The organism is Shewanella sp. SM101 (assembly GCF_025654465.1).
GTDB classification, from domain to species: domain Bacteria; phylum Pseudomonadota; class Gammaproteobacteria; order Enterobacterales; family Shewanellaceae; genus Shewanella; species Shewanella oncorhynchi.
In genome coordinates this window covers 173,015-230,062 of sequence record NZ_JAKKRH010000001.1, presented here as the reverse complement: position 1 = coordinate 230,062, position 57,048 = coordinate 173,015, and the positions used below count along the sequence as shown (strand labels likewise).

Genomic DNA, 57,048 nt, shown 5'->3' with positions numbered 1-57,048 from the left:
CACAGGTATATTTTGCGCACCCTTATCGTTCTTGTGAACGAGGAGCGAATGAAAACGCCAATGGATTACTGCGGCAGTACGTCAAAAAAGGGGTTGATTTGAGGCTAGTGAGTGATGAATTAATCGAATTTGCTCAGAATAGAATTAACTATCGACCCAAAAAGTGTTTGAAGTTTAAGCAGCCTGCCGTGGTGTTTCACCAGTTAGCTGCTTAATTGTCGAGTGTCGCACTTCGGGGTTGAATTCGGGGAAAAGATCTTTCAGTTCCATGTACCATCAATAGCTTATATAACAGTGAAATGGAAAAAGTTCTTAGTGTTATCAATACATTTAGAGAAAATGTAAAAATTGCACTAATCGATATTCAGCAACAGGCCATAGCTTCTGATGAAATATCAGATCTTCTAAAAGTTAAAGCGCAAAAAATTTCATCGCGTATCAAAGAGCAAGATAATCGGGTCAGTATTCTCACTTCACAAATAGAGGCCTTAGATCAAACCTCTCTAGCACTACAAGCTAAAGCAGAAAAAACACGTGAACAAGTAGAAAATACGCAAATAGGGCTTGTTCGATCAAACGAATATATGGGGGCTATGGTTAAAGATTTAAGCTCGTTTATTGCAAGTAATGATGAACTCCAAGAAAAATTTTATCAACTTTCTCAACAAACAAAAGCCATTGAGGGAGTGGTATCCGTTATTAATAACCTAGCCGATCAAACCAATCTATTGGCTTTAAATGCTGCCATTGAAGCCGCTAGGGCTGGAGAGCATGGACGAGGCTTTGCCGTTGTTGCCGATGAGGTCAGAAATCTAGCCAAATCAACCCAAAGTAGTTTAGATGAAATTAATCAAATTATATCAGGAATATCTAAAGCGGTTCTTGATGCTGGTCATCATATGAAATCACAAACATCTGCAATTGTTCTACTATCGGATTACACAACAACGAGCCAGTCAGAATTAGGCGTTGCATGTAAAAACATCAGTGAAATTTTAACTTTGATTGGGCAAGATAGAACAAATAATAATTTGGATATCCTCTATGTAAATAGATTAGTTGGTGATGTAAGTAAGGAAATTGAGGTGCTAAAACACCTCTCAAGCTCCAACTCAAATGATTGCATCGAATTAGAGCAGCAGGGCCATAGCTTAACTCAAGTTACTGAAAAAATTGTTCGCCAATTAGGGATGTTTAAAACTAAATAGTAGCATAACTTAAAGTGCCCAATTGGGTTGACCAGAACAACTTTCCTTGCATTAAAGGAAAATTCTAGAAGACTAAAAATAACTACTTCATTCCAAAAGCTACTGTTCCTTAAAATGTAGTCAAACATACTCAAGGACTAATTCGCACTCTGTTAATGTCTTGTTGCCAAGCGTGTAACTAGAGCCTGAGTCGGTCAGTTCCGACTTATAGCGGTCAGTCCGTTCTTGCAATATGCGCTTTACAGTTTTGTAAGGCGTATAACGACTTATCTCATTGTCGTTTAATCTTGCAAGCACGTTTCTCGCAGCATTCCAATCAGCTTGCACAACTTCCCCATTGAAACGGTGAAAACGATCTCCCTTACGTGTGCCTATTAAAAGGCCATGCAAGAAAGAATCACTTTGCGAAGTATATGCAGAATTGACTAGATGCACCGTAGAACCTCTACGGTGAGATATACCTGTTAGGGCATCGGCTAATAAGCCTTTAACCCATGTGTTTAAACGTCTATTGGTATTTTTACCATAGCTACGCTTACTTTGGATTGGTGCGGTTAAATCCTCCGCAACAATCACTTTGGCTTTATCAACCAACTTGTGAGTTGCTGTAAATATCAATGTCTTGAGCTTTGCTTTCTGAGCATCTTGCCTTTTATCTAGCTTCTTGCGACCTAGATTATTTAACTCAATTTTCTGTTTCTTGTGCGGTTTGGCTTTAGAAATCGCTCTGAGCTTATTTCTACGTTTGTACTTTTGATTTAGGTAGTCTGATTCACTTGAGATCAATTTACCTAAACCATTGCCATATACTTCACCATCAGAATCCACAAAGGCTTCTGAATAACCTTTATCAACACCTACGGTTTTCTGACCACAATCCTGTGTTTCAACTGCATCATAAGTTGAGTGAACTTCAACATTACCGTTTTTTAGAATGATTCTAAGTGTGCCTTGTGGCGCAAAATCAACAGTGGTGTTTAGTGGAATTTTAATGGTTTGTCGAGGGACTAGACTCGGCACTTTAAGCCAACATTGACCATTTAACTCAAAAGTTTTACACATATCCGCACGAACAATAATTTGATTATGTGTGTGATTAACACCATGCTTAAAGTGATTACGCATTTGACGATGGAGGAAATTATCAGTCATCCATTCATCTTTTTTAAGCAAGGTGTATAGTCTTTTTTGTTCATTATTACAGGAGGTGCGTTTTCGGATCGCCTGCTTTACTTTGTCTTTTGATGCTTCTCGATAGGCTTTAATATCACCTACGCAATCACGTAGCGTTTCTTTCCACGCATTTGCAGAAACACCAAAGTCACGACTTTCTTTCATCCACGCATCACGAATGGTTCTGTCGCTGATATTTAAACCTGCAACAGCACCATATTTAGCCCACACTTCGCTACGAACACGATCAAGTAAAACAGCTTGTTTTTCAAGTTGCTTGTACTTTTGCACATTCAAGTTTTTACAGTGATGGATGCGTGTTAGTTTCAAAAAGTTATTCCTTACTATTCACTAATTCTTTAACTTTTTCTTTGTATTTTCTTAATCCATAAAGTCGAGAAGAAAAACAATGAATAATCGCTAAAAGGTCTTGAGTTACTTCTTCCGTTGGGGAAAAAGATTCTTGATTCATAATAATAATTTTACAACCATGTCTTTCAGCAAAAGATTCAAACCACTCAAAACCAAAACGCACCAAACGGTCTTTGTGAGCGATGACAAGCATTGAAACTTTACCCATTTCAATATCAAGAAAAAGCTGATTGAATTTCTTTCTTTTATAATTCAAACCACTTCCAATCTCTGACACCCAATCATCAACAGCATAGCCATTTACAGTACAAAAAGTTTCTAAAGCTGACACCTGATTAGCTAAATCGGGCTTTTGAGCAACACTAGATACCCTTGAATAAACAATTACTGACGATTTAGCTTCCGTTGCTTTTATACCGATATATTCAAGGTATTGATCGTGCGTGTAGTATCTGCGATTTTTAGGATTTCGACATGCAACCAAAATACCTTCGGCATCCCATCTTTGTAGAGTTTTAACCGACTTCCCAATCATTTCACCGAATTTAGCAGGAGAATACATTAATCAATCTCCGCTAACTTCTTGAAATCCTCAAGTGTATAGTCTTTAAATATGGATTCATCACAATATATGGCTAGATCATTGTCTTCATCCCATCCACAGATAGGGCATGTATAAGGGGATGATGCGACTCCTAGCTGATTATATTTTAATAAAATATCGTCACAAACCTCATAAAGTTCTGAATCCTCATGATGATCAACAACTTCAAGGAAAATTAGTTCACTAATATTTTCTGCAAATTTTTTGTATTTTTCAGGCACTTCTAGTTGATATAGCTCTACTAAATCATCTAGTTTTTTAGCGCAAGCATCACCAAAAATCTCTAATAATTTTTCCTCATATTCTTGACAGCGCATACCTTGTCCTGAAACGTGAGTACATTCAGAAAAGCCTGTATTTGCATTAATAAAATCAGCATAGGTGGGGCATTTATCGGAGAGTGATTGATTTGTTTTTTCAGGGTACGAAGAACAATCATAGCCTAAATCTACAATATCGGTTTCATAGAAATCATTCTTTGACCACTCACCATAGACCCATGATGCAAATTCCTTAATAAACCCATCTTTATTTTCAGGGGATACAAAATAAGCAAGGTCTTGCTCTACTTTCTTTAAGCTTTCAGTCAAGTATTTCATTGCAAGTTTTTTTTAAAATTTAATACCTAAATTGTATATGTTTGACTATATTTGTCAATATAATTATTTGCTATCAATCACTCCTCTCAGCAGTATACGGCGCTGGTGAAATGGAACAACTGTAATGCATTTTTTAGTATATGAGTTCTGTTGGCCTCCCTGATATTTATAAAGTACGCATAAGCGTTAGCCTAAAGCCAGTGTAAAATGGCACTGTGTTGAATACTACAAATCAAAAGCGTACAGTGTACACCTTTAAAAAAGCCTAAAGATTTTGATGAGCCATGCTATTGAGTTTGTCGAAACCTCGATCTTTACAAGACAGACCAATAAGCTAGCAACAGATGACGAACTAAAGGATTTGCAAGCAGAGCTTATTGCCCTGCAAGATAAAGGCGATTTTATCAAAGGTACAGGTGGCTTGCGAAAGGTTAGAATGGCAGTTGGCAACAAAGGAAAGAGTGGCAGTATACGAGTACTATACCTACTTGCTCTGGCTGACAAGATTTACTTGATACTCGCTTATCCAACATCAGTTAAAGATAGCCTAACTGCGGAAGAAAAGGCCAAGTTAAAACAAATAGTACATTCACTAAAAGGAGAGGAAAAATGAGTATATTTAACGAACTTCAAGCCTCCCTTGAGGAAGCGGTAGAAATGCATCATGGCCTCAAAAATCCCGCCAGAGTTACTCATTATGAAGTTGTCAACGTTAAGTCAATCCGTGAAGATTTACTTAAAGTAACTCAGGCCGAATTTGCTGCGACGATGGGAGTCAGTTTAGACACAGTTAAAAGCTGGGAAGGCAAACGCCGCAATCCAGCAGGATTGGCAGCTAAAGTGCCTGCGACGATTCAACAAAATCCCAAAATCTACGCAGCTCTTGCCGCTCACTAATATTATTCAAAGGCCCTTCTTGGACCTTTGAATTTTCCCCCTAATCTGAATCTGTTCTAAAAATGTTTTGGGACAGAAGTGATCAATTGCGCTAGAGCTACTAATATCTTAAGCATTCGGTAGCTGTGATAAATGTGTTTGCTATAATATTAACCATAGCCGTGGTGATGAGAATAAGCGTTGGAAGGAATAAATTATGACCATTGTTGATTATATCTTAGTATCATCCCCAGGGCCGGATTATACATTGTTAAATTGGTTAACAAACCTATCCAGTCGAACGAATTTCATTCGATTATGGATGATTTATATCAATCAATAATCTCGCATTAAGTCGACTTAAGAACAAAATAGCTAAATGTTAACAGAATTTACAAAGCATAATCTCACCCTGGTATCATCCCCGTTGCTGTTAGTGGTAGCTTTAGGTGTAATGTATTTTAAAAATCATCATAAAGACTCTAACTAATAAAATTTTCATTATAAAAAAGCCTTGTAAAAACAAGGCTTTTTTATGCCATAAATTTGGTTTTGTTATCTAACCCCTCGATTTGGAAATCGTCCGGATAGTTAAGAAAGCAAAACCGGTCAAAAAATTTATAACACAATTTTGCATTGCAAAAATTATCTGCGTCGTCTAAAAAAAGCGCTTGGCAGATAAAACAATGGAAATAACACAGTATAAACAACTGCATAAAATGCACTGTGCGGCTTTTTTGAAGCGAAATATTTACAATAGCCCCAATAGCCTATCAGCGTAAAAGTAAACGAAACGGAGGCCGCCACAAGATATTGGCTCGATAGGGTGACATCGGACTCCTGAATCGCAAGCCAGGCAAAACCCAGCATACAAGATGAGATGATCACACACGGCAACGCATGGGCCCAAAACGCATTCAACGATGCTTTATCCATTAAAAACAACCTCTCGACTACAATTTATGCTTCTCTAATCATTGAAAAGCCATGCTTAATCCCACTAAGGCACTCTCTTTCAATATGCTTTTCACTACCCGCTAATGAGGCAATAGCTATGCCGATCTCATTAGCCAAATCACATACCTCAATATCCTTCTTAGGAAGATCACTTAATGCTGTGGTTATCCTGGTAATGAATATTTCAACATCAACTCGATTTGATACCGTGGCTTGTTCACGCAAGTAAGCCTCAAGAACGGCAGGATTGGCGAGCGCCGCAGCTTTAACTTCAGCAAATGGAATACCTTTAACTTTGTTATTCACTATTCACCACCTTGATTTTGTAACATTTTCATGTATTGATGATGCTAAATATCTATTGCGTAGGTAAGGAATTGAGCGCCAGAATGGAGCTAATATATTCAACTGAATAGGGCAGTCTGATTTATTAAGGCATGTCGACTTCACACATCCTGCCCTTTACTCTGATACTCCAATAAAAACTGCTATCTTGCTGTGTTTTTATTGAGTAAGAGCTATTCCTTAAACCCTTTGTATAAAACCACTCCAGATGCGAGAACTAAACCAAGTGTCACTAACATGATTAAGATAGACCATAGTTGTAGCTCACTCATAATATACCTCTACTCAATTGGTGTTCTTCCTCGTTGTTAATGATAACAATCACCCCCATGAAGGAGCAATGTAAATACCGTTACGTTCAGGCCAAAATAGTTTATCTAAAAGGGTAATGTTGCGACTTATAAATGACCGTTACTGTAGAAATAACATGCACTCTTTTTGCATTGCAAATTTATCTCTCAAAAATAAAGCTGGCCGTTAAAAAGTTAAACCTACACAGCGATTTGGTCATCGAATACCACATAATCAAAAAAAGGCTTAAAAGTCAACGTGCTAGCATTTATTTTCAAACAGAGCAAGCAAATGAAAATGGATATTTAAAGAATTTTTTGGGATGTGTAATGACTCAAACACCAGTAGAAGCATTAATAGCAGCAACCACAAGTCTTACTCAATACCTCCTCCGCTAGCTGCCAATGGCAGGAAATGACATCATCCACCTTAAAGGTAGTAGATGTCATTTATTGACTAAATCAATCTATTTTTCTTGCCTAACATCATCAGGCTTCTTCGTTTCCTTGGTAAACGAAGAGACCGATACTAACTGCCTATTGTAATACTGGTATGTAGTAATTACGGTAACTATGCTTGTATTGGTTTCGTATGTGTAAGTGGTAGTTACATCGCATGCACCATTAGCAGTAGAACCACTTGGAGGAGTATCAGCACCTAGCAGCGTAACATTTTGCACAGTAGAAGCTGGGGGTGGCTACTAATTTTGCTGATTTATCCAAATGAAACGTATAAGACGACAGAATGGACTCTCACAAGTCCTGACAACTAATGTGGCTTGTTCAAGTTGTTTATTATAGAAAACCTTTTCACAATATTTCTCTTGGCATAGTCCCCGTGCTGACGGGGAACGGATAAAATGCTATAGTTCACCATAATGCCACTCGCTTAAGACTGAGTGGCATTTTTACTTCGATATTTGAGGCTGTTCATAATTCTGTGTCAGGTTAATTTCACCGTTTTCTTGAGCATCACACGCGAGTTGCTGGGTCGCTTCCTCTTTGGGGGTAAAATCGGGCCTTATGGCAACTTTTTCCTGACCGGCCAACTGATGAGCGGGATTTCTTGTTTCGGGTGGAAGAGCTGCAACGAGGTAAAGGCGCGATGGCGTTGCTTTTATCTGCGGAGCAGCCACATTCAGCATCTGTCGCTGAGGTGATTGCTAGCAAGCCGATGCCGCAAAATATAGCCGCTGGGGCAAGGTTACGGTTTCGCTTGCGTGCTAACCCCGTTAAAGCCATAAAAGACTCTAAGCGGCTTGATAAAAATGGCGAAGCTAAAAGTATTCGTGTGCCGTTAATTCACGAAGAAGAACAGCTCAAGTGGTTGTTAAGAAAATTTGCTGGTGTTGCTGAGCTTGAAACAGCAAGGGTTTGGCAAGAGCCTGCATTATTTTTTCGTAAGCAAGATATGGGTGGTAAAATTCAACCAGTTTGTTTTGAAGGTGTACTTACCGTGTTGGATAACCAAGCTTTATTTGAGTTGCTTAGGCAAGGTATTGGCCCAGCGAAAGCTATGGGCTGTGGCTTGTTGTCGTTGGCTGCGGCCTGATGTTACTGCGCCGGGTGTAATAACCTAACTCACGGAGGATAACCATGGCAGCAAAACTCGAAGTATTGGATCAACAAATTGCGACTGATACGAGGGCGGGAATTGAGTATATCTGTATTACCGATATTGCTCGCTATAAAAACCAGAGTCATACGGATGATTTAATTCGTAACTGGTTGCGTAACCGCAATACCATCGAGTTTTTGGGAATTTGGGAGCAACTTAACAACCCCGATTTTAAACCCGTCGAATTCGACGGGTTTAAAAAGCAAGCAGGGTTGAACAGTTTTACTTTAACGCCAAAACAGTGGATTGAACAAACCGGTGCCATCGGGCTGATTTCCAAGGCGGGCCGTTATGGCGGTACCTATGCTCAAAAAGACATCGCTTTTGAATTTGCCAGTTGGATCTCAGTTGAATTTAAGCTGTATTTGATTAAAGAGTTTCAACGCTTAAAAGAACAAGAATTCCAGCAGCTTGGCTGGGATATCCGGCGTAACCTGGCCAAGGTAAATTACCTTATTCATACCGATGCCATTAAACAAAACCTGATCCCTGATACCTTAACCCCAGCGCAAATCAGTCATGTCTATGCAGACGAGGCCGATTTGTTGAATATGGCGCTGTTTGGCGTTACAGCCAGGCAATGGCGGGAGCAAAACCAAAATTCAAAAGGCAATATGCGTGATCATGCCAATGTTCATCAACTGGTGTGCCTGGCTAATCTGGAAACGATGAATGCCTATTTAATCCAGCAAGGCATTACCGCAACAGAGCGCTTGCAGCAGTTGAATGCGCTGGCCATTTCGCAAATGACGATATTAAGCCGCCAGGCGTTACCTTTCTCGAAGCTGCAAAACAGTGACGGCGGTAACTAATGGCCTTTATTCCGCTTAAACCTATACCGCTAAAAGAGCGTAACTCAATGCTTTTTATTGGTATGGGCCGTATCGATGTGAAAGACGGCGCCTTTGTGGTGATAGATGAAGTAAACGGCGAGCGGATGCATATTCCGGTAGGTTCTATCGCCTGTTTAATGCTGGAGCCGGGTACGCGTATTTCACATGCTGCGATGAAGCTGGCGGCAGAGGTAGGTACCTTAATTACCTGGGTTGGTGTGGGCGGGGTGCGGTTTTACTCAGCTGGCCAGCCGGGCGGGGCGCGCTCTGACAAATTGCTGTATCAGGCCAAGCTGGCGCTGGATGAACAACTGCGCTTAAAAGTAGTGCGTAAAATGTTTGAACTTCGCTTTGGTGAGGAAGCCCCACAGCGGCGCAGTGTGGATCAGCTACGCGGTATCGAAGGCGCACGGGTGCGGCAAACCTACCAGCTACTTGCGAAACAGTACGGTGTGCAGTGGAATGGCCGCAAGTATGATCCAAAAGACTGGGAAGCCGGTGACATAGCCAACCAATGTATTAGTGCTGCTACAGCATGTCTGTATGGCATTACGGAAGCGGCGATACTGGCCGCAGGTTATGCGCCAGCCATAGGTTATTTGCATACCGGTAAACCACTGAGTTTCGTTTACGATATCGCTGATATTATTAAATTTGATACCGTGATTCCTTTAGCCTTTCGCATTGCAGCAAAAAGCCCTTTCGCGCCGGAAAAAGAAATTCGTTTAGCCTGTCGTGATTTATTTCGCACCGATAAAACACTAAAACGGTTAATCCCATTAATAGAGGAAATACTGACCGCCGGTGAAATTACCCCGCCAGAGCCTTACCCCGATGCGCAACCGCCAGCATTACCTGAGCCGCCCTCAATTGGCGATACCGGACACCGGAGTAGCTAAATGAGTATGTGCATGATCGTAACAGAAGCGGTGCCACCAAGGTTACGCGGACGTTTGGCAGTATGGTTGCTGGAGGTAAGAGCTGGTGTGTATGTTGGCGATGTAGGGCAGCGCGTGCGCGAAATGCTGTGGCAACAAGTTGAAGGCATGGCTGAAGACGGCAATGTGGTAATGGCCTGGGCTACTAATACTGAATCAGGATTTGATTTTATTACCTACGGCAATAACCGGCGGCAACCTGTTGATTTTGATGGGTTAAGACTGGTTACCTTTTTGCCTGAGCCAGAAAAAAGCAATTAGCCAATTAGCTCTTTAACAAGCCGGAAAAATTGGTAGAAAAAAGCAGGCACTTTTTTCTATTATAAATCAGGTATATACTTTTAGTCTGTTCCCCGTAAGCACGGGGATAAACCGGTTCCAGAATACTGCTGGTGTGGATCAGTTAACTGTTCCCCGTAAGCACGGGGATAAACCGCATGCACAATCACGCTCAGCGCTTGAACACTACTGTTCCCCGTAAGCACGGGGATAAACCGCGCAGCATCACGAAACGCGTTCGCTAGCTTGACTGTTCCCCGTAAGCACGGGGATAAACCGCACCCGGCTTCCCTGTGCAAAGTTGTAACATTCTGTTCCCCGTAAGCACGGGGATAAACCGTCGATTCGACAGGCGTTTTGTAGCTCAATGGACTGTTCCCCGTAAGCACGGGGATAAACCGGTATAGTATTGTTGGAAGTAGTTAATGAACGACTGTTCCCCGTAAGCACGGGGATAAACCGCAGACAAGAAGATTTGGGATCGCATTGTAGAGCTGTTCCCCGTAAGCACGGGGATAAACCGGCTATATGCCCTATAGACGGTTGTCAGACATGCTGTTCCCCGTAAGCACGGGGATAAACCGCGTATTTCATTGCGGATTTTAGCGATTTGCTCCTGTTCCCCGTAAGCACGGGGATAAACCGATATGAGCTCAACAATTATTGTCGGTGCAACGTAAGCGTAACGCCAACCACACCTTGCGGTGTGGCTGGCGTTACGCTTACAGTGGAACAGCTCGCTTGAACCGTATGGCATCGTAGCAATCCCTTGTGTCATAAGCGCCATCGCCAGATATCTCGATAATTCTTCGGCGGGTTTGCTTGAGCAAGTTAGGGAGGACTTCTGCATCGGTAACATTAGATAAACTCAGTTCTGCCGCGACGATTTCGTGAGTGCTGGTGTCTACCGCTAAATGCAACTTTCTCCAGACTCTACGCTTCCCGTCAGTACCATGCTTCTTGACCTTCCATTCACCTTCGCCATAAACCTTGAGACCTGTTGCATCAATAGCTAGATGCTGTATTGCACCTCTACTCTTTGGTTTAAATGAAACCTCGACTTGCTTAGCTCTTCGACTGATACAACTGTAATGTGGGCAGACTATAGGGACGTTAGCCAATGAAAAAACAGAATCGATAAACCCTTGCAATGCTCTCAACGGCATTGAGAAAACTCGTTTCACCATAAGCGCAGTAGTAATGGCTAAGTCGCTGAACTGACGAGGTCTACCTCGTTTATTTTGTTTGCTCTGCTTCCACTGGCGAATGGCTTCTTCATCAATCCAGAAAGTGAGTGAACCGCGGTTGATTAAGGCTTTGTTGTACTGTTTCCAGTTCGTTGTTTTGTAGCGAGGTTTCGGCATGAGACTAGGATGATTAACTTACTTAGCCGATCAGATCGCAACCTTCTGATTTAGTTCCCTCGAATTACGCAAAGCCATATATCTTTACCATAATTTACTAGCAAATCAATTAGATATAGGTTGTATAAGATTATCAAGAGAATAACCGATGATTTGAAAAGCGTTGAGTGTCCATAACGGTGTCAAAAACATACTTTTGTTATAATAATCAAAAAAATTTATACTTAAGGCCTTGATTATGTAAGCTGTTCATGTCAGTCTTTTGTTTTCAGCGGAAGAGAAAAATTCGATGGGAAGTTCTGAACTTAGCTTGCTGAAAATGGCGATTATGCAGTCTTGGAACGCGGTTGTGATTACCAGTGCTGACAGGACAGCAGGATATCCTGTAAAAATTGCGAACCCTGCTTTTTGTCAGATGACAGGTTACGCAATTGATGAGTTGTATGGTCAGTCATTGAAGATGTTACAAGGCCCTGCTACAGATCAGGAGGTGATTAACCGGCTTAGAAGTTGTCTTACCAGTGGTGAATACTTCGAGGGTATGACTACTAATTACCGCAAAGACGGTTCGCCATATTTGGTGCGCTGGAATATCTCACCGGTACGAGATGAGGTGGGTGACATCACGCACTTTGTTTCAGTGCAGCAAGATATGACTGCTTATGCCAAGGTAGAAGAGACCAGTAAAATTCTTGGTCAGGCACTGGATGTCGCAGCAGAGCCGATACTCGTTACCGATGCGCATGCAAAGATAATCTTTGCTAATCAATCGTTTATCCAGGTTAGCGGTTGCGAAGAATCAGAATTAATCGGCAATACACCAACACTTTTCAAGTCAGGCTTACACGACGATGACTTTTATAAGAACGTAAAAGCGTCTTTAATGACAGCAAAGACGTTCCAGGCAATTTTCATTAATAAACGTAAAGACGGTACCTTGTATCATTCTGAGCAGAGTATCTCCGCTATCAAAGACCAAGCTGGTAACATTACTAACTATGTTAGTGTTGGAAAAGATGTCACTGAGCGACTTCGTGAAGAGCAGGCGCTTCGTGAATCGGCAACAGTGGATCAACTAACTGGTTTGTTTAACCGCAATCATGGTAAGGCGTTGTTAAGTGAGGCTTATAGCTTTACTCTTAGCCGGGAAGAGTCCATGAGTCTCATTCTTTGCGATATTGACCACTTTAAGCAGATTAATGATAGCTTTGGGCATCCTGTTGGTGATCAGATTTTAGCTCAAGTATCGGGTCTGCTTCGAAAGTCGGTTCGGGGTAATGATAGGGTAATTCGTTGGGGCGGCGAGGAGTTTTTGATCCTGCTTGAGAATTGCACTGATATGGTCGCGGCAGAATTAGCTGAACGTTTGCGATTGCGAATTGCTTCAGAGCAGTTTCAGAATGTAGGCAAGGTCACCGTGTCACTGGGAGTTGCATCATTATTTCAGAAAGAAAGTTTAGAGCAGCTGATCAGCCGTTGCGATGAAGCCTTGTATAAGTCAAAACGTAATGGTCGAAACCAACTAACGTTAGCTACCATGAACGAGTTTCCAAAAAATTGAACGACATATCACCTGCACGTGAAATACCATCAAGTAAAATGATATGTGGTCTGAGATTTGGAACATATCTAGCAAGAATGCATTAGGGAAGTCGAGCCATGCCATCCAGTTTCTATTGGCTGTAGTGGTTTTTGTTCTTGGGCTGGGCTCCACTGCTGTGATATATCAAATTATTGTCAATTCTGTCCACGAACGTGAGCAAGTCTATTTCGAGTTCCGAGCCCGGGAAGCTGTTGAGCGAATTAAGAGCCGTATGGCAGCCTACCAACAGGTACTTCGTGGCACGGCAGGTATTTTTAATATTTACAAAATTGTCGACCGACATCAATTTAGAGATTATTACGAGCGTCAGGCTCTTGAACGCTACTTACCTGGCATCCAAGGTATTGGATTTGCCAAGGCAATTCATCCATTAGAACTGCAGGTACATATTGAACAAATTCGTGCTGAAGGGTTTCCATCCTACAGCGTACTCCCTGAAGGCCAAAGAGATCTTTATTCCTCGATAATCTATCTTGAGCCATTCTCGGGGCGTAACTTGAGGGCGTTTGGCTATGATATGTACTCTGAGCCCGTGAGACGCTTCGCCATGCAACGGTCAATGGACACTGGTGAAATGATGCTCTCCGGTTGGGTTCGACTGCAGCAGGAAGTCGGAGTTCATGAGCAAACAGGGTTTCTGATATATCAAGCCGTGTATGATAAAGACCTACCGGCTGCTACGGTGGCAGAGCGCCGGGCAAGTTTGCTGGGTTGGGTATATGCACCGTTTCGCATGACTGACTTCCTGGAAGGACTTATGGGAGAGCAAGAGCGCGATCTGGTTATAGACATCTTCGATGGTAAAGAATTGCGTGCTGCGGCGCAAACTCACTTTGGTAGTTTAAATAGAGATGATGTCTGGCCAGAGTTTGAGTCAGTCCATCAGTTAGATTTGCTGGGGCAAACCTGGACATTACGCATTCAAGCAAGTAAGAGCCTTTTGCAACGAGTCGAGACCGGGTTGCCGAGAGTTATTGTTTTAACTGGTGTCATGTTGAGTGGTATGTTGTCTGTTTTAGTTTTTATACTAATTTCAGGCCGGTCGAGAGCAGAAGCTCTGGCGAGGGAGATGACAGAGGACCTTTCAATGGAAAGGGCTAGATTGAATGCTTTTCTGGAAGGTACCCGTGTTGGCACCTGGGAGTGGCATATTCAAACTGGTGAAACTGTATTTAACCATAAATGGGCAAAGATTATTGGCTACAAGCTTGAAGAGCTTGAGCCAATCTCCATAGAAACTTGGATCAAACTCACACACCCGGACGATTTTAAAAAGTCAGAACAGTTGCTCAAGCAACACTTTTTGGGTGAGACACCTTTTTATGAGTGCGAGGCTCGCATGCGTCATAAGGACGGACACTGGGAGTGGGTTCTTGACCGTGGCAAGGTTGGGAAGTGGGATGATGAAGGTAAGCCCATCATTATGTATGGCACCCATCAGGATATCACCCGCAGTAAACTTCAACTGGAAACTTACTACCGAGGGGCCTATCACGACGTTTTGACTGACCTCCCTAACCGACAATTGTTTAATGACCGCATTTCGCAGGCACTTGCCCTGGCAGAGCGCGAAAAAACGCATCTGGCTGTGTTCTTCATTGATCTGGATGGGTTTAAGACAGTCAACGATATCTATGGTCATGAAGCCGGCGATGTTGTGCTTAAAACGGTAGCTAAGAGTATTGAACAGTGCATACGCGCATCGGATACGCTTGCCAGATTAGGAGGAGATGAGTTCGTAGTGCTGCTTCAAGATATCGTTGACGAACAAGAGGCTATCGATAAGGCGACTAAGTTCATTGCCGAAGTTAAGTCCCCCATATCTCTGCCTGCTGGTAGCGAAGCAAACATTTCGATGAGTGTTGGTATCGCGCTCTACCCACAGCATGGGATAACAAGCGAACAACTTTGTAAGCGGGCTGACCAAGCAATGTATCAGGTGAAAAAAGGCTCAAAAAATGGTGTGTTAGTTTATCAGAACGATGGTTCAATCAATTTAGCTTTAGAGAGCACTGTTATAAACAGTACGTTGTAGCTTATTGAATCCTTAAGCTCGTTATTATTATTTTGTTACAGGCGTGCGCCGCGCTCGATGCTCTGAAACAAGCCTCTCATTTAACAAGGTCTTGATGCTGCCTAATCAATTCATCTAGCGTTGATACAATGCTCGCTCCTGCTTCTTTAATCTGAATTTCATCTTTTGAGCCAAGCAGGCCATCAAGATTAAACCGTGCTTTATCCTCAATTCCAGCAAGCGCCATTGACCAGTCAGCAAAGTTTCTCTCATCTAATGGCTCGAAGTGAAGAACCGTTACATCAGTATGTCTGTCATCTAGTTGAATAATTTCGAAAAGTTATTCTAAAGACTCTTCCGAGCCTTCAATCACCTGACAAAAATATCCCCCAGAGTAGAGAAGGGCACCCGTAATTCCCCTAGCCGGGTTATTTCGGTGAGCCGATTCCAAAATTTTTCCTATTTCCTTCTGAACGTTTTCAACCGAACCTGAGGTAGAACAACCAAACAATGGCTGGCGCTGTTTGACCAGCAAAAAACCAGTGGGTTAACTCAAACCGAATTTGCAAAACAGCAAGGCATTGACCCAACCTATTTCAGTTATCGTAAGCGGCAACTTCTCGCCTGGCAACACGAAGACGATAGCGGCTTTGTCGAGCTGACCACTCAAGGCATGTTGCTTAGCCAGCCAATGCTGCTGAAAAAGCACGATGTAGAGCTGCACTTACCGTCAGGCACGGATGCCTTGTGGTTAGCTGCGTTGCTCCGGGCGCTTTAATCATGAAGATGTTTATCGACCCGCCCAAAATCTACCTGCATAAACAGCCGGTCGACTTTCGTAAATCCATTAATGGCTTATCGTTGCTGGTCGAGCAAGAGATGCAGCTCTCGCCATTTAGCGGCGCACTGTTTGTGTTTTGTAATCAGCAGCGTACCCGGTTAAAAGTACTGTACTGGGATAGCACCGGGTTTTGCCTGTGGTACAAACGGCTTGAAAAAGACAAGTTCCGCTGGCCACGGCAGATGCCTGGCAAAATACTGTCTATTAGCGAGCAGCAATGGCATTGGCTGTTGCAAGGTGTCGATATCCAAAAAATCACCGCCCATCAGCCACTGCATTACCAGAGTGTGGGCTGATATGACGATCGGCTATAAATCCTTATGATCGCATCCAAAACAATCTAAATCTTACCAAGCACTTAGCTAAATTGGCCGTTATAATGGCGGCCATGAAAAAGATACCAGACACCTTACCTGATGACGTTGCACTGCTCAAGAAAATGCTGCTTGAGCAGACGCAAAAGCTTGAGCGCAAACTGGCGCAGAAAGATAAACGCATCGCCAAATTAGAGCGGGTTAACCAGCAGCTGTCGGACAAGTTGCAGCAGTTGCTGGAGCGTTACAACCTGAAGAAGTACCAGAAATTTAGCCCCAGCAGTGAAACCTATGAAGGTGAAGGCGAGGTGTTAAATGAGGCCGAACAGCTTATTGAAGACGAGTCAGTAGCGACAGAGCCAGATACTCAGACGACCGAGAGCGCTAAGAAAGCTGCTAAGCCACGCCGCCCACGGATTGCCCCTGAGCTGCCGCGCGTTGATGTTATCCATGACATTGACGATAAAACCTGTGCCTGCTGTGGCCATGCGCTACATCAAATGGGTGAAGAAGTTAGTGAGCAAATCGAGTTCGTACCGGCACAAATCCGGGTGCTCAGAAACGTGCGGCTGAAATACAGCTGCCGGCAGTGTGAAACCACGGACACCAAGGTCGACATTAAAATTGCCGATGTGCCACCGGCGGTTATCCCTAAGAGCATGGCCACACCGAGTCTGCTTGCCCAAATCATCAGCAGCAAAATGCACTATGGCTTACCGTTGTACCGACAAGAGCAGTTGTTTAATCAGGCCGGTATTGAGCTTAGCCGTCAAACGATGAGCCGCTGGCTGATAAGCTGTGCAGAGAAACTGAAACCGTTACTGGCGTTAATGAAAGCTGAGCTTCTGAAACAGCCCGTGCTGTGGGCAGATGAAACCACGGTTAATGTGCTGGATGTTGAGAAAAGCACCTGTTATATGTGGGTATATGGCTGTGGCTTAGAAAAAAGTACCGGCCCCAAGCTCGTGCTGTTTGATTATCAGGATAGTCGCAGCAGTAAACATCCCACCGACTTCCTGGCGGGGTTTAACGGTTATCTGCAGGTCGACGGTTATGCCGGATATGAGAAAACCCACGCAACCTTAGTCGGCTGCTGGGCACATGCCAGACGTAAGTTCGTCGAAGCCCAAAAAGCGCAGGGTAAAGGCAAAACCGGTAAGGCCGATGTGGCTCTTAACCATATCCAGAAACTCTATGCGCTGGAGAGTAAATTAAAAACTGCGCCGCCTGATAAGAAATATGAAGCCAGGCAAACGCTAGCCAAGCCGTTGCTCGCGCAATTCAAAAGCTGGTTGGATAAATCAAGCGAGAGTGTCACGAAAGAAAGTTTACTGGGAGCGGCTATTACGTATAGCCTGAATCAGTGGCCCAAGCTTGTCCGCTATCTGGATGATGGCTGTCTGAATATCGACAACAATCGTGCGGAGCGCGCCATCAAACCGTTCGTGATTGGTCGCAAGGCGTGGTTGTTCGCCAATACCAAGACGGGAGCACAAGCCAGTGCGGCACTGTACAGCCTGGTCGAGACCTCAAAAATCAACGGACTGGAGCCGTATGATTACCTATGCCGCTTATTAACCGAGCTACCCAAAGCCAACACCCAAGAGAAACTACAGCAACTCCTGCCTTACTGATCACCCGCCACACCGCAAGGTGTGGTTGGCGTTACGCTTACAGAGTAACTCAGAATAATCTTCAGTTTTAATGTCGCTATCGAGGATGTATGGATAAACTTATGAAAAAAACTAAATGATGTTTCGAGTATATCGTATCTAGATTTTCTTGATGTTGGGCGCACTGTATCGCCTATCACAATAGATAAAAGTAAGTCCTCAGTTGAGAGCTTAACTGAGCAAAAAAGTCATAGAAAAATGCACCGTAGATTTATTGTCAGAGGTCACTGGAAGTTGCAAGCCTACGGCGAAAAAATGAGTTTAAGAAAGCGAATCAGAATTGCGCCTTATTATCGTGGTCAGGATATGGCGGTTTTGATAAATAAACCATATCTTGTGAAATGATTTTAATTAACTTATTGAAAAGAAAGTAAAATAGAGTCATTAAGGAAGGGGGTTTATGATTATTCGTCCTGCAAAACAAAGAACTAAATGTTTCTATTGTGAGGAAATTGGCACTTTTGCTGTTAGTCAAAAATCAACATTTTACCCAACTCATGTGTGTCAGAAACACCACGATAGCATCCTATACCCAGCGAGGATTATTTACACTTCACACGCTCATCGGAAAGACAATAAACCTATCTCCAATGTTAGATTTATAATGTTTTTCAGGCAGGTTGCAGTAATGACCGAAGGTGGATTAAAGGAACTTGGTTACGCTGGCAGAAGTCGATCCCATTGCACTATCGTACCAGACGAAAGAAGTGCTGTAGATTTTCTTTTAGAAAATCCACCCATAAATGCAGATGGTAAATTGTTTCGAATCGCCAAAGGTAGAGAGGGCAAGAAGTTGTACGAAGCATGTAGTAATCCCCGTATTCTAAAAATATCAAACTCTTTGCAGAGTCCGAGCATAAGAACTATCTCTGCCGAGGGTGCATTTCAAAAGCTAACAAAATCAAAAAAGCAGAACATCCGATGGTTGGGCGGTAACACCATAGCAATATTTTAGCCTTTTGGTAGGCGCTTTTTGGAACAACCTGAATTAAGGTGCCATTTTGTCAACTTTATTGATATTTGTTAATGATAATGGTAGTATGGTAAATGAGGTTATGCCTCATATTTCACCGCAATATGTTCCGCTAGTTCAGCACAGAGTGCCAGAATAGTGGCTATTAAAAGTGAACGCATCCGTTGATGCTAAATTAGGAAATAGGCAGATGAAAAGTATGACAAATGAACGCATTACCACTCGTGTAAGCATTGAGTCAAAAGAGCTGTTAGAGAAAGCGGCTGCGCTTGCTGGTTATGCCAGTATTAACAGCTTTATTGCGAATACAATGATTTCAGAAGCGAAAAGATTGATCACACAAGAGCATTTTCTGGTGTTATCAAAAAATGATGCTTTAGCTTTTGTGAACGCTTTAGATGCACCCGTTAAAAGTAACAGTCGGTTTCTTAATGCCGCGCGCAAGCATAAGGAAACGGTAAACAATGAAAGTTACCCCATTTGATAAAAATAAGCATGACCGTAAGGGTTTTGATTGTGGGAATACAGAGCTAAACAACTACCTGAAATGTATTTCAGGTCAGCATGAAAAGAAAGATATTTCAAGGACATATGTTCTTACTTCTGAGTTAAATCCTTCACATATAAAAGGTTATTACTCTATTGCTGTAGCTCAGGTATCTCTTAGCGAGTTACCAACCGAAATAGCTAAAAAATATCCATCTGAAATAACGTGCAGCTTGATAGGTCGAATGGCTGTTAACCATACCTGTCAAAGACAAGGGCTTGGTTCAATATTGCTTATAGATGCAATCAAACGAATTATCCACGCTTCCAGTGCAATTCCTATCCCTATGATTATTGTACAAGCAAAGAACGAAGATGCTAGACGTTTTTATAGTGAGTTTGGTTTTGTATCTTTTCCTGATAATTATTTGAAACTTATGATGACACTAGCCCATGCTAAAGCGATGTTGAAAGAAGCCGAGCATTAAAAAATGAGCAAAACAATTTAGATAAATGTGCGGCATTCACTCAAAGCGCTTTTCAATTGAGCGGTATTCGCTCGTAATTGTTTTGGGGTTTTATTTCTGAGTGCTAGGAAACATTTTATCTGTTTCAAGTATTGATGAAGCCAATTCATTTGCAGAAACAATTGACCATGTTGAATTGCACTGTCCCGCGATAACCATTGGAGTGAACCCTAGTTACCTTGCTGATGCCCTTGCAAAACAAGGGGGCGACACAGTAACTTTTTACTTCAACCAGTCAACAGCGATTTTGATCACTTGTGACATACATGAATTGATCACTCTAGTCATGCCCGTTCGTTGTTGATTTTAACTGATCAGAGCAATTGATAAAGCCTATAAAACATAGGCTTTATTGTTTTGCATTTTGGTTTGATTTGGTTACTGAATAAGTATAACGGTGGGTCGCCTTGAACACTGTTAATTGCTCGAAATTGAATCAAATGCTAAAATCTAAGGTAAGGACATCCTTATGAGTAACTACATAGTGTCACCTGAAACGTTTATTTTGTATTCATTAGCTGGTTTTTCTGTTGCGACTTTAATGCTCGTAGCAGTAGGTTGTTTCGCCATCAGGCAAGATAAAAACAAACAACCTAATAAATAACACAGTTATAAACAACTTACCCTTGAGGGACACTCCCTCAAGGGCGTGTGTTCCTCTAAATTTAGAGAGAAACACACGAACAATGATGCTTGGCCACATGGCATTAGTTCAATATCTCCAGAACTTCCCAATGCGTCTTATCTGTCGTCTGCAACTAGGGTGAAAACTATGCTAAATATTGATGATCCTACACAAACCGAACGAGCTCATGCGTTATGGCGACTAGGCTTTAGACCTTTTTTTCTTGGGGGAGCAATATTAGCTGCGTTATATATCCCTTTGTGGTTACTAACTTGGTTTACTCCTCAATATAGTTTTTTTCCTTCATCTTTTTGGAGTAAAGTATTGCCCCTATGGTGGCATCCACATGAAATGTTGTTCGGTTTTGCAATCGCAATTGTCTGTGGTTTTTTACTTACTGCGGTTCAAAATTGGACAAATCAACCCACATTAAAGGGATGGCCACTTGCGTTGACCTTTAGTTGCTGGTTGCTGGCACGATTATTACTGTTACTCCCTATTCAAGTTCCACTAATTTTGCCGGCATTATTTGATTCATTGTTCCTTGGTATGGCAAGCCTTACCCTATGGCGCTGCATTTATAAGGTGAAGCAATGGCGCAATATTGGTTTTCCGATTATGTTGTTTGCAGCACTCGTGATTAACAATGTCAGCTATTACGCTTTATTTGAACGCGACTTCATCCTTGCTAATCAAATTTGGCAGGCCATGTTATGGTGGTTAGCCTTACTTATCACCATAGTTGGTGGGCGTGTCATTCCATTCTTTACCGCGATGCGCATTAAGGCCACTAAAGCAGATCCCTTAACTTGGGTTGAATACCCGCTGATCCTGACGATGATCTTGCTCGTCATTCAATCACTCATCCACCTTATACCTCAGGAAGTCGAGCGAGGCTTACTACTCATTACAGGGCTCTTGCATCTAGTCCGATTTGTACGCTGGTTACCCCATAAAACACTGACGGAACCTATGCTGTGGTCCTTGCATCTTGCCTATTTAATGTTGCCACTTAGCCTGTTAGCCATGAGTTGGTATCTCGATAATGAATATGCCTATCGCAGCCTGCTTCACCTATTTGCTATTGGTTGTATGGCTACCCTGTGTCTTTCGATGATCTCCAGAGTGTCACTCGGACACACGAGCCGAAATATTTATGAAGGCCCGAAAATGATTTTGGCATTTATCTGCCTACCATTAGCGGCACTGCTCAGGGCATTGATGCCCATCTGGTTTCCGGCCCACTCCCAAGTATGGTTATGGTTGGCTGGCACTTGCTGGTTTATCGCATTTGCACTGTTTGTATGGCACTATTTGCCAATACTCTCTCGCCCCCGTATTGATGGGCGCCCAGGTTAATATTGATGTTCTGACAAAAGGATACAAAGTGAAAATTTATTTAAAAACAGTCATATTACTCAAGCTGATTGGCTTTCTCGTTATTGCTACATGCACATCTGTAGCGGCTTCTGATACCAGCAATCAACAAAAATATCCTAATCAATATCAATCTTGGCAAGCCACATCTGAACAAGTTGAGCGCGAGGATATGCTCGCAAATTATCCTGCCAGTATCATACTCTGGGCAGGATCTTCCTATGCAAAAGAGTACCATAGCCCACGGGGACACCATTTCGCCGTTGCCGATGTGACACAGACTTTACGTACAGGAGTGCCCCCTAAAGCAGGAGAGAAGGGCTTATCCGCCAGTTGCTGGACCTGTAAAACACCTGATGCGCCCAGATTGATAGAACAATTGGGATTTGAAGGGTACTCTGCCAAAAACTTTACCGATTTGGGCAAAGAGATCCAAAGTGTCGTCTATTGCAGCGATTGCCATGAGTCTGGTACACAGAAATTAGCCTTACCTCGCCCACATGCTCAAGATGCAATGGCCAAAGTTCACTTGCCATTCGATAAACAAGATAAAAATATGCAAGGCGCACAGGTGTGCGGTCAGTGTCATGTGACTTATTATTTCCGTCCAGAAAAAAGTAATGTCGTTAATATTCCTTGGATTTTTGGTAGTACCGCCGATGATATTGAAAAATATTACGACACTCGCCGCTTTTTTGAATGGATCCACCCCATTTCAAAAACGCCCATACTCAAAGCACGTCATCCTGAGTTTGAGCACTGGAGTCGTAGTAAACACGCCGAAGTCGGTGTCACTTGCATTACTTGCCATATGCCAACCCAGCAGGATGCAAAAGGTGTTGAATTTACGAGCCATAAAGTTGATAAAGCCTTACCGCATTTTGATAGTAGCTGCAGCGGCTGCCATAGCAGCAAAACCAAAATCGAAACTAAACTCGCGGCGAATAAGTTAACTATTGAAACAAAAGCCCGCGAAGTGGAAGCTTTACTCGTCAAGGCTCATTACGAAGCCAAAGCAGCATGGGATGCCGGTGCTAAATGGGAGAATATGAATGAGCCCATTATGGCGATACGACACAGTCAGTGGCGCTGGGACTTTGCCATGTCTTCACATGGTTTGTATGCACATAATCCACAAGAAGGTAAGCAGCTTTTAGATAAAGCCATTGAACAAGCGAACGAAGCACGTCATCTGCTCGCTGGAATATTGAAGCAACTTAACGTTACTCAAGTTAGCTATCCAGATATCAGTACTAAGGAAAAGGCCCATCAAGCAATAGGGTTAGTAGAGACTGATTTAATTAAAGAAAAACAAAAGTTTATTCAGAATGATGTTAAGAAACACTGGCAACCAGTTAGTCAATATGGTTATTAGTGAGATTTAGTATTGCTAGTAGGGCGTTCGGAATTCAGCATCAGGCTAAAATTAAATGTCTAAGCATGCTGTCTAAACGCCCTTTAATGTATTAGTTCAGACTAGATCTGACACATCGTCTTCAAAATATGAGAGTTAGAGACTATAAAAGGCTATTTATTATAACGACACACGGTTGCTGTACATGAGCATAAACTGCCTCATGGCAGGCTTCCAATCTCGTAGTGGCATTGTCCACTTTTTAGCAATCTGGTGTAAAGCCAGATACAGCAACTTCAGCACCGCGTCATCACTCGGAAACGACCGCCTGGTCTTGGTCACCTGACGTAGGCTGGCATTGAGTGATTCGATGGCGTTGGTGGTGTAAATCACCTTGCGGATTTCCGGGGGACAGTCGAAGAAAACGCTAAGCCTTGTCCAGTTTTCGCGCCAAGATTTGCTGATACTTGGTTGCTGCTTATCCTACGTCTCGGCAAATTGCTTCAGGGCTAGTTCGATTTGCTGCAACGGCTTTACGCTCTTTCCAACTGACAAAGTGCAGGCTGTTGCGGATTTGAGGCACGATGCACAGCTGTACCTGCGTTTTAGGGTAAACCGCTTATATCGCATCCGGTAAGCCCTCAAGGCCATCAACGCAGGCGATCAAGATATCTTCTACACCGCGGTTTTTAACGAACAGCGCGAAATTCTCCGACCATAGCTTATGAGCCAAAGCTAATAAGTACTGCATTAGTTACTTGTGAGATAAAGGTCGGCGAGACTTCAACACCATAGGTTTCTTCAAAGTGGGCTTGGATATCACGGGTAGACATGCCTCTGGCGTAAAGCGAGACGATGCGCTAATCAAAGCCGCCGAGCTGTTTCTCGCCTTTCTTGATGAGCTTAGGCTCAAAGCTGCCATTTCGGTCTCGCAGTGGGTCAAGCTCAATGTCGCCGTGAATAGTGCGTACTGATTTACGGCTTTTACCGTTAAGGGAGTTGCCAGTATTTTTACCGGCCGCATCATGTTTGGCATAACCAAGATGCTGCTCCATCTCGGCTTCAAGAGCACGCTCAGCAAGCTTTTTAGTCAACTGCTTAAGGATACCTTGCTCACCAAGCAGGTCTTGAGGGGATTTGTAATCAGCTAATAACTAATCGATAAGCTGGTCTGATACTGGCATTCTTTTTTCCTTTCAAATACATGGATAGAATGCCACTTACACAGATCTTTTTATACTCTCACTTTTATTAATGCTTATATAGCTAATCGTGGGGCTATGGCTCAGTTATTTGAAACTGAGTAATTCGATCGTGTGATCCATCTTACTGCACAGGCAGGTGTGCGTTATTCGATAGAAAACCCTCACGTTTATGCGGATGCAAACCTTGTTGGTCACCTAAATATTCTTGTGGGATGTCATCAAACCAAAGTCAAACATTTAGTTTATGCATATTCTAGTTCAGTCTATGCAGTAACGAGTCATCTAGAGCAGCGGATATGGCAGCATAAAAACGCTATTATTGATGGATTTACCCATAAATATAAAGTTGATCAGTTAGTGTACTTTGAGTCTCATCAATCTATGTATGAGGCTATCACTAGAGAAAAACAGCTGAAAAAATGGCGTCGTGAATGGAACATTGAGCTGATTAATTCACAAAATCCAACGTGGCAAGATTTATGGTACACGGTAATATCTGGATCCCCGCGTCCGCGAGGATGAAAGTGTAAAGGGGGGAGGATGACGGTGTGAAAGCGAGGATGGCCGCCTAAGAGTGGCTAGGATGACAACGTAACAGAAATCGGCTTTTTCCGTAATCCGTCCTCCGTCAGCGCAGCGTTCCGTCAATTGTGAACTAAGCGTTCTGTTATCTAGGAAGGTTACTTTGCAATTTTTAGGACGTCCCTTTGTTCCTACTAAGGCTAATGCAGAGCCATTTGGTTGGATTATCACTTTTGAAATTGAGCGGTTCGCCAGGGGGGCAGAGCAATAAATCGTAGCGTTCAAGCTCAGTTAAATGGCCATTCTGGTCCCATATAACGGGTTCTAAACACAAGAGTAATTGCAGTGGCATGCAAACGTTTTGCTCCTGTGTTGTGTCGAGTGTGTTTTCGCTTGAATCAGAGATAAAAGTGTCGTTAATGCAGATTTTTTCGATATTGGAGCTATATTTGTCCCGTTTGGTCATAACATTGAAATCGAGAACTGGGTCATCCAGTAATTGGCTCTCAATTTGAGTTTCACCCTTAAAATTAAACGGGGCATTATTGGGGGTTAATAGGGTGCTGCTATTGAGGCTATCTCCTTGAATGTGCAGTTTGAGTCCTTCACCTTCGAGTAAGCATAGTTGCCTATCTATGCCGATAAATAGTGAGAAAGGGCCGCTGCTCGAAACGCTGGCTATGCTTATCCGATAATCAAAATCAGATAAATCCGCATGGCTTGGGGAAATCAGTAACTGTTTGGTACTGCCGCCGCCATTTTTCCATGTTGTTGATGGGCATTCCCGATAACGGATAAGTTGCATATTTTTTATCAACCTTTCTTCTTCAATACATAATGCTCGGCAAGTTCACCGGTAATGCGTTTGCCCTCAGTGTCTAGCATGATGAGTTGGTTTTCACCGACCAAATATTGACTACCATCCGCTAGGGTGATGTTGCGCCCTTGATCATCCCAAACTGCGGTGCCTGTTACTTTGAAAATCCGCTCATCTTTGCCTAAATAAACAGTCTTTAGCTCGAAGCTGTTATCTGCCCGCAGGCTGATATGGGTTTGGATCCCCTCACAGCTTGCACAGGGAACGACGCCTTCATATTCACCGGGCCAGTCGAGTACATTTTTGCTGGTATCGCCAAGGGAAATGCTGGCCGTTGCCTCGGTTTGTGCCGCCGTATTTGCACTTGGTTGTGCGGGCTCTGAGCAGGCGGTGGTGAACAGGGCTAAAAAGGTGATTGTTAAGAGTGATTTGTTCATACTCGATCCCATTTGTTGAGTAAAATTTAGCATGTCAGTTGTTATCATACTCGGCAAGGTGTATTGAGCAAAATTTCTCTTATTATCATGTTATAACAATGTGTTATTTGCACCTCGATTGTTTATTTAGCTGATGGAACTTGCCCTTGGTGAAGATAAATTGTTGAAGTGATTGCATGCTCTCGCTCTGATTTTTCACTCTAACGACTCATCATTTGAGTTGAATAATGGCACTTCACTCCTCGTTTCGTGTTTATGAATTGGCAATAGAGAACAAAATTTAATCTCGAAATGTCAACATGGCCTCGTCACTTCCTAGATTGAATCTATACTAAAATCTATCTCTTAGCGCTTGGGAGGTGGGCTTGTGGCGTTATCCAAAAACAATACAGAATCTTTAGGTGGATCAATATCATTATGACGCGCATGTTAGACAGAATTCTATTCGATGTGAGTAAGTCCCAGGTGATCGATCAGGGGGATTTAACACAGGCATCGCAGTTGATTGTGTCATCCGTCTGCAAGGGACTTAATATTTCCCGCGCCGGGATCTGGCTGTGGAGTGAAGATCACCAAAGTATTCAGTGTTTTTTCCTGCTCGATAATGCGCGCGTGCAGGAGCCATTAGTCATAACCCGCAGCCAATATCCTCATTATTTCAGCTTGCTAGATAACGAACGCACTATCGTTGCTAATCACGCGCAAACGGATCTTGCTACCCATGAGTTTTTGGCTGGGTATTTGCAGCCAAATCACATCACCTCAATGCTCGATAGCCCAATACGACGCAGTGGCAAGATGGTTGGGATTATTTGCTCTGAACATCAAGGCACACCCCGTGAATGGACTCGGGATGAAAAAGCATTTGCTTCCGCGCTAGCCGATTTGTTTGCACGTGCAATGAGTGCGAAGGAAATTTTTGATTATCAACAACAACTAAAGGCCATCAATGCGGATCTTGAAAGCCAAGTTGAACATAGAACAAAAGAATTAGAGGCGGCATTAGCTAACCTGAGTGCGACCCAAAACCACCTCGTCGAGAATGAAAAAATGGCGGCACTGGGAAGCTTAGTCGCTGGGGTCGCCCATGAGGTCAATACACCATTGGGGATAGCGGTGACGTCGGTAACCCATTGTTTAGATGAACTGGCGTTATTGAAGGGATTTTTTGAGCGTAATGAACTGGATGAAGATAAGTTTTTAAGTTTTATTAATACTATGCAAGATGGATTAGGGTTAATTGAACGCAATCTTTCACGGGCGGCTGAGTTAGTGCATAACTTTAAACGTACGGCGGCCGATCAGTCCGTTCTGGAGCGTGAACGCTTTAATCTAAAGACCTATATATTCCAAATTTTTAGCTCGTTAAGACCTTTAATGCGTAAGAAAAACATTACCTTAACCGTTGAGTTAGATGATAATATTTTTATCGACTCTTATCCCGGTGCAATTGCGCAAATATTTACTAACTTAGTGGCTAATAGTTTTCGCCATGGTTTTCCTGATGATTTTACTGGAGATAAAGCAATCACTATTCGGGTTGACAAGCTCAATGAACAAATTCGAATGATGTATCAGGATAACGGTGTGGGTATGTCCGATGAGGTTAAGGCGAAGGCGTTTGAGCCCTTTTTCACTACCGCGCGTAAGGAAGGCGGCACTGGGCTGGGTATGTCCATTATTTATAATCTGGTGACGCAGAAATTAAATGGCAGTATTTTGCTGACTTCCTCTCCCAATCAAGGCGTAAAAGTCGAAATTCAGATCCCCGAGCGGTAAAGAGGACACTCGCTGGCTCGCTCTAGAACACCGCTGTGTGGCTATAGACTCTAGCAGCGAAGCGCTCTAGTTTCTACGAACGCCGCTGTGCGGCTACGGAATGTCACTGCGTGACTGACTGTTTACAGAACGGGCTTCGCCCTGACGGAGAGTGAGCTTGCGAGCGTTCGGTAATCCGTCAATCGTAAACGAAGTGTTCTGTAATCCAGGACACTGCTTCGCAATTTCTAGCACCTAGCAAGCCTTTGGCCGGTCTGCTTTTCCCTGCGTTTGTATGCTACACTCTTTGCACTTTAGTTGATTCACTAATCCTAGATATATCAATGAGAAAAGGCATTTTACTGGCGGGGGGCACTGGCTCTCGGCTCTATCCTATGACGCAGGTTGTGTGTAAGCAACTGCTGCCAATCTATGATAAACCTATGATTTATTATCCCCTTGTCACCCTAATGCAGGCTGACATTCGGGAGATATTGATCATTTGCACTCCCCATGATTTGCCGCTTTTTCGTGCCCTGTTAGGGGATGGTACCCGTTGGGGGATTCGGCTCGAGTATGCCGAGCAGTCGTCACCAAAGGGTTTGGCTGAGGCATTAATCATTGCCGAGTCTTTTTTAGCGGGTGATGCATGTGCGCTTATCTTAGGTGATAACTTATTTTACGGTCAGCATCTTAGCGCTAACCTACAAAAAGCATTACAAATGCAATCGGGTGCGACTATCTTTGGCTATCATGTGGCGAATCCTAATGCCTATGGCGTGGTTGAATTTGATGATTCAGGAAAGGCCATTTCAATTGAAGAGAAACCCTTAGCGGCGCGGTCTTCCTACGCGATTCCCGGATTGTATTTTTTTGATAGTCGAGCCTGTGATTTTGCTAAGAGTGTGCATCCTTCGGCGCGGGGAGAGTTGGAAATTGTCGATGTGATCAGCCGATATTTGAGTTTAGGTGAACTACAAGTAGAGATTATGGGTCGAGGAACCGCCTGGCTTGATACTGGGACACCCGACGCTATGGCTGAGGCAACACAATTTATTGCCGCGATTGAAAAACGGCAAGGGCTCAAAATCAATTGCCCTGAAGAAACAGCATTTTATCTAGGCTGGATTGATGCTGTACAGCTACAAGCCTTGGCGCACCCTTTATTGAAAAGTGGTTATGGTGAGTATTTGTTAGGACTGCTTAATAAACAGGTATTTAATGAAGTGTATTGAAACTGAGCTAGCTGAGGTGCTGGTATTTGAGCCCCAGGTATTTGGCGATGAACGCGGCTTTTTTATGGAAACCTTTAGGCAATCTTATTTTGACGATTGCCTTGCCAATCGAGGACTCCCAGCCGCTGTTTTTGTTCAAGATAATCACAGCCGATCACAGCAAAATGTTCTACGGGGATTACATTATCAATTGCTGCAACCCCAAGGGAAACTTGTGCGAGTGTGTGCGGGAAGTATTTTCGATGTTGCCGTGGATATTCGTGAAAATTCATCGACCTATGGGAAATGGGTCGGTCGAATATTATCGGCCGATAATCATTTACAGATGTGGATCCCACCTGGTTTTGCCCACGGTTTTTACGTGCTGAGTGATTATGCCGATGTGATTTACCGTTGCACCGATTATTACGCGCCGCAGGATGAATATGTGCTTGCTTGGGACCATGCCGACTTTGCCATCGATTGGCCCTTTCTAGCTGCACCTATTTTATCGACGCGGGATAGCGACGCCAGCGCCGCATCATAAAACCAATCAGGCTTTGTATTAGAAGGAATGACAATGAGCTTATTATTTTCGCCTTTGACCTTAGGTCAACTCGAGTTAGCAAACCGGATTATTATTGCGCCTATGTGCCAGTATTCGGCGGAAAACGGTCAAGCAACCGATTGGCATACGATTCACTTAGGCAGCATGGCGTTATCGGGAGCGGGAATGCTCATTTTAGAGGCGACTGCTGTTTTGCCCAATGGCCGGATCTCCTATGCAGATTTAGGCCTGTGGGATGACAAAACGGAAGCGGCCTTAGATAAAACACTCAAATCTATCCGCAAGTATTCAAATATGCCGATGGCGATACAACTTGCCCATGCGGGGCGTAAAGCATCAACTCGAAAACCTTGGGAAGGTGGCGGCACTATTGCACCCGATGAACATAATGGTTGGCAGACGATAGCGCCTTCCGCGCAGGCTTTTAACGAAGGCACAGCATTACCGAGTGCGATGACATTGGATGAAATTGATGAGCTTATATTGGCATTTGTCAGTTCGGCGCAACGTGCCGAACGATTAGGGCTTGATGCGATTGAACTCCATGCTGCTCACGGTTATTTACTTCATCAATTTTTATCCCCATTATCGAATCAACGCATTGACCAATATGGTGGCAGTTTAGAAAATCGTTTGAGCTTATTGTTGGCCGTGTTCGATGCAATTAAAGCAGTGATATCGCCTAAGATGGCACTCGGTGTGCGGATATCAGCGACTGATTGGGTTGATGGCGGTTGGGATTTAACCCAAAGCCTAGTATTGGCAAAAGCATTAGAGGCCCGAGGCTGTGATTTTATCCATGTGAGTACAGGTGGATTAAGTCCGCTACAACAAATCCCTGTTGCAGAACACTTTCAAGTGCCTTTTGCCGAAGCCATTAAAGCTGAGGTAAACACACCTGTGATTGCCGTGGGATTAATTACGGATGCCAATAAAGCAGAAACGATTCTGACACACGGGCAGGCTGATGCTATTGCACTTGCTCGCACTATGCTCTATGACCCACATTGGCCTTGGCATGCGGCAGCAATATTAGGTGCAACTGTGAAAGCGCCGCCACAGTACTTACGTTCATCGCCACATGGAATTAAATCGCCAATAAAGTAGTGAGCTAATTTGGCAGTGCAGATTTTACTATTGTAAGTTAGTCCTAATGGCAGAAAACAAAACGGGCAAGAATTATCTTGCCCGTTTTGAGGTTTTACTGCGTACTAATTATTTAATGGGGTCAACACTGGGTCTGGTATACCAAGGCGCACGTGCATCAGTTACATCGAACAAGTTGTACTTACGGCCAAGCATTTGACCGCCGTCGCGGGTCAACGGCATCCATGATAGGAAAGCACGACTATGGGTAGACTTAACCGTCATTAGATCGAATGGGATTGAAATATAGAATCCCTTGGTAAAGCTTCCCTCACCGTATTCATCTGCCGATAGATTAGTTTTAGTCGCAAATGCGCCGACGATAACACCACTATCAAACTGTTTAGAGAAATCAACCGTCACGCCTTTGTCCTCGGTGAGGTATTGTCCTGCACTGATTCTGAGTAAGGTATTAGGAAACCACTCCGGTTGGTAATAAGCCGTTGCATGTCCAGTCACTACGCCAGTCTGAACTCGATAGGCACGATTGGTGAGAGGGTCAAATTGATTTTCATCCTTAAAGAACCCAAACATACTATCGGGATCTCGCTGCTTAGCATAGTTAACATCGAACCCAAAGGCCCATTGACTATTAAGTGGGCGATATAGGAACTCAGTACCAACACCGCCATACATCATCTCTAAATAGCCACCATAGGCTTGATAGGAAATATTATCGCTAAGATTGTCCATCCAAGTGAGTTGCAGGTTATTAACTCTCACTGGGTTATCGTGAACATATTGACGGATTAAGGTTCTTACGCGTTTTAAGTCGGTGCCGTCTGGTGGCACGTCATATAAAAACTTATCGTAGTTATCGTATAAATTAAGGTAGAGAGAACCGCCAAATTCGAAGTTATCGGTAAATCGATAGTTGGCACTACCTGTAACACCGATATTAAACATGTAGAAGCCTTCCGAACCACCGAAGGATTGCACCATAGTTGGTGAAATATCAAAGCCAAGCTTGTCTAACCAATTTTTGTCTGAGTGTGTGACTAGTTGGCCTTGAGGTAATGAAGGGACACTGACTTGACTTGCGTCTGTAATCTTCGCATTCAGATAGCCAAAACTCGCTACTTGCGCAAATTTTTCCGCATTAATACGAGTTTCGGTAATTGGCTGGCTATAGTGAGTTTCAATCAAGCGATACTCTTTGATTCGAGTTAGATCGCTACTGTTGGCGAGTATGGTTGCCGCCCTTTGATGGGCTTCATTTCTATCTCGAAACTTAGTTTGCTCACCAATGACAGTGATGCTGTCAGAGTCGAGGTAAATTTTAGGATTGTTATAGCCCGCAATGGATTGTAGATCCTGTGCTACTTTCGACCAGTTAATTGCTGTTTCTAACATGCCCTCTTGTGGCTGTATTAAATGAACGTCAGCGATTTCTTTTGTGGTATCTAAGGTGGCGCTGGCTATTGCAGGCGTTTGTTCAGAAGAATTAACACTATCTAATGGCGTATTGGTTGTTTGCACATGTGTTAACGGTGCCGCAGGAATTGGCTTATATTTCGCTGCAGCAGGATCGCGTTTAATCTGTGTTAACTCATTAAAATTCGTTTGTAGGCTAAAACCAAGCGTCCAAGTGTTTCCGCGCTCATAGCTTAAGTGCAGATCTCCCCAGTCTCCGAACCGATATAATAGGCCATAGTTAAATTTGCTGTCCTGTGGCATAGCAATACCGCCGCGAACAACTGGAAAGTCGGATTGGTAGTCGTTACCATCGTATTCGACTTTGACGCGTAGTGGGTCCCAAGGCGTTTGATATTCGACACCGCCGAAGAGGGCCGCACAACCTTTAAACCAACGTTGATAATCAACTGTGCCACCTTTACCACCATAGGACGTATCTCGATCGCAGTTATAGTTGAGATCTTTTTTATCCGATGTCAGGTTGCCGCTATTACCGATATATCCCCAGCCAATACCTAAGGTGAAATCTAACGGCCCAACTCGTTTAGTCGCCGCAATAAACTCAGCATCGAATAATCCGGTGCCACCAAAGTCGCGGACACCAATCGAGGTTTCTGGTAGCCAGTTGCTTTCTTCAAGTAGACGGACTTTAAAGTCTATGCCCTTATCCGTGTATTTTGTGTTTCCACTAAAACTGGGGTCGCTACTATAGAGTAAGTCTTGTACTTGGGTATAACGAACTGTGGTTTCAAACCAAGGGAAAAGTTGTACAGAGGCCGTAAAGTGTTGGTATTCGTCGTTATAGCTAGTGGCAAAATTAAACTCGCCTTCAGGTGCCATACGCCCCGTTGGCATCTGCATTAAACCAACACCGCCAAAATCTGATTGCGAGGCTAAGAGTGTGGGATAGCTAAATTCATCGGCAGTCGCATGTAATAGTGGCAAAAGTGCCAAAGATAGTGCGGATAGACGACCTAAAGAATGGAGAGAGTTTTTCATTACAGAGCCCGATTCCTGAGTAATTCAATCATGTTTTCATTCAAACTCGTGTCGTCACCAAAGCCGCTTGAAAACTCAACGTAAAGTGTTGCCCCAGGTGCAATATCCTGAGTCTGATGGTTCCAATAGGCGATAGGTTGTTTTATTGCCTGTCCATCGGGTTGAATTATCCATATAAAACTAGTTTCAGCATTATCGAGTATGCCTGCTTGCTTGAGGTAATCTTTGCTACTTAGTTGATTCTGCCATGTAAAACTCCCCGTTTGAGCCACTGCACCAAGTACCGTGACGGTTGTTGGACGAGGCGGTAAAACTAATAGAAAACGACCATTAATCAGCGCATTATACGAATCATTAATTCGAATAACATCAACATCCAGTGGTTGTATTACACGTTGTCCAAGTTTTAAGTTGCGAATGAATTGTGCAAGTTTAGCTAGCTTGGCGATGTAAGCACTGTCGTCTTTAGCTTCGCCCATTTTGGATAGTAGGGTTAAGACTTGCTGGCGTTTAGTCTCTAATACGGCGGTATTCTCAATATCGAGTAATGCTGCACCTAACCAATAAATAGGCACGACTTCATTTTGATTGGTCTTATTATATTTTGGAAGTTGGACTAATCCATCTTGCACTATTTGCTCAATACGCACTGCTGCAGGATAGTTCAGTTGAACCTGAGCATCTTGATTTATTGATGTGCTGATGAATAGCTGAGTTTCAGCCTGAACAGTTGTCGTTAATACCGAACTAAGTACAAGTGCCAATGGCGCTATGTAATATCTCATAATGGTTCCACTAGGATGCAAATGGCTTAAGTAAAGTGATATCAATAAAAGGTAGATTTGGTGCTATCTTCTGGCGACTTTTAATGACGTGTCCATTATCTGGCTTTAACCAAAATTCATTTTGATACTGGATATTCAGGCCTTCCACTGATACTAGCTCACTGTAATGCAGTGCTTGAGTTGGCGTATCGTTGATGAGTATCTCTTCCTCGGCAATAAAAGCAAACTGCGACTTAATCTTATATCCATAGTGGTATCCTGGCTGCCAATCAATAGTTCGAGTCCAAGTTTTAGGAGTACTGCTTAAATGCAAGCCCAAGAGAATAGGATCGGGTTCAGAGCTTTCTATTGCGGCTAAATTGCCAGTAAGTAGACTTTGAGTTTTTACTAAACGTCCGTTCACTGTCACTAACATAGCGTTATCCGCGGAGAGCCATTTTAGCTCAATTACTTCCGGTACGGGTCTGACTGGGGTGAGAGTTTGTTTCGGTTCCGCAAAGGCTAAAACAACAAATGCTTGGGGGGTGTCATCAATCTTGACATAAATGCTGGCATAGGGATTAGCTTTCACTTGCTCGGTTGTGAGCTTAATATCGCTATCTCCAACGAAAGCCAATTTCATCGTATCGTTGAGGGCGCTAATTCGTTGACTACAGCCAGAAATTCCCATTAATGCAATGGAGGCTGTGAGTAGTGATAGTAGTTTTTTATTTATACGCATCCGAGTTGCTTATTCTCAATAGTCATAAATATCAAATGTAGAGAGAGGTGAGTCTTATTTCAAGAAATGGAGCAATTCCTACTCTCTAGGAGAAACAAAAAAAACAACCGCCAGTAGGCGGTTGTTTGATAGCTATATCAGACTGATTAGTTGCCAGTACCAGTGGTAGTGTTAGTACCTGTACTCGTGATTGGGTTGCCATCAGAGCTGTTAGAGATTGCAACAGCACCGGCAATTGCAGCACCAGCAGCAACAGAACCAGCAACGATTAAACCAGTGCTGTTAGCTGCAGCGTTAGCGCCTGCTGCTTGGCCTTCAACTGCATTTGCAGCCATAGAGCTGAATGCTGTCATTGCAACGATAAGTGCTAGTGAAGTTTTTTTCATCGTGATTCCCTTTTTGAAAAAATGTGCATGATTTTTTGATAATCTAGTACAGCATAGTAAGCGATGCAAACAAAATTATCAATGTTAAATCCATCTTCTTGCTCATGCGAAAGTTTGAATTTCGGCACTAATATTCAAGCTATATCTATCCATTTGGCATGATTTTTAGTGAAGAAACTGATTAAGTCGTTAGCTTATTTTAAACAAAAGAAATCTTTAAGTTCATCGATTTTTTCCATGGCATCTTTATAGCCTAAGTCGATTAAAGCGCTGGTATACGTTTTTTCGAAGAGTAGGTAGGACACAATACTTGAGTCTGACTGCCTATCTATGCCGATAAAACCGAGTAAGGTTTTTACTGCCCATGGCATGTCATCATAGAAGCGGGCGGCAATTTTACTGAGGTCTTCGCTGGGCTTGATGACTAAGGTTTTTATTGGATGCAAGGCCAGCTTGTTGCGGCTTGACTCGGGAATGAGACTTAAGGTGTGATTGATCCTTTCGAGCCGCTCAAGGTCGCTATTTAAGGTATCTGAAAAGATGGTATCGAGCAGATGACCCGCTATGGTCGCCGTTTTTGGGTGATATTCTAGTTCCATCGGAAAGTGCTTGTGCGGGCTCTCTAAGTTAATGACTAAGAGTTTTTCGGCGCCTAAATGAATAGGGCTTGAGAGCGGTGCTAGCTGATGGACTGAACCATCACCATAATAGGCTTGGTTGAGTTTAATGGATGGAAATACCATAGGGATTGCAGAACTGGCGAGTAGGTGCTCGGTATTGAGCATGATACGTTCGCCACTGCGACGGGCACGGGTCCAGTTTTCGATTTCTTTCGCGGCTTGGAAAAAGGTCACTGAGCGAGAGTTATTATAACAAGAGGCATCCACACTCAGCGCGGTCAGTGAGCCATTACGGATATTACGGTCGATACGTTTAAAGTCGATTAGCTCATTGAGTAAGCCTCTGAGCGGATCATTATCGAGCAGACTGCCTGCATCGGTATTGACCTTATCATCTTGCATGCCTTTGAGGGCCATTTTCGTTAGATGGCTGAGAACACCTGTGAACGAAGCTCGGTAGACTTTTCGAGTTTCAAAGTGACGCCAAACCCATTCGAGTTTTCTGACGCCAAGGTGAAAGCAAGAGGCATGGGTCGCGATAGCGGTGCCATTGATGGCACCCGCAGAGGTTCCGCAAATAATTTTAAAGGGAATACCATGATTGCGTGGATAAAGCTGGACCAGTGCTTTTAACACGCCGACTTGGTAGGCCGCCCTAGCGCCGCCACCGCCTAAGACTAATGCAGTTGATGTAGGCAATCTTCAGACTCAATTTATTGTTTTAATAGTTTTATTAAAGCAACGCCCCCCTATAAAAAGCAAGTCGGTAGACTCAATTAGTTGTAAATTTCGATTTATCGTTTATTCGATTGCTGGAACATTTCGCTTTAGACAATTAATCCGCAGTAACCTTGGTCGTTTTACTGAGGCCAAAGCAATGCTCCGATGTTGGAAATTCACCCGTTCTCACTTCTTGGGCATATTGGGCGCAGGCCTTAGTGATCAATGGTCCTAAGTCGATATAGCGTTTAGCAAATTTAGGCGTGTAGTCAGAAAATAAGCCTAAGATATCCTCAGTCACGAGCACTTGACCATCGCAGGCGGGTGAGGCACCAGTGCCTATAACTGGGATTGAGACTCCTACCGTCACTGTGCGCGCCGCGAGCTCGGATGTGCCTTCAATCAGTATGCTAAAAGCGCCTGCTTGCTCAAAGTCTTTCGCTAAACTAACGAGGGCTTCGATGGCGGCAGCATCCCTTGCTTGGGTTTTAAATCCACCCAATTGATTCACGTGTTGCGGCATTAATCCTATGTGTGGCATTACAGGGATCCCTCGCTGGGTTAAAAAACGAGTGGTGTCGAGCATCTCTGCGCCACCCTCGAGTTTTACCGCCTGCGCGCCTGTGCGTATTAATACTTGGCTGGCATGTCTGAAGGCTTGCTGAGGCGATTCTTGATAACTCCCAAAGGGCATATCGATAATAACGCAGGCATGTGCTGCGCCGCGACTGACAGCAAGACCATGATTAATCATCATTTCTAAGGTAACCCCGAGTGTAGAGTCTTGCCCATAAACCACCATGCCGACGGAGTCGCCGACGATAATCATATCCACATGGGGATCGATAATTTCTGCCATCGGTTTTTCATAGGCGGTGAGAGCAACTATGGGGGTTTTACCTTTCATTTTTTGTAATGTAACGGGCGTTACGCGGTTTTTATCCATGTGGATACTCATGTCATCTCCAATTAATTCAGCCTGATATGACATGTTAGCGTTTGCTGCTTTGGCTTGGGCTCGATAGATTGACTTAATATCTAGATATAAAGACACTTCTACAAATATAAAGTACTTTTATATGAAGAGGCGCTTCTATTCGGAAGAGGCTCGATAATATGAAAAGAAGCTTCGATATAAAAATCACTTTGGGCGATAACACCTTGAATCAAGTCACTGACACGCATTTATCCCAGCAGCATATTACTCAGCACACGCAGGTCGCACCTTCACGTTTAGCCGCCGCAGGGCTAAGTGCCTCCATCATGTTGCTTAAGCGAACACTCAAGCCGTTTGAACATGTGCAGCGCCATCGTCATTCTTGGGGACAGGTCATTTATGCCAATCAAGGTGTGCTGAGTGTGATCACGCCTGCTGGGCGTTACATTGTGCCGCCTGAGCAAGCGGTGTGGGTGCCTCCCTTTGTCGATCATGAGGTTATCGCGCTAGGTCAGGTGCAATTGAGTAGTCTGTATTTGGATGAAACCCGGATAGGCGGGTTTCCACCCGACTGTACTTGTTTGAGTGTGAAGCCTGTTTTGCAGTTATTACTGCAAGAGGCTAATGCCTTAGTGAAGAGTGAGGCTGGGCTGATTGATCCCGATTTTAAGGATAGCGTCATGCGGCTCTTGATGGTGATCCGTGACTTTATGGTGCTCGCCCCTAAGGTCGCCTTGGATTTACCTTATCCTAAGGATAAAAAATTACTGCGCATTACCGAGGCTTTGCTTGCCGATCCAAGCGAACAGCGCACTTTGGTTGATTGGCAGCGGGAGGTCGGTGCCTCGGCCCGCACGTTAGCGAGATTATTTAAACAGCAAACAGGGCTGAGTTATAGCCAATGGTTGCAAAGGCTTAGATTGCAGGTGGCGATTCAAATGCTCAGCCGAGGTGAATCTGTACTCACTACTGCGTTATCCTTAGGTTATGCCTCGGGTTCAGCCTTTGGTTATATGTTTAGGCAGTTGATGGGCGTCGCTCCGAGTCAGTACCAGTTAGCGCAAAATACCTTGCCAAAAATACAGTGCCCAAAATACAGCAGTAAACAGCCGCATATAAAAGTCATGTCACGAGTGAGCGACGACAGTCAATAAAAGTCCAATAAAAAACGCACTTAAGCTGGGCTCAAGTGCGTTTCGTTTTTGATCTTCAGCTTGTCTACATTTCGCGTTGAGGTTTAGCCTTTAACTGCGTTTTTCAGGAAGTCGAGCAGTTGATCGAATGGAATATCTTGTTTTTCACCGGTGCGGCGGTTTTTGTATTCAAATACGCCGGCATCGATATTGCGATCGCCGATCACCACTGTATGTGGGATACCAATCAGTTCCATATCGGCGAACATCACGCCTGGACGCTCTTTACGATCATCCAATAACACTTCGATACCCGCTTCGTTTAAGTCTTTGTATAACTGCTCGGCGATATCGGTGACGCGGTGCGACTTGTGCATGTTCATTGGCAGAATGCCCACGCTAAATGGTGCAATTGCTTCTGGCCAAATGATGCCACGGTCATCGAAGTTTTGTTCGATGGCTGCTGCCACGATACGGCTCACGCCGACACCGTAACAACCCATTAGTAGCACCTGTGACTTGCCATTTTCGTCAAGTACAGTCGCGTTCATCGATTTAGAATAGTTAGTGCCCAGTTGGAAAATATGGCCCACTTCGATACCGCGTGCCATAGCATAAGTGCCTGAACCATCAGGTGTTGGCTCGCCTTCGACTACGTTACGGATGTCGGCAACTTGCGCTGTCGGCAGATCGCGTTCCCAGTTGATACCAAAATAATGTTTATCATCAACGTTAGCACCGGCGGCAAAATCGCTCATTACGCTAACGCTGTGATCGATAACGATAGGGATTTTAAGACCGATAGGGCCAAGTGAACCTGGACCTGCGCCAATGGCGTCACGGATCAGCGCTTCTGGCGCCATTTCCAATGGTGATGCGACTAAGTCTAACTTGTCAGCCTTGACTTCGTTGAGTTCATGGTCACCACGAACAATCAGTGCCACTAAAGGCGTCGCTTCTGTCGCGCCCATTACGATCAAGGTTTTGACTGTTTTAGTGATATCCAAACCAAACTGCTCAACTAATTCTGCAATGGTCTTCGCATTTGGGGTATCGACTAAACGCAATGCTTCAGTGGCTGCGCCGCGTGGTTCGGTTGGTATAGGTGATTCGGCTTTCTCAATGTTAGCGGCATAATCGCTGCCCGTTGAGTAAGCAATTAAATCTTCACCGCTTTGTGCTAGAACATGGAACTCGTGTGACATGCTGCCACCGATTGAACCCGTATCAGCTAAAACTGGGCGGAAAGCTAAGCCCATGCGCGATAGAATGTTGCTATAGGCTGTGTACATAGCCTCATAGGTTTCATTCATGGTATCGACGTCAAGGTGGAAAGAGTAGGCGTCTTTCATCAAGAATTCACGTGAGCGCATCATGCCAAAACGTGGGCGAACTTCGTCACGGAATTTGGTTTGAATTTGGTAAAGATTCAGCGGTAATTGCTTGTATGAACTGACTTCTTTACGAATGAGATCGGTGATCACTTCTTCATGGGTTGGCCCCAGTACGAAGTCGCGATTGTGACGATCTTTAAAGCGTAACAGCTCGGGACCAAACTTTTCCCAACGACCCGTTTCTACCCACAAGTCTGCCGGTTGCACCATAGGCATTAGAATTTCAATTGCACCGGCTTTGTTCATTTCTTCACGAACAATGGCTTCGACTTTACGCAATACGCGTAAGCCCGTGGGGAGGTAGCTATAAAGGCCCGACGCATTACGACGGATCATGCCCGCACGTAACATTAATTGATGACTAATGACTTCTGCATTGGCAGGAGTTTCTTTCTGTGTTGATAGCAGGTACTTGCTGACGCGCATTACCGATGTCCAAATTTGAGTTGAATGGTCGCCATTTTATCACCTGCTTTGGTGATGTCACCTAGGGATTTAGGTTAAATTCAACTAGCTGGGAGATAAATAGCATTTTTTGATGCTGGATAACGGATAACGGATAACGGATAACGGATAACGGATAACGGATAACGCAAGGAAGAGCGCTGCGCTATTATAGAGTGACTTCGTCACTGCTAGTATCAAGATTATCCTTACTGCTTACTTATCCCGTCTATCACCAATCACTTTGGCGGGGTTGCCAGCCACTATCGCCCAGTCGGGTACATCTTTAGTCACTATGCTGCCCATGCCGACCACGGCGTGATCGCCAATGGTCACACCATCGACTATGCCTGCCTGAGCGCCAATCCACACATCTTGGCCAATAACAATGCCTTTGGAGTTGGCAGCTTGTTGATATATGGGAGTATCTGGCGCCATGCCATGGTTAAAGGCGTAAAGGGTGACATTATTGGCGATGCGGGTTTGATTGCCTATCTGAATCCCGACCCTGCCGCCATCGAAGGAGCAGCCATGATTAATCGCCACTTCGTCCCCTAGCGTGATAGGCCCATGTAAGAAACAGTCGGCGGCGATCATGCAGCGATTACCCATGCGGATATCACGATTGGGTTCGGCAAATAACTGCGCTTCGGGGGCGATAAAGCATTGCTCGCCGATGTTGATGGTTTCGAGGGCACAAAGTTTTGCTTGAATATCGTCTTGCCAAGGTTTGGCCCAGATTAAATGTTTCTCTTTTAAAGAAAAATACAGCCACGGCATCCAAGAGAGCCGCTTTTTATGCTGGCTTTGATAATCAGGTTTTGATGTAGGCGTTGGCGCAGACATTTAGCCACATTTCCCCGGTTTGAGTTCCAATACTAAGATATATTCTTGGTCATTATCATCGACCTCCATTTGCCAGAACACATCTAAATCATAGAGGGCGACTTGGTATAACTTAGGATCGTCCTTGGCTTTTTTGTAGGCGGGACGTGGATCTTGGCCGAGCACTCCGCGAATAAGTACGGCTAAATCTGTGTAGGTTTCCTGCTCGGCGTAACGCTCAATCTGTGTCTTGGCATGGTCAGAATACACCACTGAAATCAGTTTAGGCGCGTCTTGGGCAATGCCACCTACGGCATTGGTAATAGAATCTGAGAAAGGAATGTATGGCTTAATATCAATTATCGGTGTGCCATCGAGCAGATCCATACCGGAAATTTCGAGGCACACTTTGCCCTTACGTTGCACTACGCCGTGCAGTTTCACTACAGACTGACCTATACCATTGGGGCGAAAAGTGGAGCGAGTGGCGAACACGCCGAGTTTTTCATTGCCGCCTAAACGCGGCGGGCGCACTGTGGTTTTCCAACCTTGGGCAAGATTCTCATGGAAGCAAAACAGTAACCAGAGATGTGAATATTGCTCTATGCCACGCACCGCATCTATATGATTCACATGGGGCTCGAGCTCGACATAACCACGCGCTTCAACAAGTCCGGGTTGTCTTGGAATGCCAAATTTTTGTTTATAGGGTGTGCGGCATGTTGCCACTGCGATAATTTGGTTGGTAAATGTCATGCAAAAAATTACCTAAAGGGTAAGTATAACAACCGCCTAAGCTCATTATTAAGGCCCATCTTTGTGCGCTAGTAATGCAGCATTGGTCATGAAGCGTTAGCCATTAAGCGGTTGATAGGGGCAATCTTATAACACTATAGGATCACACCGCGAGCAGTATGCTTAATATGCGTGAGGCTTACTCTGTTGTAGCCGTTTTTACTGCTTGACCAACGCATAATGCGCGGCTGATACAACCTTGGGCAGCTTCTTCAAATATGACACATTGCTTGATGATAATGCCGTTAGCCCCTTTATCTGCCGCATTGCGACGGGCTTCGGTTCTGGCATCGGCAAGCGACGCGGGCGCACCGTTAGCATCGGCCTGACAGGACTCACCTTCGACCAATCCTTTTAATTCATAATGACCTTTCGGCAAGGTATCGCCTTCATAAAGGATGACATCGGATGCCTTGAAATAATCATTAATCGCCTCACTGTCCAAATTACTGTTAAAACTGTAGTCGCTTGCACAGGCACTGAGCAGGAGCACTAATGCACTTGAGAGGATAATTTTCATGGTTTGACCTGAGGTTGAGGAGAAAACTGCGCAGCCTTGGTAGGCTGCGCCGATGCGATATTATTATCTGAGTAAATTCTACCGCTTAAGGTACTTTTGATAAAGCTGCTGATGGCGATTATTCAGATCTATCTGCCGCCCTTCAATCCAGATAGCCTCAATTTTATTGGTCATAGGGTCGAGAATGTCCCCCTCTGACAGCACGACACTGCCTTGGTATCCCACCGCTATCGCACCTAAATCCTCCACACCTAGCAACTTTGCGGCATCTAAGGTGATGGATTTCAGTGCTTGTTCAGGCGTTAAACCATAAGCGGCGCTGTAACCTGCGGCGTAGGGGAGGTTACGGCTATTCCAGTCCGATGAGAACCCAAGGGCGAAGGGAATACCTGCATTGGCGAGTAAAGATGGGATCTTAAAGGGTAAATCGACTGGCTCATCTTTACGTTTAGGCAGACTCAAGGTATGAGGGTAAATGACCCCAGCCTTAACTTCCCTTAGGCTTGAGTCCAAACGCCATGCATCGTATCCGCCGACAATCACCAATTTGAATTGGTATTTTTTCGTCAAAGCGATCACTTGCTCAATTTGGCCAACACTGTCGGCATGGGCAAACAGTGTCGCTTTGCCTTGGTATAGCGGCAACATGGCCTGCCAGCGCAGGTTGTTGGTCGCGGACTGGGGATCTTCATTCTGGTTTTTGTCTTTGCCGTTAGCCTTATCACTTAAGAAATAGCGATAGCCATCTTCAAAGGCGATATTGAGCTTGTCGATCGCCTGCTGATTTTTCTCGATGGCCTTGGCTTTCTCTTTTTCATCTTCTGGCATGCGTTTGATTTGCGGCCAATAGACATGGAACTGTCCAGCACTTGGTGTCATCGCATCTTCAATCGTCCATGCATCGAGATCCACCAGTACCGATTGTCCTGCTAACCCATCACCGCTCGGAACGATTTGTGCGTGGGTAATGCCGTTGTAACGTATGGTCGGGATGAGCTCCGAATCCGCATTGTAAGCTGTGGCCGTGCTGATCTGCGGATTGATATAACCTACCTCGGCGTTATCAACCGTTGGGCGGCTCATTTCAATTTCGACTAAGCCTAAGCTGGTGTCTAGGGCGATTAAGCCCGGATACAAGTGTTTACCGCTGGCATCGATGATTTGAGTGTCACTGCTTTCTGCGGTTGCATTGTTGATTTGGCTGGTCAGTTGAGGTCCAACGGCCGTGATCTTGCCATTTTCAATTAAGACGTCTGTGTTGCTGAGCACGCCTTGAGTGACTGTGTGCACAGTGGCGTTTTTAATCAGTACGCTGCGGCTTTGTTTAGGCGTAGGTACGATATCATTGGCCATTGCTGGGGCCTGCGTGATGCAAATTGCGCCGAGTAGCGCCACAAACAAAACGGTTTTAGATAAATGTTGCATTATTTGGCTCCCTCATGAGCGTGGCCCCATGCCTGATAGTGGGTGTCGCAGTGCCACTGTGGCTCGTTGAGTGGCGTGATTTTTTCACCCGCTTTAGTTTGGTCATCACTGCTGAGAATTTTTTGGATAAGTGCGGCGCGCTCGTTCACCACAGCTTGTTGGGCAACTTGGTCTTGGTCGCGGTCAAAATAGCGTTTTCCTTCAACCCATGCCTGCGTCACTTTGGCGTAAATAGACAGTGGCTCTGCGTTCCAGAGTACGATATCGGCCATTTTGCCTGGGGTGAGTGAACCCACAAACTCATCGACTCTTAATTGTTTGGCTGGATTGATAGTGACCATATTCCAAGCGTCTTCCTTCGACATATTGCAATACATCATAGACTTAGCCGCTTCTTGGTTGAGTCTGCGCTGCATTTCATAATCGTCTGAGTTAATGCTGGTGATCACCCCCTTGTTTTGCATCAGGCACGCGTTTTGCGGAATCGCATCATACACCTCAAACTTATAGGCCCACCAATCGGCAAAGGTCGATGCGCCAGCACCATGGGCAGCCAGTTCACTCGCCACTTTGTAACCTTCGAGCACATGGGTAAAGGTTTGTACTTTAAAGTGATAGGCCTCGGCCAAGCGAATAAACATCAGGATTTCTGACTGTACATAGGAATGAATATGTACGTCGCGTTGCTGGTTTAATACTTCGGCGACCGCCTGCAGACGATAACTTGGACGCGGGGCGATGGTTTTCTTTTTATCGCTGGAGCGCAGATTATCATAGGTTTTTAACGCCTTTTCATAGGCGATAGCAGCGTCGAAGGTTTCTTCAAATAAGGCTTTTACTCCCATGCGAGTCTGGGGGAAGCGCTGAACAAATTTCTCGCCCCAGTTACTCTGTTTGACGTTTTCACCTAAAGCAAATTTGATACTGGCGGGCGCGTTAACAAATTTGAGTTGTTCAGCTGGCTCGCCCCATTTCATTTTGATCAGTTGTGATTGGCCACCGATAGGGTTGGCGCTACCGTGGAGTAATTGCGCGCTGGTGACGCCGCCCGCTAAGGCACGATAGATTGAAATATCGTCGGGATTAATAATATCGCCAATGCGTACTTCAGAGGTAACTGCGTCTGTTCCTTCGTTAGTACCGCCATTAATGGCGATATGCGAGTGTTCATCGACTATGCCGGCGGTGAGGTGTTTACCTGTTGCATCGAGGACTTGATAACCTGATGGCGTACTTAATTGTTGGCCAATTTTTTCGATGCGGCCATTGGCCATCAAGAGATCAGCATGTTCGAGAATACCTTGTTTATCCGATGTCCACAGGGTGGCATTTTTGATGTGTAGCTTCTCCACTTTAGGTGCTTCGCTTAGTCCGTAAGCGACGTTAGGGAAGGTGAGGTGACTCACTAGGCTCGTGTTGGCTTCATTCTTGGGAGCATGATTGCTTGCTTGGTCTGCTTTTTTGAGCTTTGCAGTTTGAGTTAAAGCGACACCGGCAACATTTGTAGTGCGACTTTTTGCATCGACCATACGACCTTGAATGCCGTCATCGGCCATCCACAGCGTAAAGCGGCTAAGGCCGTTAATGCCTGCGGCGCTCAAATCGGCAGTAAAGCTCAATCTTCCGTTATCATCTAACTTAAGTTGAGTGAGTGAGATACTTTGTTCGCCACTGCTTAAATTGCCTTGGATGTTGGGTTTATCACTTTTACTTTCATCATGTAGCGATAAATCTAGCGTGAGGTTATTGAGGCTTAATTGGTAATCTCCCAGTAATCGTGCTTGGGGAAGTGAGCGCAGACTTTGCTCCTGACCTTGCAACCAAACACTGTAGATCTGGCCATCTTTAAAGATATTGCCTTTAGTGATAACAAAGTCAGCCATATAACCGGACGCGAGTTTACCGGTAAAGTCGGCGGTGCCTGTCATCTCTGCGGCTTGGGTGGTGAGTGCTGCGAGAGCGTTTTCTTCACTTAAACCTTGGGCAATGGCTTGGCGTAGGCGCGGCCAGAAGGCATCGGTCTTAATCCCAAACTGCGTTAACGCAAAGGGGATACCTGCGTTAGCTACCGCTGCAGGATTGGTTGGTGCACGTTCCCACTGTCTTAAATCCGCCAGTGATACTTCACGATCAGCATCATCAGTGCCGACATCGGGTGCCTGCGGATAGTTTAAAGGCAAGATCAACGGATAGTTCAGCGCCTTTAACTCATTGATGCGTGAGTATTCTTGACCATTACCAAGTAGGTTGGCTGGCAGTTTATGTTCTTTGAGTAAATGGGCTGCACGTAATTGGTCATTGAGATTTTTGGTTTCAAAGATAATTTGCTTATCGGCTAAATTATCTAAACGCTCAAAGGCGATATTAAATTCGACTTGATTGTTTATTGCGCCATTGGCAGGTTTGTTTTTATTTTGGTTATACCAATTTGCATCGGCAAAGGTTTGCCTAATAAGTGCAATGCTGCCCATTAATGATGAGGGATAATCTTGTTCAGACGAACCTTTATCAAATGCCATAAAAGGTTGACTGCGGGCGCGATAAATCACTTCATTAGCCGTTTTGTCCGCTAATGAAAGGCTGACACCCGTTCCACGGAAGATACCGTCGAGTTTGCTACTTTGCACACTGGTGAAACCATTATTAATCCACTCTTTTGCGCGTTTTTTATTGGGGTAAACGTAATTAAACCATTCTTTTTCAGAATGAATTGCACCATTTTCCGCATTACCACCGATACGCTTTATATCATAGACGGGGCGAGTGAGCTTAAGTTTGGGATATTCGAACTCAATCCCATAATCAGTAAAAGGATCGATAAATCCGGGATAAATTGTATAACCACTCAAATCGATTCTAAATGCGCCAGCGGGAATGTCGTTGTGCTCAATAATGGCTTTAATTCGATTATTTTCAATTAATAAAGTGGCATCGCTTAAACGTTTTCCCGGGGCAATAATTAATTCAGCATGGGTAAATGCAGTGAGTTTACTGGATGTTGTTCCAGTATTGAGCTGGGCAAATGTTGTTTGTGATACTAAGCTAGCGATTATGCTGCAGCTTATCATTATCTTATTGTTTATCTGCATTATTTTATTCAATCGAGTGAGGGTGAACAAAGAGTAACTGAAAGCAGATGTAAATACTAAGGCTGAATTGTAACGTAATTTGAGCGGGAGTGAGGTGCAGAATTAACGGCTGTTGTTTAAGTTTGAAATGATTGATGGATATAAAAAAGCTCGCAACTAATGCGAGCTTTTATGCAAACTGGTGTTGGCAATTAGCGCCATCACACTTGGTTGGATTAGATTAAGAAATCTTCCATAGAACGACCTTTGTTGATCTCGTTCTTAAATACGGTAGGCATACGGCCTTGGCCAGTCCATTGAACCATTTCACCGTCAACTTCAATTTGGTATTTGGCTGGACGAGGAGCGCGTTTCTTCGCAGCAGCTTTAACAGCTACGCCACCTAAGTCATCAATTGATAAACCAACGGCTTCCATTTGTTGACGGATTTCTTCAATCTTAGCATTACGAGCTGCCATGGCTTGTTCTTCTTCCTCAGCCATAGACTCGCGTTCTACTAAAATTTTATCTAATTTGTCGGCTAAATCACGTAACTCTTCAACGCTAAGTTCTTTTACTGCAGCTTTAAAACGACGGCCGTGAGTTAATATCTCTAAAAATTCGCTCATATCTATTTTCGTCCCACTCTATTTTTAATACAGGATAATGGTGAACAACACCTAAATGATAGAAACTAATATAGCTCGAATCAAATAAAATTATGCGTTTTAAGGAAATTAAATATTATTTATTTTTTGAACTTTTCTTATTCCCTCAAATAAGTGTCCAAAAAAGTGGCCGTTGCAGCGGATTAAAAAATACAAACAGGCGTTTGACTTTGGTTGACGTTAACGTTAACAGGACGTAAAGTTGCTCTATCCTGCATTGGTATTAACCAATGTTTTGTCCATGTACATGAAAGTGTAGGAAGGAAACCCTATGAAAGTATTGGTGCCCGTTAAGCGCGTTGTTGATGCCAATGTGAAGGTCAGGGTCAAAGCTGACAATACAAGTGTTGACACTGCAAACCTAAAAATGGCGTTGAACCCTTTTTGTGAAATCGCAGTAGAAGAAGCGGTTCGTTTAAAAGAAGCGGGTAGCGCTACTGAAGTGGTTGTTGTCAGTATTGGTAATAAAGCCGTGCAAGAACAACTGCGTACCGCGCTTGCATTAGGCGCAGATCGTGCAATTCATATCGATACTGAAGAAGAGCTCGTGCCAGTGTCTATCGCCAAATTGCTCAAAGCGGTACAAGACAAAGAACAAGCAGAGCTGGTGATTTTTGGTAAGCAATCCATCGATGGTGATAATAACCAAACTGGCCAAATGTTTGCCGCGTTAATGGATATGCCACAGGCGACCTTTGCTTCAGAAATCAAATTAGAAGCGAATACATTACAAGTCACCCGTGAAATTGACGGCGGCATGCAAACTCTTAAACTGCCTTTACCTGCTGTTGTGACCGCCGATTTACGTTTGAACGAACCCCGTTACGCTTCATTGCCTAACATAATGAAAGCTAAGCGTAAGCCATTAGAAGTATTTACTGTGGCAGACTTAGGCGTGACGTTAAAGAGTCACCAAACGATTGTGAAGGTCACTCCGCCAGCTGAACGTAAAGCGGGCATCATGGTAGCGTCGGTAGCTGAGCTAGTTGAAAAGTTAAAAAATGAAGCGAAGGTGATCTAAATGGCCATTTTAGTATTAGCTGAACATGATAATGCTGCACTGAAACTCGATACGGCAAAAATTGTTACCGCCGCCCGTGCCATAGGCGATGAAGTGTATGTCTTGGTTGCGGGTCACCAATGTGGCGCGGTTGTCCAAGCGGTACAGGCACTACAAGGTGTTAGCCAAGTACTCGTTGCCGATGCCAGCGTGTATGAAGCGCATTTAGCGGAAAATTTTGCCAAATTGCTGGTGGACTTAGCGCCAAACTATGGTCACATTCTGGCCTCGGCTTCAAGTTTAGGTAAGGACACGCTTCCGCGCGTTGCGGCATTATTAGATGTCGCGCAAATCTCAGAAGTCATTACTGTTGTCAATGCCGATACCTTTGTGCGCCCTGTGTATGCGGGTAACGCCTTAGCGACAGTGCAAAGCCATGATGCCATTAAAGTGATGACAGTGCGCGCCAGTGCGTTTGACGCTGCGCCAGAAGGTAACAGTGCGGCTGTGACGACACTTGATAAAGTGTTTGAAGCGAGAACTCAGTTTGTTTCTCAATCGCTGACAGTTTCTGCCCGTCCAGAGTTAGGCAATGCTGGCATTATCGTATCTGGCGGCCGAGGCATGGGCAGTGGTGAAAACTTCGGTATGTTAGAGCAACTTGCTGACAAGCTCGGTGCAGCCGTTGGCGCATCACGCGCTGCAGTTGACGCAGGTTTTGTGCCTAACGATTTACAAGTGGGTCAAACCGGTAAAATCGTTGCGCCAAACTTGTATATTGCCGTCGGTATTTCTGGCGCGATTCAACATTTAGCCGGCATGAAAGACGCTAAAGTCATCGTTGCAATCAACAAAGATCCTGAAGCGCCGATTTTTCAAGTTGCCGATTATGGACTCGTTGCAGATCTGTTTGAGGCGGTTCCTGAGCTGATTACAAGTCTCAGTTGATTTTATCTGTGATCTAGGTCACATTAAGTGGCTTTGCGGTAGCATCTGCTAAGCCGCTTATGTTTTTATGTGCCTCACGCCCGTGCAAGGGCGTTCTTAGAAGTAGAGGCGCGCCAAATATTAGTAGTGATCAGTAGGGTGATTCCGTTGATCGATTGCGAAAGGATTTGGTGCCGAAGTGGTTCGATTTATCACGATCAACTGCTGGGGTTGTACCTAATAGGTGCAGCACTGCCATAGTATTTTCCGATATGGATATTGGGAATAGTTACTATGGAGCGCTACTGATAGGACAGGTGACCTTGGGTATCTATTGCCTTTTCCCACCAGTTCAGTCGCCCTCCATTCGTATTTAACGAAGATAATAATCAATGACTGTTATGAATTATGCCGATTCGGCACTTTCCTTGTTGCCGCCTGCGGTGGCTATCGTATTGGCGATCTTGACTCGCCGTGTACTGCTTTCTTTGGGGTTAGGTATTTTAATTGGTGCTTTATTGCTCAATCAATTTTCACCTTTAGCAACGGGTGAGTTTGTATTTAATGGCGTTAAAGGGCTTTTTTGGACTGATAAAGGTCTAAATTCGTGGAACTTATATATTCTCGGTTTCTTAATTGTACTGGGAATGATTACAGCGTTAATTACCGTAAGTGGCAGCGCGCGGGCTTTTGCCGATTGGGCTCGTTTACATATACGTAATAAACGTGACGCTAAACTATTGACCATGTTTTTAGGTTGCGTAGTTTTTATTGATGATTATTTCAATAGTTTAGTTGTTGGTTCGGTCGCTCGACCTGTTACCGATCGTTATTATGTTTCCCGCGCTAAGTTAGCTTATTTATTAGATTCTACTGCGGCGCCTGTGTGCGTTATTTCTCCAGTTTCGAGCTGGGGCGCTTATATTATCGCACTCATTGGCGGGATATTAACTGCCCATGGTTTTGCTGATACGGGTCATTTGAGTATTTTTATTCAAATGATCCCAATGAACTTTTACGCAATCTTCTCCTTATTATTATTACTTTTTGTTGTTTTTATGGGATTAGATGTTGGGCCAATGCGTGAGCATGAGCTCAATGCCCAACGTGGTAATTTATACGATGAGTCTAAGGGATTACCGCCTGGGGCGAACGCGGATTTACCTGAAGCCGAAACTGGTAAGATTTTAGGTCTGTTCCTGCCGATTACCGTGTTGGTATTTGCAACCCTCTATTTTATGATTAACAGTGGCGCTCAAGTACTCGCGGCGGAAGGGATTGAATTTAATATTATTTCTGCTTTTGAGAAAACCGATGTCAGTTCATCACTTTTCTTTGGTGCATTAATTGGTCTAGCGGTTTCGCTGATATTGAATTTAGTGCAAGGCGTTGAGAAATTGATGATAGTCAAAGGTATAGTGCAGGGCGCTCGCTCTATGCTGCCGGCGATTTACATCCTGTTATTTGCTTGGACAATCGCAGGTGTGATTGGTCAACTCGAAACCGGTAAGTTTATGGCGAGTTTAGCAACAGGAAATATTCCGTTCGCGTTTTTACCCGCCTTAATGTTTGTGCTAGCAGGTATTACCGCGTTCTCAACTGGTACTAGCTGGGGTACGTTCGGGATCATGTTGCCGATTGCTGCTGATATGGCGATGGGAAGCCACACTGGCATGATGTTGCCTATGCTTGCCTCTGTGCTGGCGGGGGCTGTATTTGGCGATCACTGCTCGCCAATTTCCGACACGACTATCTTGTCGTCTACGGGCGCCAGTTGCCACCACATCGACCATGTGGTGACTCAGCTACCTTATGCACTCATTGCGGCGTTTATTAGCTTAGTGGGTTATGTGGCACTTGGATTTACCGAGTCTGTTGTCGCGGGTTTAGTGGCTTGTAGTGTGGCATTTGTGATCAGTATTATCGTACTTAAAATCAAATCGAAAGGCGCAATTAGCTAGACGTTAATTGAAACCTTTCACTGCAAACGTTCACGACAAATAAGTCAAAATAAATCAGCCAGCATTATGCTGGCTGATTTTTTGGTTAAGGCTGAGTTTGTCTTTATCTCTAGCCTATCGCATTAAGGCTATCAACTCTTAGCTTAGCGTGCTTGATCTAGACCGCGGCGTTTAAGTAAGCCTTCTGTGGTTGGTTCTTGTCCGCGGAAGTTTTTGTAGGCGTCCATTGGCGCTATGCTATTACCCACTTCACGGATCGTTTTGCGGTACTTCATGCCGATTTCACGATTGAGCCCACCTTGGGTTTGTACATAGGCAAACGCATCCGCCGCTAAAATCTCACTCCACATATAAGCGTAATAACTTGCCGAGTAACCGCCGGGGAAGGCGTGGGCAAAATAGGTCGACTTATAACGCGGAGGTACGGCACTGATGTTTAAGCCGTGCTTTTTCAGGGCATTGGCTTCAAAGGTTGGTACATCTTGCAGCGGGGTATCTGGGCTTAATGAATGCCATTCCATGTCTACTAATGCAGCGGCCATGTATTCCAGTGTGTCAAAGCCTTGGTTGAAACTGCCTGATTTCAGCAGTTTTTGCAGCAGTTCATCGGGAATGGGTTTGCCCGTTTCGTAGTGTTTCGCGTAGTTCGCTAACACTTTTGGATGGGCGGCCCAATCTTCTTCAAACGTCGATGGAAATTCGACAAAGTCGCGTGAAACCGAGGTACCCGCCAGACTTGGATAAGTCACTTTAGAGAACATGCCGTGGGTGCCGTGACCCATTTCATGGAACATAGTGGTGACTTCGTTATAGCTGACGAATGTGGGTTGACCTTCGGGCGCTTTCTTTATGTTCATCACGTTGACGACCACAGGTTTAGTGCCTTCGAGGAAGGATTGACCGACGAACGAACTCATCCAAGCGCCACCACGTTTACCTTCACGGGCAAAATAGTCGGCGTAGAAAATGGCCATGCTTGAGCCATCGGCATCAAACATTTCGTAGGCTTTTACATCGGGATGGTAAACCGGTAAATCTGGGCGTGGTTTTAAGGTGACGCCATAGAGTTCTTTGAGTGTGTAGAATACGCCGTCTTCGAGCACGCGGTTAAATTCGAAGTATGGGCGAATGCTATTGGCATCGAGAGCGTATTTTTCTTGGCGGACTTTTTCTGCGTAAAACTCCCAGTCCCACGGTGCCAGTTCAAATTTCCCACCGGTTTTAGTGATCATCGCTTGAATGTCGGCCGCTTCTTTCTCTGTGTTAGCAACTACCGCAGGCACCATTGAACCAAACATGCTGTAAACCGCTTCGGGTGTTTTGGCCATTTGCGGTGCTAATCGATAACTTGCCCAGTTTTCATAGCCTAATAGTGTTGCGCGCTCGGCTCTGAGTTTCGCTAAACGAGATACGAGTGACGCAGTTTCGTTTTCACCAGTTAAGCCACGGTTCGCTGAGGCTTCCCAAATACGCTGGCGTAGCTCACGGTTTTCCAGTGATGCCAACACAGGTTGGCGAGTGGTGTTGGTTATGTTAATCAGATACTTGCCATCGTGACCGGCCGCTTTGGCATCGTTCGCGGCTGAAGCTATTTCACCGTCGGTTAATCCAGCAAGTTCACTTTTTGAATCCACCACAACGGCGATTTCTTTGGTTAAGCGTAATAAACGCTGAGAGAACTCATTCGTTAGTGTTGATTGTTCTTCATTTAACGCGCGGATTTTAACTTTTTGTTCATCGGTAAGTTTAGCGCCAGCCATGATAAAGCGTTGGTGATATACCTCAACCAAACGTACGGCTTCTGGGGTTAACCCTAAGTTAGTGCGGTCGTTATAGATGGCTTCGATACGGGAAAATAGCGCTGGGTTTAAGTTGATATTATCTGAGTGGGCCGCCATTTTTGGCGCCATTTCCCCTTGGATTTTACGCAGTTCTGGATTGCTGTTTGACCCTGCTAAATTATAAAACACGCTTGATGCACGGTTGAGTAGGGCGCCGCTTTTCTCCATAGCCACAATCGTATTATCGAAGGTTGCTGCTGCCGGATTATTGGCTATTGCGAGAATTTCTTGGTACTGCTCTGCCATGCCTTGCTCTAGGGCTGGCGCGAAGTGCTCATTCTTGATGAGGCTAAAATCAGGGGCTTGATATTGCAGGTTACTGGCTTGGAACAGCGGGTTTTGGGTTTGTACCGAGATAACGTTAGGTGCTTTAGTTTCTGTGCTGCTGCAACCTGCCATGAATCCGGCGGTGAGAGTGGCGCCGATGGCGATGGCAATAAAACTTTTACGCATAATTGAGTGACTTCCTTTGAATTGTTGTTTTTTTAGGACTGTAACGTTAGTAACTTAAATAGGACTGAAAATGGCTTGTTATCGGGTAATGTCTAAGTAAAAAAGGAGCCTCGCATTAGCGAGACTCCTTTGGCTATTTCCTTGCAGGGAAAATAGGTACCGCTTTTTACTTACTTCTTAATCACGCGATGATGAGATGATTAATTAGCGAGTAAACTTGTGGTATTTATCAATACCAGAACTTCTACCTGTGTCATGACATACTGCACAGGATTCAGAGGTCGGTTGTTTAAACCAGTCAGCAACCTTTGGTATGCTGATTTCACCACCGTTGCTTGCCATATGCGCCTTAGCTGAATCGCTAGTGTGGCAGGCATAACAGTTAGCGGTGACTGGGCTTGTCATTTTGCTACCTGGCTCAGCGATGTATTGATTTGGCACTTTGCTTAAATCAATCGCTTTTTCATGACAGGCAACGCAGCTAGTAGAGGCTTCAATCGCGCCTGCACCGTTAGCGGTTTGCGCTTGAGTTCCATCAGCTTTAACTTCACCGACTTTAGCGCCATTACCCCAGTGCCAGCTGTGCACCATAGGACCAAAACCTGCGCCTAAGGCTGCTGAAGTACGTTCCATGCCGTTGTCATGGCAGGCGATACAAGCTTTACCACCTTCATCGAAGGCACCATTTTTGTGGAACGCAGTGGCATCGTTGTGACAAGTAGTACAGCTGTTAGTACTCGCTATCTCACGACGTTCGAAGCCAGAGACCTTTTGAGTGGTGACAGGGTTAACGACATCTGAGTAAGCCGTAAAGGATATGCCCATAGAACCATCATAACCTGTCGCTCTTAGGTTGCCATTACTTTGGTAGCGTTGCTTACCATCATATTCCATCCAACCAGCGGTACTGAATGTCACGCGGGCAGAATAAACATAGTTAGCATTCACTGCGCTGATATCTGTCAGTAAATGACAGATATTTTTAGTGCCGTCAGTGTTGTAACCATAGTAGTAGTTAGTACGGTTACCTGGGCGACCCACTAAGCTGCCATTTTCATAGGAATGTAAATAAGCGCCCGCATAAACTACGGGTTTCTTAGCGTCATATACTAGCGGGCTAGAATAGTTAAAGTTGTCTTTAATGCTAAAGACGTTACCATCGGTGTCTTTCACTGTCAGCGTTGTACACCAGCCTGGGGCGGTTACTGCAGCCGCAGCACCTGTCGGCGCATAGTGGTCTGTCTTGGTAGAAATATCATCTACTTTAACAGGTGTTGATAGACTCAATTTATACTTAGCGCGAATCGCTTGGCGTTCGGTTATACCCGCTTTGCTTTCGTGCATAATGCGCAGATCCGCACCATTACTTGGGATAATAGCCCCTGGTACGCCACCACTGTCATGGCAATCAATACAACCTGGTCCAGCTACGTTGATGTTTTTAGGTGCTTCAACGTGACAAGATGTACAGTTTTGTACTGAAAAGTCTTTAGTAAAATCTTGGTGATTGATATGACCAATTTTAGATAGGGTGTTTGTCGCATAGCCACCCGTAGAGAAACCTTCAGCATTGACAACTGCGCGGCTGACTGAGCCGTGACACACTAAACAGCCTTCCACGAAAGTGACTTCGCTGTCCATGCCGGTAGCGACATAGCTTGCATGACGACGAGGGCTTGTTGAATAGTCGATATGGCAAGAGTAACAACTATCAGTTGTGGTTGAATGGGTGCCTTCAGGTTTGTTAACGACCAGAGGTTTAGAGGTCGCAATACCATTATTACCACCGACACGTAACCAAACGATACCTTCAGTACTTGGATTAACCCCTTTCATTGGTACTTTAAATTGGTAATGACCATCAGCTAAAGCGGTCAATTCAGCGCCGACGGTTGCTTGAGTTGCTTCACCGCCAATATGGACATTATCTGCAACACCACTTTTATCAGCTTCGGTGCGGTTAGTGATGAAGCCTTTATCTGTTAGTGCAGCCACTTTGGCTTGAGCATTTAACAGTCCGTTGATTAGGTTATTGTTTTCATCTGTAATTTCAAATTCGTAAGTGATACTGCCTTCGCCAAAGCTATAGTTGATCACTTTGACGTTAGTCATAGTAGAACTGGTGACTGGGGGCGGTGTTCCAGGCTCACCGGGTGTTCCTGGTTCACCAGGTGTTCCAGGGATACCGGGCGTTCCTGGTGCTCCATCTACACCATCTTTACCATCATCGCCACAGCCAACAAGGGCGCCAGTTAGTGCTAAGGCAACTAAATATGCCAGTTTTCTAGAGGTGAAAATTCTCATCATAATCTCCATTTGATCCAATATGCGAATAAAGGACGGAGTGGAGCACTAAAGTTTGCAGGGTAGATTAGTGCTTTGACCGTTGGTCTCAATTTGCAAGCTATCGAATACTTTTCTTTTTTTAATTGAGCACGTTTTGTCTCGAATGAAATATTACTGTTAACGCTATGTTTGTTTTTTGAGCGCAAGCCCATTTATACCTATTACTTTGGAGGTAGATCACACTTTTTAAATTTAACTTTTACTAATTTTTCCTTACGAAACAATATTTAAGGTTCAGTTAAGCTTTCATTAACAATTGAACGGCATCGGGGCGTTTTTTATGTTTTTTGCAGGGAGGAGTATTAAATGAAGTGGACTAGAAATATTTCAGGAGGCGATTGGAGATTAAAATGATTGATAAGTTGGTGTCATTGCAGAATTTCATGATAAAAGCTTAGCGGCTGCTAGTGTTCTGATGTGAAGCGCAATGTTAGACTAGCGCTCAATTTGGCTCTGGTAGCAGACGCGTAAGCGATAACGTTTTTAAAGGGTATAAGTCTTGGCTCAATTGTATTTTTATTATTCGGCAATGAACGCGGGTAAATCCACTTCACTATTACAGTCATCCTATAACTACCGTGAACGCGGTATGAATACTTTGGTCATGACAGCCTCCATAGATGACAGATATGGCAAAGGTAAAGTGGCCTCACGTATTGGCATTGAAACCGAAGCACAGGTATTTAGTAGCCAAGATGATTTAACTCAAATGATTAGCGATGTGCATCAAGCTACGCCATTAAGTTGTGTGTTG

51 protein-coding genes, 6 pseudogenes, 1 CRISPR repeat array and 1 riboswitch (1 of these 59 running past the window's edge) are annotated in these 57,048 nt (G+C 44.3%); of the genes and pseudogenes, 31 read left to right on the top strand and 26 right to left on the bottom strand.

Annotated features, from left to right (window positions below):
* Together L5M38_RS01040 and L5M38_RS01035 are read left to right on the top strand one after the other, a co-directional pair.
* A pseudogene (locus L5M38_RS01040) lies at positions 1-215 on the top strand (IS30 family transposase); the annotation flags it as partial.
* Between the two features lie 84 nt (positions 216-299).
* The gene (locus L5M38_RS01035) at positions 300-1,208 is read left to right on the top strand and encodes a methyl-accepting chemotaxis protein (RefSeq protein WP_317630237.1); all 909 of its coding nucleotides are present in this window, start codon (positions 300-302) and stop codon (positions 1,206-1,208) included.
* A gap of 120 nt (positions 1,209-1,328) precedes the next feature.
* Here the strand turns inward: L5M38_RS01035 and L5M38_RS01030 are convergent, their stop codons facing one another.
* Genes L5M38_RS01030 through L5M38_RS01020 form a run of 3 tightly spaced genes read right to left on the bottom strand, consistent with a single transcriptional unit; the run spans position 1,329 to position 3,956 of the window.
* Positions 1,329-2,711 (bottom strand): hypothetical protein, encoded by a 1,383-nt coding sequence (locus L5M38_RS01030; protein WP_263178085.1) that lies wholly within the window; start codon positions 2,709-2,711, stop codon positions 1,329-1,331.
* A gap of 4 nt (positions 2,712-2,715) precedes the next feature.
* Positions 2,716-3,315: an IS607 family transposase gene (locus L5M38_RS01025; protein ID WP_115014245.1), complete on the bottom strand. Its 600-nt coding sequence runs from the start codon at positions 3,313-3,315 to the stop codon at positions 2,716-2,718.
* A complete protein-coding gene (locus L5M38_RS01020) occupies positions 3,315-3,956 on the bottom strand; it encodes a hypothetical protein (RefSeq protein ID WP_160242677.1) in 642 nt (213 codons plus the stop codon). The genes L5M38_RS01025 and L5M38_RS01020 overlap by 1 nt, the downstream gene beginning before the upstream one ends.
* A gap of 277 nt (positions 3,957-4,233) precedes the next feature.
* On the opposite strand from L5M38_RS01020, the gene L5M38_RS01015 reads away from it, so the two are divergent.
* Positions 4,234-4,569, top strand: coding sequence for a type II toxin-antitoxin system RelE/ParE family toxin (locus tag L5M38_RS01015; protein ID WP_263178084.1), 336 nt, complete (start codon positions 4,234-4,236; stop codon positions 4,567-4,569).
* The gene (gene nadS, locus L5M38_RS01010; RefSeq protein WP_220733389.1) at positions 4,566-4,853 is read left to right on the top strand and encodes a NadS family protein; all 288 of its coding nucleotides are present in this window, start codon (positions 4,566-4,568) and stop codon (positions 4,851-4,853) included. The genes L5M38_RS01015 and nadS overlap by 4 nt, the downstream gene beginning before the upstream one ends.
* Positions 4,854-5,477: 624 nt before the next feature.
* On the opposite strand, the gene L5M38_RS01005 is transcribed toward nadS, so the two are convergent.
* Both L5M38_RS01005 and L5M38_RS01000 read right to left on the bottom strand, forming a co-directional pair.
* Positions 5,478-5,768 carry a hypothetical protein gene (locus L5M38_RS01005; protein WP_261762706.1) on the bottom strand — a complete coding sequence of 97 codons (291 nt, stop codon included), beginning with the start codon at positions 5,766-5,768 and terminating at the stop codon, positions 5,478-5,480.
* A 24-nt stretch (positions 5,769-5,792) separates the two neighbouring features.
* Positions 5,793-6,095, bottom strand: a complete 303-nt coding sequence (locus L5M38_RS01000; RefSeq protein WP_220733653.1) for a hypothetical protein — start codon at positions 6,093-6,095, stop codon at positions 5,793-5,795.
* A gap of 443 nt (positions 6,096-6,538) precedes the next feature.
* Between L5M38_RS01000 and L5M38_RS00995 the strand changes: the two genes are divergently transcribed.
* The 5 genes and pseudogenes from L5M38_RS00995 (at position 6,539) to cas2e (ending at position 10,074) form a co-directional block, all read left to right on the top strand.
* Positions 6,539-6,823, top strand: coding sequence for a hypothetical protein (locus L5M38_RS00995; protein WP_263178083.1), 285 nt, complete (start codon positions 6,539-6,541; stop codon positions 6,821-6,823).
* A gap of 628 nt (positions 6,824-7,451) precedes the next feature.
* Positions 7,452-7,976: pseudogene (gene cas6e / locus L5M38_RS00990) on the top strand (type I-E CRISPR-associated protein Cas6/Cse3/CasE); the annotation flags it as partial.
* Between the two features lie 44 nt (positions 7,977-8,020).
* Positions 8,021-8,854 carry a KilA-N domain-containing protein gene (locus L5M38_RS00985; RefSeq protein WP_115014238.1) on the top strand — a complete coding sequence of 278 codons (834 nt, stop codon included), beginning with the start codon at positions 8,021-8,023 and terminating at the stop codon, positions 8,852-8,854.
* Positions 8,854-9,774, top strand: a complete 921-nt coding sequence (gene cas1e, locus L5M38_RS00980) for a type I-E CRISPR-associated endonuclease Cas1e (protein WP_115014240.1) — start codon at positions 8,854-8,856, stop codon at positions 9,772-9,774. Before L5M38_RS00985 ends, cas1e begins: the two co-directional genes overlap by 1 nt.
* A 12-nt stretch (positions 9,775-9,786) precedes the next feature.
* Entirely contained in the window at positions 9,787-10,074 is a 288-nt protein-coding gene (gene cas2e, locus L5M38_RS00975) for a type I-E CRISPR-associated endoribonuclease Cas2e (RefSeq protein ID WP_346347948.1), read from the top strand.
* An 85-nt stretch (positions 10,075-10,159) separates the two neighbouring features.
* Positions 10,160-10,737: a CRISPR direct-repeat array (repeat unit 29 nt; unit sequence CTGTTCCCCGTAAGCACGGGGATAAACCG).
* Between the two features lie 80 nt (positions 10,738-10,817).
* On the opposite strand, the pseudogene L5M38_RS00970 reads toward cas2e, so the two are convergent.
* Positions 10,818-11,456, bottom strand: a pseudogene (locus L5M38_RS00970) (IS5-like element ISVpa3 family transposase); the annotation flags it as partial.
* A 289-nt stretch (positions 11,457-11,745) separates the two neighbouring features.
* Between L5M38_RS00970 and L5M38_RS00965 the strand changes: the two are divergent.
* Positions 11,746-13,017 (top strand): diguanylate cyclase, encoded by a 1,272-nt coding sequence (locus L5M38_RS00965; RefSeq protein WP_263178082.1) that lies wholly within the window; start codon positions 11,746-11,748, stop codon positions 13,015-13,017.
* A gap of 43 nt (positions 13,018-13,060) precedes the next feature.
* Complete coding sequence (locus L5M38_RS00960; RefSeq protein WP_263178081.1) at positions 13,061-15,094, top strand: CHASE domain-containing protein; 2,034 nt, start codon at positions 13,061-13,063, stop codon at positions 15,092-15,094.
* Positions 15,095-15,170: 76 nt separating this feature from the next.
* Here the strand turns inward: L5M38_RS00960 and L5M38_RS00955 are convergent, their stop codons facing one another.
* A complete protein-coding gene (locus tag L5M38_RS00955) occupies positions 15,171-15,320 on the bottom strand; it encodes a hypothetical protein (protein WP_263178087.1) in 150 nt (49 codons plus the stop codon).
* A 6-nt stretch (positions 15,321-15,326) separates the two neighbouring features.
* A pseudogene (locus L5M38_RS00950) lies at positions 15,327-15,584 on the bottom strand (BLUF domain-containing protein); the annotation flags it as partial.
* A 3-nt stretch (positions 15,585-15,587) separates the two neighbouring features.
* On the opposite strand from L5M38_RS00950, the gene tnpA reads away from it, so the two are divergent.
* From tnpA to L5M38_RS00905, 9 genes are all read left to right on the top strand, one after another.
* Entirely contained in the window at positions 15,588-15,851 is a 264-nt protein-coding gene (gene tnpA, locus L5M38_RS24555; RefSeq protein WP_411569296.1) for an IS66 family insertion sequence element accessory protein TnpA, read from the top strand.
* 2 nt (positions 15,852-15,853) lie between these two features.
* Positions 15,854-16,210 carry an IS66 family insertion sequence element accessory protein TnpB gene (gene tnpB / locus L5M38_RS00940; protein WP_263178079.1) on the top strand — a complete coding sequence of 119 codons (357 nt, stop codon included), beginning with the start codon at positions 15,854-15,856 and terminating at the stop codon, positions 16,208-16,210.
* A gap of 92 nt (positions 16,211-16,302) precedes the next feature.
* A complete protein-coding gene (gene tnpC, locus L5M38_RS00935) occupies positions 16,303-17,862 on the top strand; it encodes an IS66 family transposase (protein ID WP_263178086.1) in 1,560 nt (519 codons plus the stop codon).
* A 439-nt stretch (positions 17,863-18,301) separates the two neighbouring features.
* A complete protein-coding gene (locus L5M38_RS00930) occupies positions 18,302-18,856 on the top strand; it encodes a hypothetical protein (protein ID WP_014610882.1) in 555 nt (184 codons plus the stop codon).
* A 208-nt stretch (positions 18,857-19,064) separates the two neighbouring features.
* Entirely contained in the window at positions 19,065-19,358 is a 294-nt protein-coding gene (locus tag L5M38_RS00925) for a DUF1778 domain-containing protein (protein WP_014610881.1), read from the top strand.
* On the top strand, positions 19,339-19,848 hold the full coding sequence (locus L5M38_RS00920) for a GNAT family N-acetyltransferase (RefSeq protein ID WP_014610880.1): 510 nt from the start codon (positions 19,339-19,341) through the stop codon (positions 19,846-19,848). The genes L5M38_RS00925 and L5M38_RS00920 overlap by 20 nt, the downstream gene beginning before the upstream one ends.
* A 508-nt stretch (positions 19,849-20,356) precedes the next feature.
* On the top strand, positions 20,357-20,491 hold the full coding sequence (locus tag L5M38_RS00915; RefSeq protein WP_014610879.1) for a hypothetical protein: 135 nt from the start codon (positions 20,357-20,359) through the stop codon (positions 20,489-20,491).
* A 168-nt stretch (positions 20,492-20,659) separates the two neighbouring features.
* Positions 20,660-21,871, top strand: a complete 1,212-nt coding sequence (locus L5M38_RS00910; protein WP_263178077.1) for an NnrS family protein — start codon at positions 20,660-20,662, stop codon at positions 21,869-21,871.
* The gene (locus L5M38_RS00905; protein WP_014610877.1) at positions 21,855-23,264 is read left to right on the top strand and encodes an ammonia-forming cytochrome c nitrite reductase subunit c552; all 1,410 of its coding nucleotides are present in this window, start codon (positions 21,855-21,857) and stop codon (positions 23,262-23,264) included. Before L5M38_RS00910 ends, L5M38_RS00905 begins: the two co-directional genes overlap by 17 nt.
* Before the next feature lie 159 nt (positions 23,265-23,423).
* Here L5M38_RS00905 and L5M38_RS00900 read toward each other — a convergent pair.
* A pseudogene (locus L5M38_RS00900) lies at positions 23,424-24,367 on the bottom strand (transposase).
* A gap of 123 nt (positions 24,368-24,490) precedes the next feature.
* On the opposite strand from L5M38_RS00900, the pseudogene L5M38_RS24465 reads away from it, so the two are divergent.
* Together L5M38_RS24465 and L5M38_RS24460 are read left to right on the top strand one after the other, a co-directional pair.
* Positions 24,491-24,727: pseudogene (locus L5M38_RS24465) on the top strand (NAD-dependent epimerase/dehydratase family protein); the annotation flags it as partial.
* Positions 24,728-24,742: 15 nt separating this feature from the next.
* The gene (locus L5M38_RS24460; RefSeq protein WP_411028100.1) at positions 24,743-24,970 is read left to right on the top strand and encodes a GIY-YIG nuclease family protein; all 228 of its coding nucleotides are present in this window, start codon (positions 24,743-24,745) and stop codon (positions 24,968-24,970) included.
* A gap of 172 nt (positions 24,971-25,142) precedes the next feature.
* On the opposite strand, the gene L5M38_RS00890 is transcribed toward L5M38_RS24460, so the two are convergent.
* Positions 25,143-25,775, bottom strand: coding sequence for a HutD family protein (locus tag L5M38_RS00890; protein ID WP_232005158.1), 633 nt, complete (start codon positions 25,773-25,775; stop codon positions 25,143-25,145).
* Positions 25,776-25,783: 8 nt separating this feature from the next.
* Positions 25,784-26,224 carry a copper resistance protein NlpE gene (locus tag L5M38_RS00885; protein WP_263178076.1) on the bottom strand — a complete coding sequence of 147 codons (441 nt, stop codon included), beginning with the start codon at positions 26,222-26,224 and terminating at the stop codon, positions 25,784-25,786.
* A 417-nt stretch (positions 26,225-26,641) separates the two neighbouring features.
* Here L5M38_RS00885 and L5M38_RS00880 point away from each other — a divergent pair, with 417 nt between their 5' ends.
* The 4 genes from L5M38_RS00880 to L5M38_RS00865 all read left to right on the top strand — a co-directional run bounded on the left by L5M38_RS00880 (position 26,642) and on the right by L5M38_RS00865 (position 30,871).
* Positions 26,642-28,003, top strand: a complete 1,362-nt coding sequence (locus L5M38_RS00880) for a sensor histidine kinase (RefSeq protein WP_086904477.1) — start codon at positions 26,642-26,644, stop codon at positions 28,001-28,003.
* A 323-nt stretch (positions 28,004-28,326) separates the two neighbouring features.
* Positions 28,327-29,217: a glucose-1-phosphate thymidylyltransferase RfbA gene (gene rfbA / locus L5M38_RS00875; RefSeq protein ID WP_115014267.1), complete on the top strand. Its 891-nt coding sequence runs from the start codon at positions 28,327-28,329 to the stop codon at positions 29,215-29,217.
* A complete protein-coding gene (gene rfbC / locus L5M38_RS00870) occupies positions 29,204-29,743 on the top strand; it encodes a dTDP-4-dehydrorhamnose 3,5-epimerase (RefSeq protein ID WP_263178063.1) in 540 nt (179 codons plus the stop codon). The genes rfbA and rfbC overlap by 14 nt, the downstream gene beginning before the upstream one ends.
* 33 nt (positions 29,744-29,776) lie before the next feature.
* A complete protein-coding gene (locus tag L5M38_RS00865; protein WP_263178062.1) occupies positions 29,777-30,871 on the top strand; it encodes an NADH:flavin oxidoreductase/NADH oxidase in 1,095 nt (364 codons plus the stop codon).
* A 108-nt stretch (positions 30,872-30,979) separates the two neighbouring features.
* Here the strand turns inward: L5M38_RS00865 and L5M38_RS00860 are convergent, their stop codons facing one another.
* The 6 genes from L5M38_RS00860 to panB form a co-directional block, all read right to left on the bottom strand.
* On the bottom strand, positions 30,980-33,325 hold the full coding sequence (locus tag L5M38_RS00860) for a YjbH domain-containing protein (RefSeq protein WP_263178060.1): 2,346 nt from the start codon (positions 33,323-33,325) through the stop codon (positions 30,980-30,982).
* Complete coding sequence (locus L5M38_RS00855) at positions 33,325-34,110, bottom strand: capsule biosynthesis GfcC family protein (RefSeq protein ID WP_263166600.1); 786 nt, start codon at positions 34,108-34,110, stop codon at positions 33,325-33,327. Before L5M38_RS00855 ends, L5M38_RS00860 begins: the two co-directional genes overlap by 1 nt.
* 10 nt (positions 34,111-34,120) lie before the next feature.
* Positions 34,121-34,831 (bottom strand): YjbF family lipoprotein, encoded by a 711-nt coding sequence (locus L5M38_RS00850; RefSeq protein WP_263178058.1) that lies wholly within the window; start codon positions 34,829-34,831, stop codon positions 34,121-34,123.
* Positions 34,832-34,977: 146 nt separating this feature from the next.
* The gene (locus tag L5M38_RS00845; protein ID WP_263178055.1) at positions 34,978-35,217 is read right to left on the bottom strand and encodes a hypothetical protein; all 240 of its coding nucleotides are present in this window, start codon (positions 35,215-35,217) and stop codon (positions 34,978-34,980) included.
* 194 nt (positions 35,218-35,411) lie between these two features.
* Positions 35,412-36,536: a patatin-like phospholipase family protein gene (locus L5M38_RS00840; protein ID WP_263178052.1), complete on the bottom strand. Its 1,125-nt coding sequence runs from the start codon at positions 36,534-36,536 to the stop codon at positions 35,412-35,414.
* A 136-nt stretch (positions 36,537-36,672) separates the two neighbouring features.
* Positions 36,673-37,515 (bottom strand): 3-methyl-2-oxobutanoate hydroxymethyltransferase, encoded by an 843-nt coding sequence (panB, locus tag L5M38_RS00835; RefSeq protein ID WP_263178051.1) that lies wholly within the window; start codon positions 37,513-37,515, stop codon positions 36,673-36,675.
* Positions 37,516-37,703: 188 nt separating this feature from the next.
* Here panB and L5M38_RS00830 point away from each other — a divergent pair, with 188 nt between their 5' ends.
* Entirely contained in the window at positions 37,704-38,648 is a 945-nt protein-coding gene (locus L5M38_RS00830) for a helix-turn-helix transcriptional regulator (RefSeq protein ID WP_317629527.1), read from the top strand.
* Positions 38,649-38,731: 83 nt separating this feature from the next.
* Here the strand turns inward: L5M38_RS00830 and L5M38_RS00825 are convergent, their stop codons facing one another.
* The 7 genes from L5M38_RS00825 to L5M38_RS00795 form a co-directional block, all read right to left on the bottom strand.
* Positions 38,732-40,447 carry a proline--tRNA ligase gene (locus tag L5M38_RS00825; protein ID WP_263178047.1) on the bottom strand — a complete coding sequence of 572 codons (1,716 nt, stop codon included), beginning with the start codon at positions 40,445-40,447 and terminating at the stop codon, positions 38,732-38,734.
* 234 nt (positions 40,448-40,681) lie between these two features.
* The gene (locus L5M38_RS00820; RefSeq protein WP_263178045.1) at positions 40,682-41,311 is read right to left on the bottom strand and encodes an acyltransferase; all 630 of its coding nucleotides are present in this window, start codon (positions 41,309-41,311) and stop codon (positions 40,682-40,684) included.
* Positions 41,312-42,046 carry a tRNA (N6-threonylcarbamoyladenosine(37)-N6)-methyltransferase TrmO gene (tsaA, locus tag L5M38_RS00815; RefSeq protein WP_263178043.1) on the bottom strand — a complete coding sequence of 245 codons (735 nt, stop codon included), beginning with the start codon at positions 42,044-42,046 and terminating at the stop codon, positions 41,312-41,314. It lies immediately after the preceding gene.
* A 178-nt stretch (positions 42,047-42,224) separates the two neighbouring features.
* Positions 42,225-42,605 carry an Rcs stress response system protein RcsF gene (rcsF, locus tag L5M38_RS00810; protein ID WP_113940978.1) on the bottom strand — a complete coding sequence of 127 codons (381 nt, stop codon included), beginning with the start codon at positions 42,603-42,605 and terminating at the stop codon, positions 42,225-42,227.
* 78 nt (positions 42,606-42,683) lie between these two features.
* Positions 42,684-44,030: an amidohydrolase family protein gene (locus tag L5M38_RS00805; protein WP_263178040.1), complete on the bottom strand. Its 1,347-nt coding sequence runs from the start codon at positions 44,028-44,030 to the stop codon at positions 42,684-42,686.
* Positions 44,030-47,119, bottom strand: coding sequence for an amidohydrolase family protein (locus tag L5M38_RS00800; RefSeq protein ID WP_263178039.1), 3,090 nt, complete (start codon positions 47,117-47,119; stop codon positions 44,030-44,032). Before L5M38_RS00800 ends, L5M38_RS00805 begins: the two co-directional genes overlap by 1 nt.
* A gap of 215 nt (positions 47,120-47,334) precedes the next feature.
* Positions 47,335-47,727, bottom strand: coding sequence for an H-NS family nucleoid-associated regulatory protein (locus tag L5M38_RS00795; RefSeq protein ID WP_028761125.1), 393 nt, complete (start codon positions 47,725-47,727; stop codon positions 47,335-47,337).
* Positions 47,728-48,037: 310 nt separating this feature from the next.
* Here L5M38_RS00795 and L5M38_RS00790 point away from each other — a divergent pair, with 310 nt between their 5' ends.
* The 3 genes from L5M38_RS00790 to L5M38_RS00780 all read left to right on the top strand — a co-directional run bounded on the left by L5M38_RS00790 (position 48,038) and on the right by L5M38_RS00780 (position 51,654).
* Complete coding sequence (locus L5M38_RS00790) at positions 48,038-48,787, top strand: electron transfer flavoprotein subunit beta/FixA family protein (RefSeq protein WP_028761124.1); 750 nt, start codon at positions 48,038-48,040, stop codon at positions 48,785-48,787.
* On the top strand, positions 48,788-49,714 hold the full coding sequence (locus L5M38_RS00785; protein WP_263178037.1) for an electron transfer flavoprotein subunit alpha/FixB family protein: 927 nt from the start codon (positions 48,788-48,790) through the stop codon (positions 49,712-49,714).
* Between the two features lie 95 nt (positions 49,715-49,809).
* A riboswitch (Lysine riboswitch) is annotated at positions 49,810-50,006 on the top strand.
* A 79-nt stretch (positions 50,007-50,085) separates the two neighbouring features.
* The gene (locus L5M38_RS00780) at positions 50,086-51,654 is read left to right on the top strand and encodes a Na+/H+ antiporter NhaC family protein (RefSeq protein WP_028761122.1); all 1,569 of its coding nucleotides are present in this window, start codon (positions 50,086-50,088) and stop codon (positions 51,652-51,654) included.
* 143 nt (positions 51,655-51,797) lie between these two features.
* Here L5M38_RS00780 and L5M38_RS00775 read toward each other — a convergent pair whose 3' ends face one another.
* Positions 51,798-53,948: a M3 family metallopeptidase gene (locus L5M38_RS00775; RefSeq protein ID WP_263178035.1), complete on the bottom strand. Its 2,151-nt coding sequence runs from the start codon at positions 53,946-53,948 to the stop codon at positions 51,798-51,800.
* 204 nt (positions 53,949-54,152) lie between these two features.
* A complete protein-coding gene (locus L5M38_RS00770; RefSeq protein WP_263178033.1) occupies positions 54,153-56,252 on the bottom strand; it encodes a multiheme c-type cytochrome in 2,100 nt (699 codons plus the stop codon).
* A 541-nt stretch (positions 56,253-56,793) separates the two neighbouring features.
* Here L5M38_RS00770 and L5M38_RS00765 point away from each other — a divergent pair.
* Positions 56,794-57,048, top strand: the beginning of a protein-coding gene (locus L5M38_RS00765; RefSeq protein WP_028761119.1) for a thymidine kinase. The gene runs 342 nt beyond the window's last position; 255 of the gene's 597 nt are visible here — the first part of the coding sequence; its start codon is at positions 56,794-56,796; its stop codon lies off the right edge, out of view.

Excerpts from the sequence above, each read along its gene's own strand:
- L5M38_RS01035 (WP_317630237.1), top strand. The coding sequence starts at position 300 with ATGGAAAAAGTTCTTAGTGTTATCAATACATTTAGAGAAAATGTAAAA.
- L5M38_RS01025 (WP_115014245.1), bottom strand. The coding sequence starts at position 3,315 with ATGTATTCTCCTGCTAAATTCGGTGAAATGATTGGGAAGTCGGTTAAA.
- L5M38_RS01020 (WP_160242677.1), bottom strand. The coding sequence starts at position 3,956 with ATGAAATACTTGACTGAAAGCTTAAAGAAAGTAGAGCAAGACCTTGCT.
- L5M38_RS01015 (WP_263178084.1), top strand. The coding sequence starts at position 4,234 with ATGAGCCATGCTATTGAGTTTGTCGAAACCTCGATCTTTACAAGACAG.
- nadS (WP_220733389.1), top strand. The coding sequence starts at position 4,566 with ATGAGTATATTTAACGAACTTCAAGCCTCCCTTGAGGAAGCGGTAGAA.
- L5M38_RS01005 (WP_261762706.1), bottom strand. The coding sequence starts at position 5,768 with ATGGATAAAGCATCGTTGAATGCGTTTTGGGCCCATGCGTTGCCGTGT.
- L5M38_RS00995 (WP_263178083.1), top strand. The coding sequence starts at position 6,539 with ATGACCGTTACTGTAGAAATAACATGCACTCTTTTTGCATTGCAAATT.
- L5M38_RS00985 (WP_115014238.1), top strand. The coding sequence starts at position 8,021 with ATGGCAGCAAAACTCGAAGTATTGGATCAACAAATTGCGACTGATACG.
- cas1e (WP_115014240.1), top strand. The coding sequence starts at position 8,854 with ATGGCCTTTATTCCGCTTAAACCTATACCGCTAAAAGAGCGTAACTCA.
- cas2e (WP_346347948.1), top strand. The coding sequence starts at position 9,787 with ATGATCGTAACAGAAGCGGTGCCACCAAGGTTACGCGGACGTTTGGCA.
- L5M38_RS00965 (WP_263178082.1), top strand. The coding sequence starts at position 11,746 with ATGGGAAGTTCTGAACTTAGCTTGCTGAAAATGGCGATTATGCAGTCT.
- L5M38_RS00960 (WP_263178081.1), top strand. The coding sequence starts at position 13,061 with ATGTGGTCTGAGATTTGGAACATATCTAGCAAGAATGCATTAGGGAAG.
- L5M38_RS00955 (WP_263178087.1), bottom strand. The coding sequence starts at position 15,320 with ATGGCGCTTGCTGGAATTGAGGATAAAGCACGGTTTAATCTTGATGGC.
- tnpB (WP_263178079.1), top strand. The coding sequence starts at position 15,854 with ATGAAGATGTTTATCGACCCGCCCAAAATCTACCTGCATAAACAGCCG.
- tnpC (WP_263178086.1), top strand. The coding sequence starts at position 16,303 with ATGAAAAAGATACCAGACACCTTACCTGATGACGTTGCACTGCTCAAG.
- L5M38_RS00930 (WP_014610882.1), top strand. The coding sequence starts at position 18,302 with ATGATTATTCGTCCTGCAAAACAAAGAACTAAATGTTTCTATTGTGAG.
- L5M38_RS00925 (WP_014610881.1), top strand. The coding sequence starts at position 19,065 with ATGAAAAGTATGACAAATGAACGCATTACCACTCGTGTAAGCATTGAG.
- L5M38_RS00920 (WP_014610880.1), top strand. The coding sequence starts at position 19,339 with ATGAAAGTTACCCCATTTGATAAAAATAAGCATGACCGTAAGGGTTTT.
- L5M38_RS00915 (WP_014610879.1), top strand. The coding sequence starts at position 20,357 with ATGAGTAACTACATAGTGTCACCTGAAACGTTTATTTTGTATTCATTA.
- L5M38_RS00910 (WP_263178077.1), top strand. The coding sequence starts at position 20,660 with ATGCTAAATATTGATGATCCTACACAAACCGAACGAGCTCATGCGTTA.
- L5M38_RS00905 (WP_014610877.1), top strand. The coding sequence starts at position 21,855 with ATGGGCGCCCAGGTTAATATTGATGTTCTGACAAAAGGATACAAAGTG.
- L5M38_RS00890 (WP_232005158.1), bottom strand. The coding sequence starts at position 25,775 with ATGCAACTTATCCGTTATCGGGAATGCCCATCAACAACATGGAAAAAT.
- L5M38_RS00885 (WP_263178076.1), bottom strand. The coding sequence starts at position 26,224 with ATGAACAAATCACTCTTAACAATCACCTTTTTAGCCCTGTTCACCACC.
- L5M38_RS00880 (WP_086904477.1), top strand. The coding sequence starts at position 26,642 with ATGACGCGCATGTTAGACAGAATTCTATTCGATGTGAGTAAGTCCCAG.
- rfbA (WP_115014267.1), top strand. The coding sequence starts at position 28,327 with ATGAGAAAAGGCATTTTACTGGCGGGGGGCACTGGCTCTCGGCTCTAT.
- rfbC (WP_263178063.1), top strand. The coding sequence starts at position 29,204 with ATGAAGTGTATTGAAACTGAGCTAGCTGAGGTGCTGGTATTTGAGCCC.
- L5M38_RS00865 (WP_263178062.1), top strand. The coding sequence starts at position 29,777 with ATGAGCTTATTATTTTCGCCTTTGACCTTAGGTCAACTCGAGTTAGCA.
- L5M38_RS00860 (WP_263178060.1), bottom strand. The coding sequence starts at position 33,325 with ATGAAAAACTCTCTCCATTCTTTAGGTCGTCTATCCGCACTATCTTTG.
- L5M38_RS00855 (WP_263166600.1), bottom strand. The coding sequence starts at position 34,110 with ATGAGATATTACATAGCGCCATTGGCACTTGTACTTAGTTCGGTATTA.
- L5M38_RS00850 (WP_263178058.1), bottom strand. The coding sequence starts at position 34,831 with ATGCGTATAAATAAAAAACTACTATCACTACTCACAGCCTCCATTGCA.
- L5M38_RS00845 (WP_263178055.1), bottom strand. The coding sequence starts at position 35,217 with ATGAAAAAAACTTCACTAGCACTTATCGTTGCAATGACAGCATTCAGC.
- panB (WP_263178051.1), bottom strand. The coding sequence starts at position 37,515 with ATGAGTATCCACATGGATAAAAACCGCGTAACGCCCGTTACATTACAA.
- L5M38_RS00825 (WP_263178047.1), bottom strand. The coding sequence starts at position 40,447 with ATGCGCGTCAGCAAGTACCTGCTATCAACACAGAAAGAAACTCCTGCC.
- L5M38_RS00820 (WP_263178045.1), bottom strand. The coding sequence starts at position 41,311 with ATGTCTGCGCCAACGCCTACATCAAAACCTGATTATCAAAGCCAGCAT.
- tsaA (WP_263178043.1), bottom strand. The coding sequence starts at position 42,046 with ATGACATTTACCAACCAAATTATCGCAGTGGCAACATGCCGCACACCC.
- rcsF (WP_113940978.1), bottom strand. The coding sequence starts at position 42,605 with ATGAAAATTATCCTCTCAAGTGCATTAGTGCTCCTGCTCAGTGCCTGT.
- L5M38_RS00805 (WP_263178040.1), bottom strand. The coding sequence starts at position 44,030 with ATGCAACATTTATCTAAAACCGTTTTGTTTGTGGCGCTACTCGGCGCA.
- L5M38_RS00800 (WP_263178039.1), bottom strand. The coding sequence starts at position 47,119 with ATGCAGATAAACAATAAGATAATGATAAGCTGCAGCATAATCGCTAGC.
- L5M38_RS00795 (WP_028761125.1), bottom strand. The coding sequence starts at position 47,727 with ATGAGCGAATTTTTAGAGATATTAACTCACGGCCGTCGTTTTAAAGCT.
- L5M38_RS00790 (WP_028761124.1), top strand. The coding sequence starts at position 48,038 with ATGAAAGTATTGGTGCCCGTTAAGCGCGTTGTTGATGCCAATGTGAAG.
- L5M38_RS00785 (WP_263178037.1), top strand. The coding sequence starts at position 48,788 with ATGGCCATTTTAGTATTAGCTGAACATGATAATGCTGCACTGAAACTC.
- L5M38_RS00780 (WP_028761122.1), top strand. The coding sequence starts at position 50,086 with ATGACTGTTATGAATTATGCCGATTCGGCACTTTCCTTGTTGCCGCCT.
- L5M38_RS00775 (WP_263178035.1), bottom strand. The coding sequence starts at position 53,948 with ATGCGTAAAAGTTTTATTGCCATCGCCATCGGCGCCACTCTCACCGCC.
- L5M38_RS00770 (WP_263178033.1), bottom strand. The coding sequence starts at position 56,252 with ATGAGAATTTTCACCTCTAGAAAACTGGCATATTTAGTTGCCTTAGCA.